General features: G+C 47.3%; 47 protein-coding genes and 5 pseudogenes (2 of these 52 running past the window's edge). 24 read left to right on the forward strand and 28 right to left on the reverse strand.

Going from position 1 to position 57671, the window contains the following annotated elements:
• On the forward strand, positions 1 to 764 hold the 3' portion of the coding sequence (locus ACDC99_RS00920) for a serpin family protein (RefSeq protein WP_370755408.1). 523 nt of this gene lie to the left of the window's left edge; 764 of the gene's 1287 nt are visible here — the last part of the coding sequence; its start codon lies off the left edge, out of view; its stop codon occupies positions 762 to 764.
• Positions 765 to 887: 123 nt separating this feature from the next.
• Here ACDC99_RS00920 and ACDC99_RS00925 read toward each other — a convergent pair whose 3' ends face one another.
• The 6 genes and pseudogenes from ACDC99_RS00925 to ACDC99_RS00950 all read right to left on the reverse strand — a co-directional run bounded on the left by ACDC99_RS00925 (position 888) and on the right by ACDC99_RS00950 (position 10719).
• Positions 888 to 2861, reverse strand: a complete 1974-nt coding sequence (locus ACDC99_RS00925; protein WP_370755409.1) for a KUP/HAK/KT family potassium transporter — start codon at positions 2859 to 2861, stop codon at positions 888 to 890.
• Between the two features lie 145 nt (positions 2862 to 3006).
• Positions 3007 to 3099, reverse strand: a pseudogene (locus ACDC99_RS00930) (transposase); the annotation flags it as partial.
• Positions 3100 to 3402: 303 nt separating this feature from the next.
• Positions 3403 to 6414: a type III restriction-modification system endonuclease gene (locus ACDC99_RS00935; RefSeq protein WP_370755411.1), complete on the reverse strand. Its 3012-nt coding sequence runs from the start codon at positions 6412 to 6414 to the stop codon at positions 3403 to 3405.
• Between the two features lie 3 nt (positions 6415 to 6417).
• Positions 6418 to 7293 (reverse strand): hypothetical protein, encoded by an 876-nt coding sequence (locus tag ACDC99_RS00940; protein WP_370755412.1) that lies wholly within the window; start codon positions 7291 to 7293, stop codon positions 6418 to 6420.
• Between the two features lie 2 nt (positions 7294 to 7295).
• Complete coding sequence (locus tag ACDC99_RS00945; protein ID WP_370755413.1) at positions 7296 to 8708, reverse strand: AAA family ATPase; 1413 nt, start codon at positions 8706 to 8708, stop codon at positions 7296 to 7298.
• A gap of 13 nt (positions 8709 to 8721) precedes the next feature.
• Positions 8722 to 10719, reverse strand: a complete 1998-nt coding sequence (locus ACDC99_RS00950) for a site-specific DNA-methyltransferase (RefSeq protein ID WP_370755415.1) — start codon at positions 10717 to 10719, stop codon at positions 8722 to 8724.
• A gap of 102 nt (positions 10720 to 10821) precedes the next feature.
• Between ACDC99_RS00950 and ACDC99_RS00955 the strand changes: the two are divergent.
• Positions 10822 to 11061: pseudogene (locus ACDC99_RS00955) on the forward strand (IS982 family transposase); the annotation flags it as partial.
• Positions 11062 to 11164: 103 nt separating this feature from the next.
• Here the strand turns inward: ACDC99_RS00955 and ACDC99_RS00960 are convergent.
• From ACDC99_RS00960 to ACDC99_RS01015, 12 genes and pseudogenes are all read right to left on the reverse strand, one after another.
• Positions 11165 to 11947, reverse strand: a complete 783-nt coding sequence (locus ACDC99_RS00960; RefSeq protein ID WP_044073712.1) for a ZIP family metal transporter — start codon at positions 11945 to 11947, stop codon at positions 11165 to 11167.
• Positions 11948 to 12032: 85 nt separating this feature from the next.
• Positions 12033 to 12419: an SMU1112c/YaeR family gloxylase I-like metalloprotein gene (gene gloA2, locus ACDC99_RS00965; RefSeq protein ID WP_042519728.1), complete on the reverse strand. Its 387-nt coding sequence runs from the start codon at positions 12417 to 12419 to the stop codon at positions 12033 to 12035.
• Between the two features lie 563 nt (positions 12420 to 12982).
• Positions 12983 to 13096: pseudogene (locus ACDC99_RS00970) on the reverse strand (nucleotidyl transferase AbiEii/AbiGii toxin family protein); the annotation flags it as partial.
• On the reverse strand, positions 13093 to 13656 hold the full coding sequence (locus ACDC99_RS00975) for a type IV toxin-antitoxin system AbiEi family antitoxin domain-containing protein (RefSeq protein WP_370755418.1): 564 nt from the start codon (positions 13654 to 13656) through the stop codon (positions 13093 to 13095). The pseudogene ACDC99_RS00970 and the gene ACDC99_RS00975, both read right to left, overlap by 4 nt.
• Positions 13657 to 14643: 987 nt before the next feature.
• Complete coding sequence (locus tag ACDC99_RS00980; protein WP_370755420.1) at positions 14644 to 15459, reverse strand: carboxymuconolactone decarboxylase family protein; 816 nt, start codon at positions 15457 to 15459, stop codon at positions 14644 to 14646.
• Positions 15460 to 15484: 25 nt separating this feature from the next.
• Positions 15485 to 16021, reverse strand: coding sequence for a flavodoxin family protein (locus tag ACDC99_RS00985; protein ID WP_042519724.1), 537 nt, complete (start codon positions 16019 to 16021; stop codon positions 15485 to 15487).
• 4 nt (positions 16022 to 16025) lie between these two features.
• Positions 16026 to 17057 carry an alpha/beta hydrolase gene (locus tag ACDC99_RS00990; protein WP_370755422.1) on the reverse strand — a complete coding sequence of 344 codons (1032 nt, stop codon included), beginning with the start codon at positions 17055 to 17057 and terminating at the stop codon, positions 16026 to 16028.
• A 97-nt stretch (positions 17058 to 17154) separates the two neighbouring features.
• A complete protein-coding gene (locus tag ACDC99_RS00995) occupies positions 17155 to 18045 on the reverse strand; it encodes a helix-turn-helix domain-containing protein (protein WP_370755424.1) in 891 nt (296 codons plus the stop codon).
• Positions 18046 to 18152: 107 nt separating this feature from the next.
• Complete coding sequence (locus ACDC99_RS01000) at positions 18153 to 18668, reverse strand: GNAT family N-acetyltransferase (protein ID WP_370755426.1); 516 nt, start codon at positions 18666 to 18668, stop codon at positions 18153 to 18155.
• A gap of 372 nt (positions 18669 to 19040) precedes the next feature.
• A complete protein-coding gene (locus ACDC99_RS01005) occupies positions 19041 to 19274 on the reverse strand; it encodes a hypothetical protein (RefSeq protein WP_044066305.1) in 234 nt (77 codons plus the stop codon).
• Positions 19275 to 19308: 34 nt separating this feature from the next.
• Positions 19309 to 19686, reverse strand: a complete 378-nt coding sequence (locus ACDC99_RS01010) for a YccF domain-containing protein (RefSeq protein ID WP_370755429.1) — start codon at positions 19684 to 19686, stop codon at positions 19309 to 19311.
• A gap of 12 nt (positions 19687 to 19698) precedes the next feature.
• A complete protein-coding gene (locus tag ACDC99_RS01015; RefSeq protein ID WP_370755431.1) occupies positions 19699 to 20322 on the reverse strand; it encodes a YqiA/YcfP family alpha/beta fold hydrolase in 624 nt (207 codons plus the stop codon).
• A 1048-nt stretch (positions 20323 to 21370) separates the two neighbouring features.
• Between ACDC99_RS01015 and ACDC99_RS01020 the strand changes: the two genes are divergently transcribed.
• The 11 genes and pseudogenes from ACDC99_RS01020 (at position 21371) to ACDC99_RS01070 (ending at position 29032) form a co-directional block, all read left to right on the forward strand.
• Entirely contained in the window at positions 21371 to 21844 is a 474-nt protein-coding gene (locus tag ACDC99_RS01020) for an IS66 family transposase (RefSeq protein ID WP_462686417.1), read from the forward strand.
• 145 nt (positions 21845 to 21989) lie between these two features.
• Positions 21990 to 22532 (forward strand): rubrerythrin, encoded by a 543-nt coding sequence (rbr, locus tag ACDC99_RS01025; RefSeq protein ID WP_287073727.1) that lies wholly within the window; start codon positions 21990 to 21992, stop codon positions 22530 to 22532.
• A 1199-nt stretch (positions 22533 to 23731) separates the two neighbouring features.
• On the forward strand, positions 23732 to 24052 hold the full coding sequence (locus ACDC99_RS01030; RefSeq protein ID WP_094383750.1) for a helix-turn-helix domain-containing protein: 321 nt from the start codon (positions 23732 to 23734) through the stop codon (positions 24050 to 24052).
• Positions 24053 to 24055: 3 nt separating this feature from the next.
• Positions 24056 to 25312 carry a type II toxin-antitoxin system HipA family toxin gene (locus tag ACDC99_RS01035; RefSeq protein ID WP_370755436.1) on the forward strand — a complete coding sequence of 419 codons (1257 nt, stop codon included), beginning with the start codon at positions 24056 to 24058 and terminating at the stop codon, positions 25310 to 25312.
• 149 nt (positions 25313 to 25461) lie between these two features.
• Positions 25462 to 26148 carry a nitroreductase family protein gene (locus ACDC99_RS01040; RefSeq protein ID WP_370755438.1) on the forward strand — a complete coding sequence of 229 codons (687 nt, stop codon included), beginning with the start codon at positions 25462 to 25464 and terminating at the stop codon, positions 26146 to 26148.
• A complete protein-coding gene (locus ACDC99_RS01045; RefSeq protein WP_308007385.1) occupies positions 26145 to 26525 on the forward strand; it encodes an MmcQ/YjbR family DNA-binding protein in 381 nt (126 codons plus the stop codon). Before ACDC99_RS01040 ends, ACDC99_RS01045 begins: the two co-directional genes overlap by 4 nt.
• Before the next feature lie 32 nt (positions 26526 to 26557).
• A complete protein-coding gene (locus ACDC99_RS01050) occupies positions 26558 to 26944 on the forward strand; it encodes an LbetaH domain-containing protein (RefSeq protein ID WP_370755440.1) in 387 nt (128 codons plus the stop codon).
• A 17-nt stretch (positions 26945 to 26961) separates the two neighbouring features.
• Positions 26962 to 27135 (forward strand): annotated as a pseudogene (locus tag ACDC99_RS01055) (DapH/DapD/GlmU-related protein); the annotation flags it as partial.
• A 16-nt stretch (positions 27136 to 27151) separates the two neighbouring features.
• Positions 27152 to 27982: a hypothetical protein gene (locus tag ACDC99_RS01060; RefSeq protein WP_370755442.1), complete on the forward strand. Its 831-nt coding sequence runs from the start codon at positions 27152 to 27154 to the stop codon at positions 27980 to 27982.
• Between the two features lie 16 nt (positions 27983 to 27998).
• Complete coding sequence (locus ACDC99_RS01065; RefSeq protein ID WP_370755444.1) at positions 27999 to 28616, forward strand: type 2 periplasmic-binding domain-containing protein; 618 nt, start codon at positions 27999 to 28001, stop codon at positions 28614 to 28616.
• A complete protein-coding gene (locus ACDC99_RS01070) occupies positions 28583 to 29032 on the forward strand; it encodes a hypothetical protein (protein WP_370756894.1) in 450 nt (149 codons plus the stop codon). Before ACDC99_RS01065 ends, ACDC99_RS01070 begins: the two co-directional genes overlap by 34 nt.
• Positions 29033 to 29741: 709 nt before the next feature.
• On the opposite strand, the gene mnmE is transcribed toward ACDC99_RS01070, so the two are convergent.
• Positions 29742 to 31184 (reverse strand): tRNA uridine-5-carboxymethylaminomethyl(34) synthesis GTPase MnmE, encoded by a 1443-nt coding sequence (mnmE, locus tag ACDC99_RS01075; RefSeq protein ID WP_287073610.1) that lies wholly within the window; start codon positions 31182 to 31184, stop codon positions 29742 to 29744.
• Positions 31185 to 31334: 150 nt separating this feature from the next.
• On the opposite strand from mnmE, the gene ACDC99_RS01080 reads away from it, so the two are divergent.
• The 4 genes from ACDC99_RS01080 to ACDC99_RS01095 all read left to right on the forward strand — a co-directional run bounded on the left by ACDC99_RS01080 (position 31335) and on the right by ACDC99_RS01095 (position 38626).
• Positions 31335 to 32414 carry an ATP-grasp domain-containing protein gene (locus ACDC99_RS01080; RefSeq protein WP_370755446.1) on the forward strand — a complete coding sequence of 360 codons (1080 nt, stop codon included), beginning with the start codon at positions 31335 to 31337 and terminating at the stop codon, positions 32412 to 32414.
• Between the two features lie 45 nt (positions 32415 to 32459).
• The gene (locus ACDC99_RS01085) at positions 32460 to 34109 is read left to right on the forward strand and encodes a glycoside hydrolase family 43 protein (RefSeq protein ID WP_044079529.1); all 1650 of its coding nucleotides are present in this window, start codon (positions 32460 to 32462) and stop codon (positions 34107 to 34109) included.
• 599 nt (positions 34110 to 34708) lie between these two features.
• Positions 34709 to 35734 (forward strand): IS110 family RNA-guided transposase, encoded by a 1026-nt coding sequence (locus ACDC99_RS01090; RefSeq protein WP_042517114.1) that lies wholly within the window; start codon positions 34709 to 34711, stop codon positions 35732 to 35734.
• Between the two features lie 570 nt (positions 35735 to 36304).
• Entirely contained in the window at positions 36305 to 38626 is a 2322-nt protein-coding gene (locus ACDC99_RS01095) for a PKD domain-containing protein (protein ID WP_288745905.1), read from the forward strand.
• 275 nt (positions 38627 to 38901) lie between these two features.
• Here the strand turns inward: ACDC99_RS01095 and ACDC99_RS01100 are convergent, their stop codons facing one another.
• From ACDC99_RS01100 to ACDC99_RS01110, 3 genes are all read right to left on the reverse strand, one after another.
• Positions 38902 to 39591, reverse strand: coding sequence for a SprT-like domain-containing protein (locus ACDC99_RS01100; RefSeq protein WP_022317405.1), 690 nt, complete (start codon positions 39589 to 39591; stop codon positions 38902 to 38904).
• Between the two features lie 26 nt (positions 39592 to 39617).
• The gene (locus tag ACDC99_RS01105; RefSeq protein ID WP_022317404.1) at positions 39618 to 40466 is read right to left on the reverse strand and encodes an Rpn family recombination-promoting nuclease/putative transposase; all 849 of its coding nucleotides are present in this window, start codon (positions 40464 to 40466) and stop codon (positions 39618 to 39620) included.
• A 151-nt stretch (positions 40467 to 40617) separates the two neighbouring features.
• On the reverse strand, positions 40618 to 41916 hold the full coding sequence (locus ACDC99_RS01110) for an NCS2 family permease (protein ID WP_082026260.1): 1299 nt from the start codon (positions 41914 to 41916) through the stop codon (positions 40618 to 40620).
• Between the two features lie 160 nt (positions 41917 to 42076).
• Here ACDC99_RS01110 and hrpB point away from each other — a divergent pair, with 160 nt between their 5' ends.
• Positions 42077 to 44575 (forward strand): ATP-dependent helicase HrpB, encoded by a 2499-nt coding sequence (gene hrpB, locus ACDC99_RS01115; protein ID WP_370755450.1) that lies wholly within the window; start codon positions 42077 to 42079, stop codon positions 44573 to 44575.
• A 60-nt stretch (positions 44576 to 44635) separates the two neighbouring features.
• Here the strand turns inward: hrpB and ACDC99_RS01120 are convergent, their stop codons facing one another.
• The 6 genes from ACDC99_RS01120 to ACDC99_RS01145 form a co-directional block, all read right to left on the reverse strand.
• Positions 44636 to 46519, reverse strand: a complete 1884-nt coding sequence (locus ACDC99_RS01120) for a heavy metal translocating P-type ATPase (protein ID WP_044065487.1) — start codon at positions 46517 to 46519, stop codon at positions 44636 to 44638.
• Between the two features lie 312 nt (positions 46520 to 46831).
• Complete coding sequence (locus tag ACDC99_RS01125) at positions 46832 to 47263, reverse strand: Fur family transcriptional regulator (protein WP_044065488.1); 432 nt, start codon at positions 47261 to 47263, stop codon at positions 46832 to 46834.
• Between the two features lie 16 nt (positions 47264 to 47279).
• A complete protein-coding gene (locus ACDC99_RS01130; RefSeq protein WP_022317399.1) occupies positions 47280 to 48026 on the reverse strand; it encodes a peptidylprolyl isomerase in 747 nt (248 codons plus the stop codon).
• Between the two features lie 29 nt (positions 48027 to 48055).
• A complete protein-coding gene (lpxB, locus tag ACDC99_RS01135) occupies positions 48056 to 49207 on the reverse strand; it encodes a lipid-A-disaccharide synthase (protein WP_022317398.1) in 1152 nt (383 codons plus the stop codon).
• Between the two features lie 16 nt (positions 49208 to 49223).
• Complete coding sequence (gene surE, locus ACDC99_RS01140; protein WP_022317397.1) at positions 49224 to 49991, reverse strand: 5'/3'-nucleotidase SurE; 768 nt, start codon at positions 49989 to 49991, stop codon at positions 49224 to 49226.
• A gap of 900 nt (positions 49992 to 50891) precedes the next feature.
• The gene (locus tag ACDC99_RS01145; protein ID WP_370755453.1) at positions 50892 to 51524 is read right to left on the reverse strand and encodes a hypothetical protein; all 633 of its coding nucleotides are present in this window, start codon (positions 51522 to 51524) and stop codon (positions 50892 to 50894) included.
• Positions 51525 to 51689: 165 nt separating this feature from the next.
• On the opposite strand from ACDC99_RS01145, the pseudogene ACDC99_RS01150 reads away from it, so the two are divergent.
• The 6 genes and pseudogenes from ACDC99_RS01150 to ACDC99_RS01175 form a co-directional block, all read left to right on the forward strand.
• A pseudogene (locus tag ACDC99_RS01150) lies at positions 51690 to 51952 on the forward strand (IS982 family transposase); the annotation flags it as partial.
• A 322-nt stretch (positions 51953 to 52274) separates the two neighbouring features.
• Positions 52275 to 53054 carry a ParA family protein gene (locus ACDC99_RS01155; protein WP_022317207.1) on the forward strand — a complete coding sequence of 260 codons (780 nt, stop codon included), beginning with the start codon at positions 52275 to 52277 and terminating at the stop codon, positions 53052 to 53054.
• Between the two features lie 21 nt (positions 53055 to 53075).
• On the forward strand, positions 53076 to 53966 hold the full coding sequence (locus tag ACDC99_RS01160) for a ParB/RepB/Spo0J family partition protein (protein ID WP_022317208.1): 891 nt from the start codon (positions 53076 to 53078) through the stop codon (positions 53964 to 53966).
• A 65-nt stretch (positions 53967 to 54031) separates the two neighbouring features.
• A complete protein-coding gene (locus ACDC99_RS01165; protein ID WP_370756895.1) occupies positions 54032 to 54745 on the forward strand; it encodes a DUF5683 domain-containing protein in 714 nt (237 codons plus the stop codon).
• Positions 54746 to 54803: 58 nt separating this feature from the next.
• A complete protein-coding gene (locus tag ACDC99_RS01170) occupies positions 54804 to 56159 on the forward strand; it encodes a lytic transglycosylase domain-containing protein (protein ID WP_022317210.1) in 1356 nt (451 codons plus the stop codon).
• 39 nt (positions 56160 to 56198) lie between these two features.
• Positions 56199 to 57671 carry the 5' portion of a RelA/SpoT family protein gene (locus ACDC99_RS01175; protein ID WP_370755455.1) on the forward strand. 831 nt of this gene lie beyond the right edge of the window, so only the first 1473 of its 2304 coding nucleotides appear in the window; its start codon is at positions 56199 to 56201; its stop codon lies beyond the right edge, outside the window.

The following is a 57671-nucleotide window of genomic DNA, read 5'->3' on the forward strand; positions in this document are numbered from 1 at the left end:
TGGATTTCACGTCGCCCAAGACCCTGAGCAAGATCAACGGATGGTGTGCCAAGCAAACCGACGGCATGATTCCCAAGATCGTTGACCAGCTCGACGCCAATGCCACCGCAGTACTGATGAACGCCATCTACTTCAACGGCACTTGGGCTTCCAAGTTCGACAAGAGCCAGACCAAGACGGAGGAGTTCCGCGGTTTCACCCGCGACATCAAGAAGGTCGACATGATGCAGCAGGAGCATAAGTTCATGTATGCCGACAATAAGGATTACGCCGCCGTGACCCTTCCTTACGGCAATGGCACCTACTCGATGACCATAATCCTGCCCGCTGAGGGCAAGTCGACCAATGATGTGGCGCAGCAGCTCAACGCCAAGAACTTTGCCGAGCTGCAGGCCAACATGACCGAGTGTTTGGTCGATCTGAAGCTGCCCCGCTTCTCCACCACCACCGAGACCCCGCTCAACCAGCCCATCTCAGCCCTTGGCGCCCCGTCGATATTCCAAGCTGGTCAGGCCAATTTCAGCAATATGACCGACGCCCCCATGTATGTGTCGACCATGCTGCAAAAAGCTAAGATAGAGGTGAGTGAGACGGGAACCAAGGCCGCCGCAGTCACCGCCGCCATCATGATGATGTCGATGTATCAGCCCGATGAGCCCCGCCACGTGGTGTTCCATGCCAACCGCCCGTTCATCTACATGATTACCGAGCGCGCTACCAACACCATCTTCTTCATCGGCCAATACACCGGCCCCACGGAGTAAGATCCCCATCTTGTCAGGCACCGCCTTCGGCAAGCCTTCGAGCCATCCTTGTGATGCGCCTTTGCCTACGTAACGTTTCAGTATCTATATATCACTTGAAAAAATATTATCTTGCGACAGGACTTACTCTTCTTCCACGATTTGCGTGATGCGTCTGATGCTTCCGTTGCGTTGGCTGATGATGAGCGGTACACGTTCCACCACCACCATAGAAGTGTCGAGTCCCAATGCCTTTGGTTCGTCGATGCCTATCTTGCTGATGAGTGCATACATACTCATTAGCAGGTTCTGCTGGCGGTTGACGGAACTCTCCGGATAATATACTCGGTGGATGATGATGAATCTGAAATCGCCAGGAATACCGTTTTTGCGGAGCGACGGATAGGAGCTGGTCAGATCAACTTTTCCGTCAGCCACAAGGTCTTCCACCACTTGCCTCAAGTAGAGACTCACCCGGGGCTCTATGCGGAAACCAATGCGCATCGTAATGCTGTAGAGGGTGTCGGGTACCAGGGTATCAAATCTGTACTCCAACGTGTCTGGCGTATCGGCAAACTCCATGTTGATAAGCCAGTAGTGGTCAGCACGTTTAGGCTGCTTGTTGATGATGGAGTAGAGCAGTTTGTTGTCTACGGTGCCTTCCTTGTTGGCATGGTTTATATAGACAAGGTTGGAGGCGTACTTCGGGATGCTCACGTCTGCCTTGATGTCGGATATAATCTGATAATAGTCATCCAGAGGTTTTGTTCTGATATAATGGTGGCGTATCTTCATGGCTCTAACCCATACATACATCATCAGAAACAGGATTCCGCCAATAAGCATCGTACACCATCCTCCTGCGAGAAACTTCGACAGGTTGGCTGCCAGGAAGATTGCCTCGATGGTGCAGTATGCGCCCATAAACAATATCGTGAGGACTCGCGACACACCCTTGCTGTGCAGGTAGAAACCGAGAAGCAGGGTGGTCATCAGCATGGTGATGGTGATGGCGAGTCCGTAGGCTGCCTCCATGTGTGAGGAGTCGCGAAACAGCAGGATGATGATGACCACACCTATATACATGGCAAGGTTGATCATCGGGATATAGAGCTGTCCCTTTACATGTGTAGGATGCTTGATTCGCATGCGGGGCCAGAAGTGCAGGTTCATGGCTTCGCTCAATATGGAGAATGTTCCGCTGATAAGTGCCTGACTTGCAACGATAGCCGCACCCGTGGCCATGATGATGGCGAAGAACAGCATACTCTGTGGCATAATGGAAAAGAACGGATTCACGGACAAGGCTGCCGGCACATTGTTCAGCACCCATGCTCCCTGTCCCAGATAGTTGAGAATGAGCATGGTCTTTACAAAGGCCCAGCTGATGGTGATGTTTTTCCTGCCGCAATGTCCCAGGTCGGAATATAGAGCCTCTGCACCCGTGGTACAGAGGAATACGGCGCCCAGGATTAGGAACCATTCAGGAGACTTTGTCAGCAGAACAATAGCGTAATAGGGATTGAAAGCCTTCATTATCATGGGGTAAGATGTGATGCTGACGACTCCCACCACGCCAAGCAGCAGAAACCATAGCAGCATGAACACTCCAAACGACTTGCCAATGTTCTCTGTGCCAAACCGCTGTACGAAGAAGATAATGGTGATGATGGCAAGCGTAATTGGAATGACCGGCAGATCAGGACTGATGCCTTCGAGTCCTTCGATGGCTGTAGTGACCGTGATGGCAGGGGTGATGATTCCGTCTGCCAGCAAGGTGCTTGCACCAATGATAGCCAATATGTAAATCCACTTGCTCTTGAGTCGGCGCAGAAGAGCGTAGAGAGCGAGTATGCCTCCTTCGCCATTGTTGTCGGCTCGCAGAGCCACGCATACGTATTTGATGGTGGTCTGTAGGGTGAGTGTCCAGATGATGCATGACAATGCGCCCAGGATGGTGCTCTCGTTGATGGCTTCGCCTGTATGGAGGATGGCCTTCATTACATATAGGGGAGATGTTCCGATGTCGCCAAACACTATACCTAATGTGACGAGCAGTCCCAGAAAGCCTACTTTATGATGATTGCAGGCTGCTGAACTTACAGAATTTTCACTCATGTTTTTTTCTGATTATTAAAAATGTTATCCTTTGAATTATTAAATTTGCGTACAAAAGTATAAATATGAGAGGTAAGACAGGATTTGTTTAACAAGATTTATCGGATTTAACATGTAGAAAATTCCAAGAGGAATATAAGAATGGTGTGTATTTTCCGTCAGTGGCAATTCCCTTGAATACCTTATTGGCATATCTCCTGAGATTATGGCATACTGGTATCATCGTGGAATCAACGAATCCGGCAAATTTCCTGCATCAAAATGTTTGCAAAACTCGTCTATAATTCAAAATAATTCTCCTCCAACTCGGAGATTCGATATGGTGTATATCTTCTATTGTACTTTTTCATCTTATCTAAGCTTAAAGTGACATGACATCAGAACCACTCAGCCAATATGCGGAAATCTGCAGAGATGCTATCAAAAGTTCATCTGCAAAGATAGGCAAAACTTTCGAGTATCTATTCTTGGAAATACTTTTATTGTGCATTATTGCATAACAAGCAGCCTTATCTTCTTTGGTAGGGCTGCTTGCTAATACTTATCCTGTCACCAACTCATCAATGATGTTCTTAACACCTGTGCTGTTGATCTGCTTTCGGAAGTGGACGGTATAACCATTTGCAGTCATGGCCTTGAAGAACTCCTCGGCACACGAAATCTTGGTGTCCTCATCAGGTGAGATATGTGACTCCTTATCATAAGCCTTCGTCTCTATCACGATGTTCAGTTCCTTGGTTCCATCAGCCTTCTTGACCACATACATAAAGTCAGGACTGTAGTTGCTTGATGCCACAGTAGGAATACAGATGCTGTGTGATGGAATCTTGCCATATACGATGACTTCATCTATCTCTGTCTTGATATTCTGTAATTCCAAACCTGAGTCATGAGCATAAGCATCATAGAGATACTTGACAGGTGGTTCGCCTGGCACACTCTTATTGCCAATGTATGCCTGAACAACTTCATCCTTCACTGTACCATCAGCATTGGTGAGCTTGGTTTCCTTCACTGTGTAGTTGGCTTGCTTATAGCGCACAAAACCAACGAGCTGGTCACATTTCCAATCATCTACAGCACCTATCAATCTGGTCAACGAACTATCGTTGAACATTTCGTTGGTGAGATGATAGCCACCATTTGCTGCTTCACATATAGCCTTATGCAGAATATGAACCGGAATGTTGGTGTATCTTGAAGCTCGCTTTAGAAACTCATTATAGCCATAATGGCGGTCATGCAATGTCAATTCTGCATGAGCTCCTTCATTGGCAACTGCTACGTTTCCCTCGAATTCCAAGACTTTGCGAGATGACTCTACGGTCTGAAGAGAGAATACGTGCTTATCCTTGATGATTGAAGGCAGTTCGGCTTCTATCTTCTTGTCTATCTCCTTATCAAAGTACAGAACGTACTTCCTATTCAGTTGTGCCCACAGCTCTCGCAGTTCCTCAAATCTTGCCTTACGGATATGAATCTTATCATTACGACTGCTGTTACGGTTGATGATACGATTGGTATTCACGCCACTTGTAACATCCTTAAACTCAGGATATTCAATCAACATCTCGTCGAACTTCTCAGGCACCACCTTCTTATCAAAGTCGACATAACCTTTAGTCATCAGTTCAATAAAGAACTTATTGACTTCGATATTGCGCTTCTCGGCAACCTTGATGATATCTTCTGCGGTAATTGAAAGCGGACTCTTCTGGTCAGCGTCAAGTTCACCATTGATTTCAGCAACCAGTTTGTTGGCAAAGTCCTTCTCCGTGAAATCTACGATGTAGTTGAGCATGAAGGAAGAATCGCTGATGCGGTTTCCTGCACTATCAACAGGTAGACGCAGACCACGGCCCACCTCCTGCAATTTGCTGATTTCAGATCCGCTTGAGCGCAACTTACAGATAGTAAACACATTCGGGTTATCCCATCCTTCCTTCAATGTCCACTTAGAAAACAGGAATCGCAATACATTCGGTTTTCCTTCCTTGTCAGTAAAGCTCAAGAGTTCTTTCTTGCCATGAAGAATCACCTTAACCTCATTGGCAACATTCTCATCAGAATCGTTATTGTCCTGCGAGAAGTAGCCAGCACATGAAGCATCTATATTTTCAAGAGTGGCTCTCAGATATGCCTCGTATTCAGGAGTGTTCTGGCGTGTCAGTTCCTTCTTTACTTTTGCCTCCATCAGATCGATGAACTTCTTTCTCAGCCAACCGTCATTATTGCCTTCAGGACCACGGAAACTCTCAATGCTGTCTATGAAAAACAATGCCAGAGTTTTGATAGGCAGTCCTTCACGACAGAAATTCTCGCGCTCTGTCTCAAAATGGCGCATCAAGGCCAGCTCTATCATACCCTCTTGATAGGACATACCGTATTGATCTGGAAAGAACTCTTCTCCTGTCTGTTTCTCCTGACCATTGCTCAGGCTGACACCATTTTTGCTGATAGCCTCTACGACAACGCCATCCAAATCATTATCAATGGAGCCAAGACTCTCACCCACATGAAGCGTGAAAGTCTTCCCCGCATTGTCAGCACTTGTCAATTTCATGTTGACACTATCACCCTTAACGGTAGAAAGCACCTTAACTTTTTTTTCAGCCTTCTTTCCTCCTGGCAATTCCAGATGCTCTTTGGCAACGCCCTTGATGAGTCCCAGATTGAAAGAATCTGCGGCATTAAGGTCATAAATCAGTTCCTGATAATCTTTTACAGAATGTTTGTTCTTGTCCTTACCAACTGTCAACTCAGGGAAGGTGGCACCATAGCGCAACACCAACTGAGGTCGGAAGTTCTCAATAAGAGCGGTATACGACTTGCTGCCACGCTCCACACGATGCGGCTCATCGATAATCAGCACTGGCTTAGTATCGGCAATAGCATCCACTGGACGGTGGAATTCGTCCAGCATCTGGTCATAGTCCTCACGGGTCAGCAACTTACCGTTAGTAATGAGCTGCGTATTAAGCAACAGCACATAAATCTTATGCTTTGCATGATGAGTGCCGTAAAAGAAATGTCCCACGGCAGAAGGCATATTCAGACGTCCCTTTTTCTGTTGCTTCTGAGGTTCAAGCAAGCACAACTCTATCTCTGCATTGTAGTTGCACACCATCTCAAAGTGGCGTTTCACTTCTTGCTCCTTTAGGAAAGATGCAGTGCCAGCCTTGATAGGCAAGGTGGGAACGGCTATGATGAACTTGTTGAATCCGCAACGCTTGTGCAGTTCAAACATGGTTCGGGTATAGACGTATGTCTTGCCCGTACCCGTCTCCATCTTGACATCGAGAATACGATGATAAGGCAAGTTCTTAATCTTATCCGACAGCATATAGGGCGTCACCCTTTGCTTGGTGGCTTTATCCAATATATTGCCATTCTTACGCACCAAGCGTAAAGCTTCACCATCGAGCTGTCGTTTCAATAGTGGGTTCTGGTTACTCTGCTTAGCTGGCTCTTGTATAGAAGTCTCTACCACAGTAGCAACACCGTCAACAGGCAACGTCTGATGTGCGAGGTTATTTTCGAGTTTTAATTCCATTTGTTATGCAGCATTCCAATGATAAGAGTGAAACCAATCATAAAGAAGAAAACACTCCCAATATTGTTTTTTGGTAAATTTGGCTATGAGTGCGTTAATTCTTTTTTCTGAATACTCTGTAAGATACAAATTGTCTTGAATTAAATCCATTCGACTCTGCTCATTCTTGCCTTCTGCTATGATTTGATTTATATCTATATCTCTTAAAACATACCATAATGCCCTGATATCACTTAGTGTCTCCCAAGTCAATTGAGCACTTTGGATTAATTCCTTGGCCTCTTCACACCATGGCGAATCGGGATTAGCCAGGATGGATCCATTAATCTCATACGTAATAATGGTATTAATCTCTTCCAAGAAATATAATGGCAAAGCACATTTTGCCCCTCTTGGATGATTACAACTATGCCCATCCGTCTCTATATCTCCTCCATGTTTAGTCGTTGGAAACATACCATGGCATGAGGCAACAAGATTATCATAGCACACAGAATGAGGCAATTGGGCTAAATCAGGATTATGCTCATGAGAAAATAGCACACTTAGTTTTATATTTTTCTTTAGCATAGGAAACTCATCTCTCTGATAATAGAGAGCATCCTTATCATCAGCTGTCTGAGGTATGATATGCTCAAGCGTGGTATCTCCTTCGCCAGTCAATCGCCGCATGCAATAGCAACAATAATGATTCTGGTTGTTGAGTAACACTTGGGTCATCTGCTTATAATAGCTATTAGCTTTATTAGGCAGTTTTTTAAAACTGTCATTATAATCCACAGGATACCTTTGCTCATCTTCAATCCATATCTCATGAAGATAAGCTTCAGTTATTTTATTTCCAGCCTCGCGATCTGATTCCTTATTTATATATTGCATGCTTACAGCTCCCTTTCTTTTGCTTCAACCATCTTTTCTACCTCATTACGACTTTTTGCAAACTTATCAAGAATTCTTTTCATGATGTTCTCAGCCTGCGCAATTTTATTGCGCTTTTTCATATAGGCACATAGATTCACCATGTAGTCAAGTTCTACATTCTTAGACTCAACTCCCATAACGTCTTCTATACCTGTATTATAGTCAATGCCATAAATATCATGAGTTACTTCAGGCTTAGTGTCGCCTGAAGCCATATGAAGTATTACATTCGGTTTACCTTCTGTCTCAACTCCTGTCAACACCAATGGCGAATGTGTAGATACAACGAACTGAATGTTTGGGAAGGTTTCTTGGAAACACTGGAGTATTACTTGCTCTAACGCAGGATGCAAGTGCAGATCGATTTCATCAATGACAACAATGCCTTCAGAATCTGTTGTTCCATTCAGAATATATGAACGGTACGCTATGTCAAGAGCCATATAGAAGATACGCTTGTAGCCGGCTGGCAACTTCTCGAATGTTGGGTTCTGCCCATCTTTCGTTTCCAGACAGAGTCCATCTTCTTCATAAACGCTGACAAAGAAATCCAACACATCGATTCCTGGAAGTTTCTTTGAAAAATTGACAAGACACTCCCGAATGGAAGATATTTCTGGGTTATACTTATTGAAATCTTTTTGAGCATTTTCCAATCTTGTCCGATGCAGATCTACATCTTCACAATATTCTTTTTCATTAATAATTCCTGATGCCTTGAAATTATCACAATTAGCCAAAGCCGCTTCTTCATGTCTCACATTCATCTTAGCTCTATCCCACATGGTCCAGATTTTTGTTAATCTTGTAATCCAGAGATCTGAATAGGCAGTTTCATCATCCCAACCAAGATAACCAAGATTACGCAAGGACAACTGAGTCTTAGTTAAGGTTGACGCTTTCGTTGAAATATGTGGAAAACTGTCAGAGAAATAAGCGAATACAGGGAAAGTACCGGTTTCCTTAATCCTTGACATCAACAGCTTATAAGCAGTTTTATATTTCGAAGGCTGCAATGCAAATGTTGATGTTAATGCATACATGTCCCAATCTAAGGTAGTTTCCAAGAAGTCTGCTTCTGCATGGATACAGATGTCAGGAAGAGGGAAACCAGACTTTTCGTCTCTAACGATGTCTTCCTTCTTTCTATATTGATTAGGTCTAAGAGATGAGAATCCCGAAGACAAAGTAAGTTCGTCTTCCTCCACTTTGTCATTTTTAAAAGCGAAGCTCAACGCCTTATGTATGGCATGTATCAATGTTGACTTGCCCGAACCGTTCTTACCGAACAGTACGGTTACACCGGGTGCGAACTCAATGGTATAGTCGCGGAAGCAACGGAAGTTGCTGATATGTAATTTCTTTAGATACATTGTATATCGTCTTTTAATATCTTACATCAATGTTCACTGTTAATGTCTTGTTACCCTCCTTCAGCGTGCGGAGGTTTTTCTGCAGTTCCTCACGATGGGTGAAACCGAAACTATAGCCGAAGATCACAATGTTGTGAGGAGAGAATGGCTCACCATTATACTTATCCATCAAAGCTGCGATGCTACTTTCATTAAAGTCATGGTCTGGATTTATCATATAGAGGTGATCACCCTTCCAGTAGACTTTGTAATTGCCGAGCATCACTTCCTCGGCATCATCGGTCAAGCCATAACCGTCAGCCACGAGCCATGTGCGAAGAACGGTCTCAATACCAAAGTCATCCACATTCAAGGTCGTGATATTATTGGATATAGGATCAAACTTCTCCATTAACAGCAATGCGTCCTCTTTTGGTTCCTCCAAGGTGTAATGTTTGAAGCCAAGGTCACCTGCAAAGAGCGGATTGTCTTCCTTAATTTTCTTGGCGGCTCGCTTGATGCGCTCAAACCCCACATAATCATATGTTGTTGGATACCCCAAAGACTCTAACCAATTTATAGTATTTTCTATTGTTTTTTTCTTAGATGCATCACAATTTTCAAGTCTATCTTTGAGATTAAATGGTAACTGAACCAATACAAAACTACAATTTCTTTCAGAGGAACAGTGTTGCATAACAGAATCTGCCGTAGTAGCACTTCCCCCAAAGAAATCTAATACAATACAATCCTGTGCATCAGCAAAGCTAAGTATCATGTTAATATATTTGGAAGGTTTGGGGTAATCCGCATATTCGCCCCCTAAAAGTGCTTTTAATTCTGTTGTTCCATTCTGATTATTTATCTCTTTATCCATCCATATGGTTTTACGTTTAGTATTACGTTCACCATTATCTCTTTCTAAATAATCTTTTATATCAATATCATATTCCTGACGTTTTTTTACAAATCTTGGAACAAGTCGATATATCTCTTTATTACATTTTTCTTTACCCCACATCCAACGCCCATCACGTCCATCAGATTTTTGGGGGACTACCACTTCCCAACCTTCTTTTTCAGACAATGAGATTTCTTTTGTATTAGAATTTACATATATAGGGAAATACATATCTGGTCTATCAGTACGTAATGATGCAGATCCTCTCTGGCGTAGACCTAACAGCCTATATTTTTTGCCATCTCCATCATCATAACAATATTCTGCTTTCTGTTTTTCTGTTAGTTCTTTACCTTTCACTGAAGCCTGATCTTTATTTTTTGCATAGCATAAAAGATAATCATTAACCGTAGCTACAAAAGTATCAGATTGTCTTCCTCTTGGATTTGATTGAACAATTATCTGTGCTATCAGATTTTCCTCACCAAACACTTCATCACACAGCCTCTTCAGATTCGCCTGTTCATTATCATCAATTGATATAAATATTACGCCATCATCAGTAAGCAAGTCGCGCGCGAACGACAAACGAGGCAACATGAAGGTGAGCCAAGCCGCATGGCTGGCACTTCCACGACGAGTCATAGATAGAATACGCTCAGCACGCTCAGGACTGACATCCAAGCGTTTGGCAAGATCCTCGGCAGTAAAATTGAACTTGTCATTATACACAAAGCCGTCAGAGCCTGTATTGTAAGGAGGGTCGATATAAATCACCTTCACCTTGCCGCTATACGACTTCACCAAATGCTGCAGCGCATCCAGATTGTCGCCACTGATATAGACATTCTGACTGTCCTTGTTCTCCGGTTTGGCATTATGCTCCTCGTCAGGACGAATAAGTGTGGTAGTGTCCATATTGGTAAGCATACGGGCGTAGTTCTTGCCCAACCAGTTGAAACCGCTTGTCTCATCTGTAATGGTAATTCCTCCAGGCAATGCTGCCTTGAAAGCCTCTATGTCAAATTCGCCACCAGCATGGAAGCACTGAGGGAAGTACTTCTTCAGCAACTCCAGCTCTTTCTGTCCCGCTGCTGCATCAGCGTTGCGATTCATTATATCTTTTATCATATTCAAGTCTTCTTATCATTAACGTTCACAGCAGTCCATCGTGACACGTCTTTAATAAATAATATTAATACCCGTTGGCGGAATTAATTTAAGTTGATAAATATGAGTAAAAAGTTGTACATATCGCTGATTTTTAGTAACTTAGTGGTGATCAAAACATTAAGTTCAAACCATCGTATGTACAACCTTTATACAAAATTCGTCAAAATACTTGAGATATGCAAGCAATTCTCTGAAAATCTCGTCAATGAATCTGGTAATGTTCCACGTCGTGGTCCTGTTCCCAAGTTTTCGGATTTGGAAGTGGTGGTGTTATCCCTGACAGCAGAGACCGAGAGCATTGTTTGTCTACCGCCTTGCCGTGGCAGCCATGGGGATGACGGGAGCTGTTGTATCACTCGATTTTGCGTGGAGCTTTGCCGGTTTCATAATCTATATATTTTTGTTAACCCATAACAACATCAAGCACCATCATCAGCACGAAACCTATGGCGAAGCCGATGGTACTGAGATTGCTGTGCTGGCCGCTTGAGGCTTCAGGGATTAGCTCTTCCACCACTACGTAGAACATGGCTCCTGCTGCAAAGGCGAGCATGTAGGGTAGGACTGGCATAATGAGAGAGGCAAGCAACAGTACGGCAATGGCTCCTATAGGCTCTACCACTCCGCTCAGCGAGCCTAACATAAAGGATTTCCATCGGCTGTTGCCTGCTGCCCGCATGGGCATAGAGATAATAGCGCCTTCGGGGATGTTCTGAATGGCTATGCCCAACGAAACGGAAATGGCTCCGGCTAACGAGATATGCGAAGCACTGTTTTCGGCTCCTGCAAACACCACGCCTACTGCCATTCCTTCGGGCAGGTTGTGGATGGTTACGGCAAGGGCAAGCATAGCTGTCTTTGACATGTGCGACTTGATGCCCTCGGGCTTGTCTGTGCCAATATGAAGGTGGGGCGTAAGCTCGTCGATCAACAGTAGGAAACCGATGCCTAACAGAAAGCCTATGGCTGCCGGTACTACCGACCATACGCCGCTCTCTGCCTTCATCTCCATAGCAGGAATTAGCAACGACCATACGGACGCTGCTACCATCACTCCAGAGGCAAAGCCCAACAATGTCTTTTGCAATCGCGCAGACATCTCGTTTTTCATCATTAATACGAAAGCTGAACCAAGCATCGTTCCCAATAGCGGAATCAGAAGTCCAATGATTATTGTTGCTGTCATTTCTGTCATAGTCTTTTATCTGTTAGTTACGATGCAAAGATACAATTTTGTTGTGAGTCGGGCAATACCTATAAGTGATACTTTTTTACTTTTCGTACAGTTCTATTGGTAGACCGTCGGGGTCGCTGAAGAATACAAACTGCCTGCCGGTATATTCGTCCGTGCGTATAGGCTCGTGCTTTACGCCCTTGCTGTCAAGCTCGCTGACGGCTGCCGCAAGATTGTCCACCTCGAAAGCGAGGTGACGCAGACCGGCTGCTTCGGGATAGGAAGGACGTGCAGGAGGATTGGGGAAGGAGAATAGTTCCACGACGTATGTGTTGCCAAGCCAGCAGTCTGCCTTCCATGAGTGGCGTTCCTCACGATAATTTTCACTCACGATCTTCAAGCCCAACACTTCTGTATAGAAATACTTAGATTGCTCATAGTCAGAGCAAATCACGGCTACATGATGTATTTTGTTTAGTTTCATATAATTAAAAATTTATAATGCCTAAAAAGCTATGGGTGCTTAAACGCCATCTTCTAAGAATAAGACGCAAATCGTGTCTGAATGTTTTAAGAGAAATTCTATTGCAGCTTCTGATGTCCGCAGATATTCTTTCTGCTCGGGCGTGATTCTGTAGCTCTCTTTTGAGTCCAAAATTATTTCAACTCATAAAACTCCATAATATCCAGCATCTTAAACGATGTACCATCAATAGAAGAATGCCAGCTTTGATGAAAATGTCCGTAACACCAATGAGTGACATGCTGCTGATGTTCTTTCAGAGTTTCATACAGACTATTCATAACTTCACGTTCCTGCTGTATGTCTGATATCAGAGTTTTGTCGTTGCAAGTCCATTTGGTTATCCCTTCCTTGCTTAATAATTCGCAGAAGGATGGAGACGTATGTGTTATTTCTGCTATTCATCTTTCATGTTCTCCCAAAACGGAAGAAGTCTTTGCTGTAAGAACGCTATCACTTCGGTAAAGGACAATATGTCTGTGGACGTTATTTTACGCATGAAAGCTGTCCACCTGACTTGCATTTTCTTGAAAATACCGAGTTAGGATAGTCTGATTAAAGACGTTTTCCTTTCTTGCAACGTTCAGCAATTTTGTACGTATAGACTTCCCATAGTTTTTATTTTGTTCTTTACTCATAGCTTCACTTGTAGATAATTTTCCAGGATATTGCCAACACGCAATTGTCTGGCATAATCCATTAGTTTACTGATATTTCTTTCTGGTCTGGAAAGATAGTTATCGATGATTTCAGAACAGACATCAATACCCACCTTGTTGCGAAACTTTACAGCATCGCATACGCATCGTTCTACATCATATACCTTTACCTTAAATCCATCTATGACTTTCTCCATCACGCCGATTTCAAGAATGTTGGAAGTAAAGTGATGGAGCTCTATCTTTGGGAATGAAGGAACTTTTAGTTTTCTATCCCTTTTGATGGCGACATGATAAGCCTGCGGCATGGATGTCGTAAGCTGATGGATATTCCAGGCAGACCAAAGGCAGAGGATTCCGTTGGGAATAATTGACTCAATATCAACCATGCCTGCTGACAATTGGTCTATGTTAGCATATACGCCACGGCAAACCTGAATCAGTTCACCTTGGCGAACGGCTTCCAGCATTTTGTAGTAAGCTGTTCGTCCTTGCACTTTGACGCTTGCTGATGATATGAATGAATTCTTTGTTTCCATAATTGTTCTCCTGATTTTGGTACGAAATTATCACAAATGTTTCTAATTGTGGTACTTTTGTACGGAAATCTTTTAAAATCCACCCCTTTTTTAATACCTTTCAACAGTTTTGTAGCTATTTTAGTACAAAAATACCACAAACGTAGCTAATTGTGGTACTTTTGTACGGGATAATGAAAAGGCTCTTTCTCCGATGTGTGGTTATTCGCCTTTTTCAGGTAATAACTCAAACCGTCAATAGTTTGTATAAATCTCACCCCAATTCACCTCAAATGTCATATTACCCCAAAAATGTAAAAAAACATCAGATTGTCTGGTTTTTGGCTGTAATATTCTGATAACCAAGTGGTTGACTGTCCGGCGATTGTCAGCCAATTGTCTGGATGGTTTGCTGATGAAAGTAATTGTCAGATGGAAGGATTTGTCAGAAGTGAGGAATTCAGCCGACAGGAATTGTAGGAGTCGGCTGAATCCAGAAAACAGGAATATGGGTATTACAACATTAACTTTTGGGCATTTGTCTGACAGCAAATCTGCCCAACAGGGGCAAGCACGTTGCCCATGATGGGCAAGCACGTTACCCATGTTGGGCAAGCAGCGTGCCCAATTTTAGCCCAAATCCGTCATTAGACCGTTTTATGTATTTTTATATACTGCTTGCAGTCTTTTGTTTTTTATAAAGCGTCTTTTGTCTGTTTTTAATTCGCATTAGCCCGCTATTACTCATTAAAATCCAAACAAAATCCACTCTTCAAAAAAGCAAAATCCAAGCAAACCCTAATGACGTTTGGGGGTTAATCAGCAAACCATCCAGACAATTGCCTGACAATTGCTTGATAGTCAACTATCTGTCTGTCAGAACGTTACAACGAAAAACCAGATAATCTGACAGTTTTTCTGAAATTCTCATTTTTACTAAAAATCAGCGATATGGGCAACTTTTGCTCATATCGACCAACTTAAATCAATTCCGCCAACGGGTAGTTTTTATTTTATCTTGTTATATTCCTCATCGCTCACAGCCTCCTGCCACTCGTTGGATGTGTTCTCGCCAGGTATTTCAAAGGCGAGGTGAGCAAACCAGCTGTCTTTTGCGGCACCATGCCAATGCTTCACGTTGGCAGGAATATGGATGACTGTGCCCGGGAGAATCTCCTGTGCAGGCTTTCCTTCCTCCTGATACCAGCCACGTCCGGCTACACCTACCAGCATTTGCCCGCCACCCCTTGTAGCGTGGTGCGTGTGCCAGTTGTTACGGCAACCAGGCTCAAAGGTAACATTGAAGAAAGGTATCTGACTGTCGGATATTTTCGCCAGATAACTGTTGCCCTTGAAGTACTTGGCATAAGCGGTGTTGGGTTCGCCAACAGGGAATATCATCTCGCGCTGGAAAGCAGCCTTGGCGTCTTCGCCTTTCACATCTTCGTTCCATACCTCCTTTGCCAGATTGAAGGCAGCCCATGCCTTTGGCCAACCGGCATAGAAGGCGATGTGGGTGATGATCTCTGCCGCTTCCGTGCGGGTAATTCCGTTATTCTTTGCCGACTGCAAGTGATATTTCAGCGAGCTGTCGGTGATTCCTTGGCTGATGAGCGAAGTGATTGTTACCAAACTGCGGTCGCGCAATGAAAGCAGGTCATTGCGGCTCCATACTTCTCCAAAGAGGATATCGTCGTTGAGGTGGGCGAACTCCGGGGCAAACTCCCCCAGTTGGGTGCGCCCAGCTGTCTGTACTATTTTTTGTTGTGCCATAATATTGAGCGATAGCGTTGTTAATATAATGAATGTTGCAAAAGCTTTCATAAAAGCCCTCCTTAATAGTTATTCCTCAAACAGATTTTCCTAACTCGTATGCTTCCTGCAATTTCTGGTTGCCTTCAATAGTGCGTGGCGCGTCAACACCTCCGCAGAACAGCGTGCCAGCAAGATGACTCTTAGGGTAACAGTCAATCCATCCAGTCAATCCTGCTTCAGCACGTTTCGGTACTTCTGGTTCATCCTCGGCAGCAGTAGTGAGCATGTAAACATCTCGGAATTTGTAGTCGAGCGAGTACAAAGCATTCATGCGGTCGATGAGGGTCTTCATCTGTCCGCTCATCTCATAATAATATATAGGTGTTGCCCAGCAAACCACATCGGCATTCAGCACTTTCTGCATAATGTCGTTTGCATCATCCTTGATGACACACTTGCCCAATTTCTGACAAGCCAAACAGCCTTTACAAAACTTGATGTCCTTTTCTGCAAGCGAAATCTTTTCCACTTCATGACCTGCAGCCTTGGCACCTTCAATAAACTGATTAGCGAGCATGTCGCTGTTTGAACCAGTACGCAAACTGGTAGAGATGATTATTACTTTCTTCATTGTATTATCTTTTTAAATTCTTCTTCAGGAACTCCTCGATGTTGTCCCAAGGAATCAATCCTTTCCCACCACCATCGTATAGGTCGCAATGAGAGGCTCCTGGGATAATGAGCAGTTGTTTGTTGGCTGGAACCGGGTTGGGCTTTCGTACGAAGTCGTAGCCTTCCGCTTTTCCATCCATCATATATCTGAAGGCACTTTCTCCGAAGTAACGGGAATGTGCTTTCTCTCCATGCACGATGAGGACTGCCGAACGGATTTCGTTGATGTAATAGAGAAAACGGGTGTTGGCGTAAGCCTGGCAACCGGTGGTGCGCCAACCTTCGTTTGAGTTGCCCGAACGCTTATGATAGCCACGTGGCGTTTTGTAATAGGCGTAATAGTCTTTTACAAACTGCGGAGCATCCTCCGGCAATGGGTCAACCACGCCGCCAGCCATAGTAAATGTACTGTTCTTGAGGTCGGCCGTGCGAGCTTCTGCCCATGCCTTTCGTGTCGAATATCGCTTTTCTTCGCTGTCATCTGCGTCAAAGTAACCATTCCCGTTTACTCGACTCATGTCATACATTGTTATAGCCGCAGTAGCCTTGATGCGAGGGTCTTGAGCTGCTGCATTCAGAGCGATTCCGCCCCAGCCGCAAATGCCAATGATGGCGATTCGCCCTGCATCTACATCATTTCGCATGCTGAGATAATCTACAGCAGCCAGAAAGTCTTCCGTATTGATGTCGGGAGAAGCCGTACGACGAGGTTCGCCAGAAGATTCGCCTGTAAACGAAGGGTCGAAAGCGATGGTGACGAATCCACGCTCTGCCATGGTCTGTGCATAGAGACCTGAACATTGCTCCTTGACGGCTCCAAAAGGACCGCTCACGGCAATGGCAGGCAACTTTCCTTCAGCGTTCTTCGGAATATAGAGGTCGGCTGCAAGAGTAAGACCATATTGGGTCTTGAATGTCACTTTCTCATGATTTACCTTCTCGCTTTTAGGAAAAGTCTTGTCCCAATCCTGTACTAATTTTGTCTCTTTGCCCATAATTTCTGCTTTTACTTTTATTTGATTTCCTGCACAAAAAATGAGGGCTATTGCTATAAATGTGAATAATCTGTCCATGATTATATTTCTTTACTATCTATGCAGTTTTGCGATACTCGCTTGGAGTCTTGCCCGTCTGCGCCTTGAAAAAGCGGACAAAGTGCTGAGGATACTCAAAGCCGAGGTGCTGGCTGATTTGCGTAATGCTGAGGGTTTCATCAACAAGTAGTTGGCGGGCTGTAGAAAGCAGCCGGTCGCTAATCAGACTCTTAGCGGTTCTGCCCGTCTCGGTCTTGACCAATTCGCCGAAGTATTTGGGCGAATAGCAGCATTTGTCGGCAAAGTAGGCTACGGTAGGCAGCCCTTCACGCTCCGCTTGCTGGGCGATGTATTCGTCGAGCAGAGAGACGAACCTCCTTACCACCGAATGATTTATCTCCTCGCGTGTGATAAACTGTCGGTCGTAGAAGCGCAGGCAGTAGTTCAGCAGCAACTCGATGTTTGAAACGATGAGTTCACGCGAATGTCTATCTATAGGATGCTGAAGTTCCTGCTTGATCATTGAGAGCACATCACGGAAGATGTTTACCTCGGCAGCGGATAGGTGTAGGGCTTCGTTGCTTGTATAGTCGAAAAACTCGTATCGGGAGATGTTCTTGCCAAGCTGAGTGCGGTTGAGCAACTCGGGATGGAATGCCAATACCGTATATTTGGCAAGCGGTACTTCTGGATTAGGTTTCACTTTAACCGACTGTCCTGGAGCAAACGAAGTGACGGTCATTTCGTCAAAGTCATATTCTGTTCTGCCGTATGACAATTTGCAGCCCTTGTTTTCCTTCAGAAAGAGGGCATAAAGTCCGTAGTGATGCACAGCCTCCTGTATCGGAGCGGTGTTCTCTACACGTGCAATGCTTACTAAGGGATGAAGCGTTTTCACCCCAATGAAGTCGTTGAACTCCTGTATTGTATTAAAGAATATTTCCTTCATAATCCTAAGCCTTTTAAAAGGCTAAATTTCTTGGGTGCAAAGATACGTACATTCTCCAAAAGAGTGTATACCTGGCTTTCGGAAGATATTACCTTTATTGCAGTTTATTATCCTTTGTACTTAAACACCTTGACCATATCCTTGTCGCCACCCACGAGCTGACTACATTTATTCAACATACCAGTATCGACGAAGCCGCATTTCTCCATGACCTTTCCTGATGCAGGATTGCCTGTGAAGTGGTCTGCCCAGATGTTTTCGAAATGCTTCTCGTGGATGCAGAAGTCGAGCATCAGTTTCAAGGCTTCGGTGCAGATTCCCTTGTTCCAATAAGGCTTTCCTATCCAGTAGCCCACCTCGCAGTCGTTTTCTCCGATAGGGATGTTGCTGGTGGTGTGGGTGTAGTAGCCGATGCAACCTATAGCCTCGCCAGTCTCTTTCAACACAATCGCCCATGTCGTGTCATCATTGAAATAAGTCCGGATTATCTCCCGACTTTCCTCTTCAGACTGATGCGCCGGCCATCCTGCACGAGGTCCTACGTCAGGGTCGGAGGCGTACTTGAAGAGCGCCTCTGCATCCGATTCCTGCCAATGGCGAAGTAAAATTCTTTCTGTTTCCATCCGATTGTTTCAATGTTTTGCAGTCTATTTACGCAGTCTATCTACTATGTGCGCTTACCCCAGCCAGTCGGTAAAGATAAGTATAAGTATACATTCGTGCACCTTCTCAAAGAATCTCCCTATCCGGCGCTTGATGCCCTTCCAATAAATCCCATTCTTTTTAACCCAAATCGGTCATTAGGACGTTTAAAGTGTAATTTTAATAACTGCTTGCAGTCTTTTGTTTTTTATAAGGTGTCTTTTGCTTGTTTTTAATTCGCAATAGCTCGCTATTACTCATTAAAAGCCAAACAAAATCCACTCTTCTAAAATAACAAAATCCAAGCAAGCCCTAATAACCGATTTGGGTTTAATGCTCATATACTTCGTTCTTTATTTTGTTATCAATTCATTCAATTTATCCTCTCTGATAATCTTCGGCTGAGCCTTGCCAGCGAGAATGAGAATCTTCTTGCCATTACGATAAATATGAAGCTGTCGTGAGCGAACTACGGCTGTCAACTCCTCATCATTCTGCATGGCTTGCCAGATAGGATAATATATTCCCTCTGGTTCAAACAACTTTTTTTGAAGATGCGAACAGAGGTTTGTTGTATCAATAGTCATAGCCATATTTCTTTAAACTTCTTTTCTTACCACTTTAAAATCCCAACTCCACATCCTTGCCGAATGGTGCGAGCGAAAGCCCTGCCATCTTGAAATGTTGTTTTCCCCATGGAATGCCGATGATGGTGATACATAAGATAAAACCGAAGAACAGATGCACGAGGCAAGCCCACAAACCTCCGAAAATCAGCCAGAATAAATTCAGCGGAATGCGAATGCAACCTGTTGGACTATCCGTTTTCTTTACCGTAGAGCCAAAAGGCCATAGGCAGAGCAGACCAATCTTGAATGTCTGTATAGCAAAGGGGATGCCGATGATGGTACATGCAAGAACCAGACTGCCAGTGAAATAAACGATGGCAGCTTTGAGACCTCCGAAGAGCAACCAAAGTAAGTTTCCTATTATGCGCATTAGATTATTCTTTTATATTGTTTTGATAAATCTTTCTTCCTTTGCCGAAAATTCCATCATCATTTTCTGGGCAAGGGGAGCGTACCATGTCTTTACCTCCTGCTCGGTAGGCGTATGCCCGCCAGGGAAATGGAAGGCGTGGTTGTAGTGCTCCAGAAAGAGCGGACAGAAGTGGGCGATGGCGTCATTATCACCAAAAAGTCCCCACACACGATCCTTATAATATGGGTCGCAATGGTCAAACTGCACGGCTTCCAGTTCTGCAAACTCCCCGATCAGCGCCTCGTCAATCACCAGCCGCTGGTTGCCGTCCTTTCTCGGAGCCTTGTATTCATGCTCGCCGATTCGCTCCTTCAGAAACTCCGTCATCATGAAATACGGATTGCCGAGCAGGGCAGGAATGCCCACCACGGGAGCCAGCATCTGGGCTAGGAAAGAGCCGCAGCTGTTGCCCAGAAGCAGGTCTGGCTGCTCGCAGTCGATGATGGAGCGGATCTCCTTCAGTGCCTCCTTTGGATGCAACGGGAGGTCGGGAGTCAGCACCACCGCCGTCCCATTGAAAGCCTCTTTCAATGCCATCGCCATCGGACAACTGCCTGTGGCGAAAAAACCGTGTAGGAAAAGTATCTTCTTCATGCTATAATCATTGGATTATTATGCGTCAATACTGTTTGGGATAAGATATGCTCACCCACACAATATTTGTGTAATATATCTGCAAAGATATAAAAATATATCGGTAAGTCGTGGAAATGTCTCAAAAACAGATGATTTCCACGACTTACCGATATATATTCAATATGGAAAGTGATTTCAGATATTCTTCCACGTATAAAATACTACATTAATCGGTCTGATAAAATCCATCTAACAATCAAAATTCAGGCAAGCTTTAAAACCCACAAACGGTCATCATACTGTCAGAGACCTAATGGCCGATTGAGGTTAAACCCAAAACGGTCATTAGGGCTTGCTTGTATTTTGGATTTTTAGAAGTGTGGATTTTGTTTGTCTTTTAATGAGTAATAGCGAGCTATTGCGAATTAAAAACAGGCAAAAGGCACCTTATAAAAAGCAAAAGACTGCAAGCAGTTGTAAAAAACTACCATTGAACGGCCTAATGGCCGATTTGGGTTAAAAGGTAATCGGCAAACATGGACGGATTACAAATCAGTTGCTTTAGAAGCGAGAAGTATGTTTACCTTGACCTTGTTTATAAAATAGAGGTAATTGAGATACTGGTTGGAAAGTTTAGCCTGCCGAAGCAGGAAATATACATAAAGGAGTAAGTATCTCTTAGACCTCTCATTGAGCGGCGGACAGGATTCGAACCTGCATTTTTACCATTAAAGGAGTAAGTGACTCTTGAGCCTCGCAAGGCAATAGAGAGACTATACCGCCGCAGTTGGGAAAGACGGAATACAGATTATCTGTGTATCTTTGTGGCGTTAATAGTCAATAACTAGTAATTTCCTTGGATTATGCCAGCCAGTAACTATTCAGCGGTAGGGCTGCACCCTTAATCCACGATTGAAATATACTGCAAGAAGACCTATAAAAAGGAAAAACAAAGTGTCTCTATTTCTTGCGTATGTGGGATATTTTTCGTATCTTTACACCTGTGAAAGAGAAAGTTACGGACATATCAAAAGTGCTGCAAGACATGACGGCAGAGATGCGGTTGATGCGTGAAACCATCAATCAGCAATATGCTGAGATTGCCAAACTGAACCGTAACATAGAAGCTCTGAATCGTCAACTGCGCAAGAAGGACGAAGAAAATTCAATACTTAAAGAGCGTCTGTCCAAATACGAGAAGCCCAAGAAGAATTCCGGCAACAGCAGCACTCCGCCAAGCTTAGACAACCTGCTCAAACTGAATATAAGCAATTTTGGCAAGAAGTTTGAGACACTCAAAAAGGGTCTGATAAAATGTCGTGACTACATCTTCAATTTCCTTGAAGACCCAATGATACCATCTGACAATAATGGAAGTGAGCGTGGAATACGCAAGTTGAAAATCAAGTTGAAGAACTCCTGCACATTCCGTTCTGATTTTGGGGCAGATGCATTTTTTGAATTACATTCAATCGTTGAAACAGCTAAGAAACGCAACAAGACTCCGTTCAATGCAATTCAAGCCTTATTTGAGGCTTGATACCCCGCCATGCCCTTTCGCTGAATAGTTACTGGTAAAAATTATTTTATTAAAAAGTCTAAAATCACTTGCAAGAAAGAGCAAAACGCATTATTTTTGTATCAGAAAAATTTTTGGAATAATTACAATTAAAATACAAAACATTATGAAGGACTTAAAAGGAACCAAGACTGAGAAGAACTTGCAAGAGGCTTTCGCAGGTGAGAGCCAGGCACGCAACAAGTACACCTATTTCGCCTCCAAGGCTCGCAAGGATGGCTACGAGCAGATTGCGGCCATCTTCGAGGAGACGGCCAACAACGAGAAGGAGCACGCCAAGATGTGGTTTAAGCTACTTGAAGGTGGCGCTGTTCGCTCAACACGAGAGAACCTGAAGGCTGCCGCAGAAGGCGAGAACTACGAGTGGACCGACATGTACGACCGCATGGCCCGGGAAGCCGAGGAAGAGGGATTCCACGAGATCGCCGAGAAGTTCCGTGGCGTATGCGCCATCGAGAAGCACCACGAGGAGCGCTACCGCAAGTTGCTGCAGAACATCGAGGACGCCCTTGTCTTCAGTCGTGAGGGAGACGCCATCTGGGTGTGCCGCAACTGCGGTCATGTGGTGGTAGGCAAACAGGCACCTAAGGTATGCCCCGTGTGCGCTCATCCCCAGAGCTACTTCGAGTTGCAAGCCAACAATTTCTAACTTGCAACCACGACCAGCCGCCCCACAAAGGCCCTAAATACGCAAAGAGGGTGTGTCAAAACTCATTTTTTGAAAATATGAACTTATAATTTGAAATTTGAGCATCCTAAAAGACTAAAGAAAGGGTCGTATCATTACTCAATACAGAGTTTGATACGACCCTTTTTTTTCTGGCAGTGCAGATAGATTGCATCATATTCCGGAAGGGGTTGCTCCTATGTTCAAGGGTGCGGCTGATTTGGAGGATGTGAATTTACCCCCAATTCGCCATAAATGTGATATTTCCAAAAAAACAGTCAAAACTGTCAGATTATCAGGTTTTCGCCGTAACGCATTGACGTACAGACTGTTCGCGACCAGATGGTTGTTTTGAATTGTCTGGATGGTTTGCTGATGAGAGGAAATGAAGTTTTGGGGCATCTGTCTGACATCAATTCTGCCCAACTGGGGCACGCTGCTTGCCCAACTGGGGCAAGGTGCTTGCCCATCATGGGCACGCTGCTTACCCCGGATGGGCATAATTGTAGTCAGGCAGATGCCCAATAAGTTAATGTCGTAATACCCATATTCCTGTTCCCGGAATTCTGCCAACGCATACAATTCCTTACATCTGACAATTGTAAGCGTATCCGCGATGCCAGTATATACGGTCCGTAAACGTATCCGCGATGCTATTGTATAGAGTCTCAAAAAATATCGCCCCTTCCATCAGCAAACCATCCAGACAATTGGCTGACAATCGTCAGGTGGTCAACTGTCTGTCTGTCAGAATGTTACAACCAAAAACCAGATGGTCTGACAGTTTTTTCGGAAATTCTTGTTTTTACTGAGAATCATCGATATTGGCAACTTTTACTTATATCTATCAACATAACTTAATTCCGCCAACAAGTTATAACTATTCTTGCATGTCAGTAAGGAAAAATAGAGGCTCCCAAATTATAATATTTATGTGACATTTAATTGACATCCAAGCTTTTTTATACCATTCACTTGCCGATGCAGTAATGCGAAAAGATATTGCCGTGGATTTCTAGGGATGTGATGCGATGTTCTGTCTCGGGAGTATACTTTTTGTTCCAAAGACGACCCCAAATTGTTAAAAAAGCCCTATTGTAATTATTTTTTATATCATAACATATCATAAAATAAAGAAATTGTTGTATCTTTGCACTCGTAAATATAAGTTGAGTATCAATATGAGCAAGACAACAATGGGCAATAAGTTGCCCCGAAAACTGGAACAGAAGATGCAGACCGTAGGTGAGCAAATCAAACTGGCTCGTTTGCGTCGTAATCTTAGTGTAGTACAGGTTGCAGAACGGGCTACCTGTTCTCCTCTGACCGTTTCGAGGATAGAAAAAGGAACTCCGACAGTAGCGATAGGCATCTATCTCCGTGTGCTCTATGCCCTACAGCTGGATGATGACATCCTGTTGTTGGCACAGAAGGATGAGATGGGGCGGGCCTTACAGGATCTTGCGCTGAAACATCGTGAACGTGCCTCTAAGAAACAATAAGGTATGAAGACACTCTATGTATATGCGGACTTCGACTGGCTTGACGAACCAATGCTGGTTGGTGAACTTGGCTATGAATCCCTTCGTGGCTCAGACTCCTATTCGTTCAAGTATGATAACGACTGGCTCCGTCAGTATGGCAGCCTCTATCTGAGTGCCGACATCAACAACTATCCAGGCCAGCAATACACTCAGCCGGACAGGGACATCTTCGGCTGCTTCAACGATGCCTTGCCTGACCGTTGGGGAAGATTGCTGCTTAACCGTCGCGAACAAATCCTTGCCACGGAAGAGAAACGCCCCGTACGTAAGCTTTCGTCATTTGATTACCTCATTGGTATCGATGACTATTCTCGTATGGGTGGTTTCCGCTTTAAGGAAAAACAAGATGGAGAGTACATCAATTGTGAGAAATCGCTTCGTATTCCCCCTTTGACCGACATTAGGGCTTTGGTGGCAGCCAGCATGGAAATTGAGAAGAGCGAGGAACTGAATCAGTTGCCAGAGAAGAAATGGCTCTTGCAATTAGTCCATCCTGGCACTTCGCTTGGCGGTGCCCGCTCCAAGGCTGGAGTGATGAATGATGAAGGCCGGATTTGCGTAGCCAAGTTCCCGTCAAGGAACGATGACTATGATGTAGGCCTTTGGGAACACCTCAGTCATCTGTTGGCAAAAGAGGCTGGAGTCGAAGCAGCAGAGACTAGCGTCATTGAGACAGGCAAGAAATATCATGCCTTGCTCTCCAAGCGTTTCGATAGGACAGTTGAAGGACGAAGAAAGCATTTCGCATCAGCCATGACCTTGTTGGGCTTGACTGATGGCTGTGATGCCAAGTCGGGCAACGGCTATCTGGACATCGTGGACTTCATCCTCCAGAACTGCTGTGACGTAGAGCAGAACCTTCGTCAACTCTATCGTCGAGTGGCATTCAATATAGCCATCGGCAATAGCGATGACCATTTCCGCAACCACGGATTCCTGCTGACTCCACGTGGCTGGACGCTATCACCGGCATATGATATGAATCCGACTCTGAATGAATACCAGGCTTTGCTTATCAACTCCACAACGAATTATGCAGACCTTCAGGTGTTGCTTGATTCCTCGGAGGAGTATATGATAGGCAAAGACGAAGCCGTGTATATCATCGAAGAAGTGAAGGCTGGTGTAAAGCATTGGAAGTCCATAGCCACTCGCCTGGGTATAGCCAAGCGAGAAATGGATGTGTTTGAACAGGTATTCCAACGCTCACTTAAATGAAAAAAATACGTAGCATGATGTAGCGAGACTGATACACAACGACTTACATTCTATAACGACAATAAATCAATGTAGCGAAAATGTAGCGGTATGTATCTTAATGTAGCAAAAAGACATATAATAATGAATAGTAATATATCATCAAAAATATGACAATGCAGGAAGCTATAGAAGCCCGACATAGTGTAAGGGCTTACAAAGACCTGCCATTGAGCGAGGAAATCGTCAAGTTGCTTGAAGATGAACTTGTGAAGTTGAACAATGAGGGTCAACTCCATATTCAGTTGATATGCAATGAGCCGAAGGCATTCCAAGGGACTATGGCCAAATACGGAAAGTTCCGTAATGTCAACAACTATCTGGTCATGGCAGGAAAGAAAGCCGAAGACCTTGACGAGCGTATAGGCTATTATGGTGAGCATCTAGTCTTACTTGCCCAAACACTGGGCTTGAACACCTGTTGGGTTGGACTCAGCTATTCAAAGGTGCCAGGAACCTATGTGCTTGAAGAAGGCGAGAAGATTGCCTGTTATATTGCCATAGGCTATGGTGAGACACAAGGTGTAGGCCATAAGATCAAAACCGTTGAGCAAGTGAGCAATGCCAGTGACATCACTCCGTCATGGTTTAAGAAAGGTGTTGAAGCAGCTTTGCTTGCTCCTACAGCCGTGAATCAACAGAAGTTTTCGTTTGAACACGTTGGAGTGAAGAACAACTGTCATCTGATAAGAGCCAAGAAGGGATTTTCCATGATTGGCTATACAAAGATGGACTTGGGCATTGCCAAATACCACTTTGAAATTGGTGCAGGAGAAGTAAATTTTGAGTGGGTATGAATATCGAGCAAGTCAGAGAATACACGCTGTCTCTCGCAGGAGTGACCGAAGACCAAGCGTTTGGTGAAGACATCCTTAACTTCCGCTTGGAGGGAAAGATATTCGTCTGCCTATGGTTAGGCGGTGGCCGATATGATATGAAGGACGGAGTTTCAAGAATTGCCTTGAAACTGTCACCAGACAGGAATATCGAACTTAGAGAACAATTCACTGCCGTGACACCTGCATATCATTGGAACAAGACCCACTGGAGCGATGTCTATTATGAAGAAATGGACGAAACAATAGTAAAGGGGTTGATAAAAGAGTCATACCAACTCATTGCATCGAAACTTCCAAAGGCTATTCGCTCAAAGTATTTGTCAGAATGTGATTGAATTATAAATCCACAAAAGAAAAATAAAGAACAATGACAATACAAGAATTTCGAGATTACATGGCATCGGGCAAACCCGTTGTTGGCGGTGGTGATGTCCACATGATGTTTCATCTGTTGTCGCAGGAGGCTCTGAAGTTAACGGCTGAGATTAACGGAAAGTACCATACTCCAGAGCAGCTGCACGATTTGCTGGAACAGCTTTGGGGGCGTGAGGTACCCAAGACGGTAGGCATGTTTCCTCCGTTTCATACCGATTGCGGCAAGAACACCATCGTTGGTGAACGGGTCTTCATCAACATGGGCTGTAAGTTCCAGGATCAGGGCGGTATCACCATTGACGAGGGCGCTCCATCGGTCACAACGTCGTGCTGGCAACCATCAATCACGACCTTGACCCGGCCAACCGTCAGAGCATGAGCTATGCACCAATTCACATCGGCAAAAACGTATGGATTGGAGCCAATGCCACCGTTCTTGCTGGAGTAACTATCGGCGATGGAGCCGTAGTAGCTGCTGGTGCAGTAGTGACAAAGGACGTTGAACCGAATACCATTGTTGGTGGCGTTCCAGCCAAGGTGATAAAAAAGATAGAGATAAAAGACAGATAAATCGGATTTTAGCGTTATGAAAAAGATCTTAATATGTATTCAATTTCTGTTATTAACGACCGTTGCTTATGCGACTGGTAAAGACAGTGATGCTATTTATATTAATGGTACTCGTTGGGCGTTGTTGGACAGGCCTGTATGCAGAGATTCTTTGTTGTACCATCACTTGAAGGCTGTGCTACCTGCAGAACACCATATTACTACAGCCAACATGGATGGCTTCACCTCATATTGGAGCATTGAGGAGGACGTATTCTACCTCGACAGTATACGATGTGAACACTATGATATAAATAGTCGCAAAATTACAGGTGAGCGCATTCCAAACGACACATTACTTCGTGTATTCAAGAATTTTGTCGAAGGAGAGCGTATTGTGGCCAGTTGGCTGACTGACGACATTCGTGTGGCTACGGGGAAAATTATTTACTATCAGCACATGGGCTTTGAACGAAACTACGAACGTGAACAAATCTTTACAATTCGTGAGGGAAAGGTCATTGGAAAAAAAGATTATCACAACTATGTTGTTGACGGTTTCGCATTTGATAAAGTCACGAGGAATACAGACATACGGAAGTTATTTCCTTTGAAAACAGAAAAGTATCCCGAACTCGCCAATGTCAAACGCATCATATTCAGTATCCGACAAGCACGAGTTGATATGCACGGTAATCTTGTAGAATGTGAAGTTAAGGTCCTCAAGCCCGGCGACAATCAGCAACTTGCCGAAGAAATGACTCGGCTGTTGAAGGCTTACCATCCTTGGAAAGTATCTTTTATCAATGGTGAATTTCGCGCTTTTGGTATTGAACATTATTCTTTCCCCTATCCGCTTGACCAATAAATTCCTATTTATAAAAATGGATTTGAATAAAACTATATTTCTGATGATGCTTTGCGTCCCGATGTTCGTGGGAGCGCAGACGCTGACTTTCACAGACCACGAGCCGATGGGCAACATGCGGACGCAGGTAACTCGGCAGTTCTTCCGCTTTGTAGAGCAGGAAAGTAAGGGGCGCATCCGCATTGACCACCATTGGAACGGCGAACTTTCATCGAGCTATGATGCCTACGAGACGGTGCGCGAAGGCACGAAAGCCGACATGGCTACGGTAGTACCCGAATACGATAACCAGCGGATGCCACTCTACCAGTTGTTCAAGAGTTTCCTGGCAGGACCCTCGGGCGAGGCACAGGTCGCACTTATCCGCAAAGCCTACAAGACGATTCCAGAACTGACAGAGGAGCTGCACCACGCAGGCATCCACCCCGTGCTGGTAGCTACGGGCTATCCCGTGGGCTTCTATAGCCGAGAGCTGATGGCAGACCTCAATGCGCTGAAAGAGCAGACGTGGCGAACTGCCAGTTTCTGGCACATCAGTTATCTGGAGAATGCAGGAGCAACGAACAAACGCATCCCCTGGGAGAGCGAGTTTCCGATTCGCTGCGCTCCGGAGCCATCGACGGCATCATGGTGAACATCGACAGCGGATGGGACATCGGTGCCCACCGTGCTGCCCCTCACCTGTTGGTGTCGCAGGAACTTTGGTTAGGGCACATCTATTTAGTGGCGATGAATCTCGACCGATGGAATGCCCTGCCCCCGAAGGACAAGCGAGCCATCGAGCATGCGGCAAGCAAGACCTACAAGGCGATGGGCAAGATGATGGATGAGAGTTACGAGCAGATGCTTCAGCAACTGAGCAATGAAGGCTGCACCACCGTACGCCGCCTCACGCACGAGGAAGTGTCCGATTTCGTCACCAACGTCCGTCAGAGCGAAGTGCAGGAACGATGGGTGAAGGAAAAAGAATCCGAAGGCACGGCAGACGTCCGCCGCGTATTCGAGAAGCTCCGTTCCTTGGTACAACATAGTGCAAAGAGGAAACAATAGAAAACTACAGTTATGAATACGGAACTCCAAAAGTGTATGGTTGGCGGAACATGTCGGCGTGGGTGCTGTTCCTGGCAGCTGCTTCTTGACATTGAAAAGAACGCTCATGTCCTCGGGGGATAAAAATGCCTTATCCCGCAGAGAGTTATTTCTCTCAGCGTTTCGAAGAGATTCGGCATTTTCCTTCTCCCTTTTTTTCTTTTCTGCCTCGCGTCTCCGAAATGCGACACGTTCACACCCTCGACAGCAGTACTTGACCGACATTTTGGAAGCAACGAACTCTTTTCCGCATACTCCACATTCTTTAATTATCTCCATTTTTCGTTTGCAATTCTGATGTTTTTTGATGGAAAAGACCCCCGATTTTGTCTCAGTCTTTATCACATATTTTCAGTATTTCTCACGAGTGCCCTGCATAGCGGTTGTGACGGATAATGGAGGATTCTCAGTATTTCTCACGAGTGCCCTGCATAGCGGTTGTGACGGATAATGGAGGATTCTCAGTATTTCTCACGAGGTGTCCAAAATAGCGTTTTGCCATTCCATTTGTTCGCACGATTGAAACGCAGGAACGAAATTTGGGCCAAAGCTACCTCGAAAAACTGGTATCAACAAATTACAAATGGAAAGTGTTAAAACGAAAAAAAAGCCACCAAAATGGTGGCTTATAAGCAGTTACAAAAACGTTTTGCAAGTATTGTCAGACGGTCTATTTTCCGATGCAGAACTCCCGGAATATTTTCTGGAGCGTTTCTTCTGTTGTTATCCGCTCTTCGCCGGTGATGTCGGCGAGGTGGTCGATGACCATGCGGAGGTCTTCTGCAAGGAGGTCGCCGCTGAGACCTATGTTCATGGAGTCGATGACACGCTGCAGACATTCGTCGGCACGGAGAAGGGCAGAGTAGTGGCGGGCAGAAGTTATCACGATGTCGCTCTCTGAAATCTGGGGTATGTCGGCAGCCTCTACGATGAGCTGCTCAAGCTGTGGAATGTTGGTGCCGTATTTTGCGCTGATGTCCACTGTCTTGTAGCCGGTACCGGCCAAGGAGTCAGACAACCAGTCTGATGCCAGACCGGTAGCGGCAGAAGGGGTCTTGACAGACTCGTCAGCCGAAGTCGTTTCGCCAGACTTGTCAATCTTGTTTCTCACCACGATGAGTCTCTTTCCGTCCACATGCTCCTTTATGTCGTCGATTTCAGCCGTTGTCGGCTGCCGGTCGATAAGCCAGAGCACTATCTTCGCCTCCTGCAACTTCTGGTAAGTGCGCTCTATGCCGATGCTTTCCACTACGTCGTCGGTGTCACGGATGCCGGCGGTGTCGACGAAGCGGAACTGTATGCCGTTGATGATGGTGGAGTCTTCAATGAAATCGCGTGTCGTGCCGTGTACGTCGCTCACGATAGCCTTCTCCTCATGCAGCAGGAGGTTGAGCAGCGTGCTCTTTCCCACGTTGGTGTTGCCGACGATAGCCACCGGTATGCCGTTTTTCAGTGCGTTTCCGATTTCAAACGAATGGATGAGAGATACGAGTCGCTGATGGATGTCGTTGGCAAGGGCGTATAGCTCCGTGCGGTCGGCAAACTCCAGTTCCTCGTGGTCAGAGAAGTCAAGTTCCAGTTCCAGTAGCGAAGTGAGCTTCAGCAGATGCTCGCGCAGGTCAGACAGCTCGTTGCTGAAGTGTCCCTTCAGTTGGCTGAGTGCCATGTCGTGAGTGGCCTTGTTGGTAGAGCTGATGAGGTCAGCCACGGCTTCAGCCTGCGAGAGGTCCATCTTGCCGTTGAGGAAGGCACGCTGAGTGAACTCACCCGGTCCGGCAGCCGCGCAGCCGTTCTCTATCAGCAGCGTCATCACCCTCTGCAGTATATACGCCGAGCCATGACAGGAAATCTCCGTGGAGTCTTCGCCCGTGTAAGAATGAGGAGCACGGAACACGCTCACCAGCACTTCGTCCACGGTCTCTCCCTTCCCGTCGGTTATCCTGCCGAAGGCGATGGAGTATGGCGCTCTGTCGTGCAGCTGCCTGTCGGCTTTTCCCGCCGGCGAGAAAATCTTTTCTGTTATCTCAATCGCCTCATTGCCAGAGACTCTTATTATTCCTATCGCACCGCCCTGTGCGGTGGCTATTGCGCATATCGTTGGGTCGTTATTCATTTTTTGTCTTTTAATAAGTGCAAATGTACGCTTTTTTATTTAATTTTGCACTCGATAAAGAATATGACTTCCATAATAAGAGAAGAAATGTTTTTTGGGATGGTCATTTCAATAGGATAAAGAAAACAAACAACGGTAACGATACAGCACGTGGATTTACATATATTCAACCCCGAACACGATATAGCACTCGCTTATGACGTGCCACACCTCACGATACCCCATGTGGCTCAGGAGATGCGTATGAATCTTGGTTTTCTGCCCGCTTTCTGGGCGAAAGATGGAGATGCCGTCCTCGTTGACGACATCAAATATGCCCTGAAAGCATCCAAACAGTATAAGGGGATGATTGCCGACGTGCTGTTCGTGGAGAAGACCGACCTCGCCTCGCTGCCCCTTGATGGCGTGAAGCCCTGGGGATGGGACTGCAGGGTATGTGCGGAACTCGCCGAAAACGGAGTCGCCGCCGACATCCTGCCCACCGAGGGACAGCTTGCCGACGTGCGCCGCTTCTCAGACCGCGAGCAGACGAAGGAAATGCTGCACGCGGTGAGAAAAGGAATTGAAGGCGACACCTGTGGCGAGAGCTTCGTGGCTACTGCCATGGATGAGGCCTGCAGCATCATCCGCCAGCTGGGCAATGCCGTGGTGAAAGCCCCGTGGAGCTCGTCGGGCAGGGGAGTGCGCTATGTCAGCGACGCTGCCGACCAACCCAAACTGTCATGGATAAGACACACGCTGCAACACCAGGGCAAGGTGATGATAGAACCACGCTATAACAAGATGTGCGACTTCGCCATGGAGTTCGTCTCCACTCCCGATGGAGGCGTGAGATATTGCGGACTGTCGGTGTTCAAGACCCTCAACGCCCAGTATACGGGCAATGTGGTGGGCAGCGAGCGGTTCAAGCGCGACCTTCTCAGCCGCTATGTCAGCGAGACGCTTCTCGACGACATAGCCAGTCGTCTGGAGCAGAATCTCACCGCCATGCTCTCCGGACGCTATGCGGGAGAACTCGGCGTCGACATGATGGTTGTGGCTGGAGCCGAAGGCGACAGGTTCCTGCTCCATCCGTGTGTGGAGATAAACCTGCGCCGCACGATGGGCCATCTCGCCCTCTCGCTCTATGGCGGTGATGACGAGCACGCACGGTTGATGAGCATCGTACACGACGTGAACTACCAGCTGAAGCTGCAACGCATCGAAGGCGAATACGTCAACGTGTTGTAAGGCGAAACAGACAATCACTAACAAATCAAAATAGCATAACCGATTATGAAAAGAAAGCACCTTCTGCTGATGATGCTCGCATTGCCTATGGCAGCGCTGGCACAGTACAAGTCGCAGGTGTGGAGCCCAGACAATGGCAACGGCACCTACACCAACCCCGTTATCAATGCCGACTATAGCGACCCCGACGTGTGTGTCGCCGGCGAAGACTATTACCTCACGGCAAGTTCGTTCAACTGCATCCCCGGTCTGCCCATCCTCCATTCCAAGGATCTGGTAAACTGGGAGATAGTAGGCCATGCCGTTAAGGAACTGGAGCCGAAGCAGGAATTCGACCGGCCATCCCATGGCAACGGCATCTGGGCACCGTCAATACGCTATCACAACGGCGAGTTCTATATCTATTGGGGCGATCCCGACTATGGCGTGTTTATGGTGAAGGCAAAAGACCCCGCCGGCGAATGGTCGAAGCCGCTGTGTGTGATTCCGGGCAAGGGACTGATAGACACCACACCACTCTGGGACGACGACGGCCGCTGCTATCTCGTCAACGCATACGCCAACAGCCGTTCGCGTTTCGCCTCCGTAATCGCTATCCGTGAGTTGTCTGCCGACGGTACTAAACCCATCGGCAACCCCGTGATTATCTACGACGGCAACGGCACCGAGAGCCGCACCTGCGAAGGACCGAAGATATACAAGCGCGACGGATGGTATTGGGTGATGTTCCCTGCCGGCGGTGTGCCGACCGGTTTCCAGGTGGCGATGCGCTCCAAGAATCCGTTCGGTCCATACGAGAGCAAGGTGGTTCTCGCCCAGGGCAAGACAAAGATAAACGGTCCTCATCAGGGCGCATGGGTACACACCAAATTCGGCGAAGACTGGTTCCTGCATTTCCAGGACAAGGAAGCCTATGGCCGCGTGGTGCATCTGCAGCCTGTGACATGGAAGGACAACTGGCCTGTGATGGGCATCGATAAAGACGGCGACTACTGTGGCGAACCCGTCACGACATACCGCAAGCCGAAGACCTCAGGCAAGGTGCAGGTGGTGAATCCGGCAGAGAGCGATGAGTTCAGCGACACCAGACTCGGACTGCAATGGCAATGGCATGCCAACTACAATGAGACCTTCGGTATGCCGACAGCCTTCGGTTCGTATAGAGTATACACCCACAAGGTGTCGGAGAAATTCCAGAACCTCTGGGAAGTGCCTAACCTGCTGCTGCAGAAGACACCAGCCGACAAGTTCACAGCCACCACCAAAATCCGTTTCACATCAAAAGACCAGAACCAGACCGGCGGACTGCTGATGATGGGTCTTGACTATTCTGGCCTTGTGGTGAAGCGAGTGGGCAATGATTTCCAGCTCCTTCAGATTTCATGCAAGAGCGCCGACAAGGGCAAACCGCAGACGGAGCAGCTTATCGCCACACTCAAGCCAACGGCAGTAGACCAGATAGACTATCAGCCAGGCACTCACATCGACATATATATGCGTATGAGCGTGAACGATGGCAAGATGCATTTCTCTTACAGTCTCGACGGCAAGAAGTACACCAAGTGTGGCACCGAGTTCACCATGCGCGAAGGCAAGTGGATAGGAGCCAAGATAGGCTTCGTGGCATACGAGCCAGGACAGAAGACCAACCGCGGCTGGATTGATGCAGACTGGTTCAGAGTGACCAGAAAGTGAAAATGAGATCTGTAGGAAAGGCATTCCTGTAATGCCGCAATGTATGAAAATGCAGTTTGCAAAAAGGAACCGTGTCGGATTAGTTTCTGACACGGTTTTCTTTTTCTCATAGTTCTATTATTTTAGTTTATATTCTTTTTAACCCAAAGCGGTCATTAGGGCTTGCTTGTATTTTGCTTTTTAGAAGAGTGGATTTTGTTTGGCTTTTAATGAGTAATAGCGAGCTATTGCGAATTAAAAACAGGCAAAAGACACCTTATAAAAAGCAAAAGACTGCAAGCAGTTGTAAAATATGACATTAAACGGCCTAATGACCTCTAAGTTTGCAGAAGATTGCGACGAAGTCGCATAAACTCCAAAATAATCAAGGTAAAACTATGATTGCTAAAGACAGTTTCGTACCTTTGTTGTAAAAAGGTAGAATCGGTCTGTCGAAGAGGTAAACCAGCTAATGACCCAGCCGTAAAGCTATAAATCGTTTAGGTCCTCATCGACATAGTTGCAAAGACCAGATAGAAAGTTATCGGCTCTGAGCCTTGTTAGAGTGTTAGTCCATACAACTATTGACCAATTCTACACAATATAACTCGTACAAAGTTATGAAGAATTTATTTATCGGAGTTGATTTTTCGAAAGAAAAAGTTGATGTGGCTATCCTTTTTGCAGACGGACTGGCAGAAACCGCTGCTAGAGTGTTCAACGAGTTCAAGACAACCGTGTCTGGCTATAGGCAGTTGGTCAAGTGGGTTGAGCAGAATTCCTGCGGTATCGACTCGTCCTTGTGGCTCTTCTGTGGCGAGAACACGGGCGACTACAGCAAGGGACTGTGCAACTTCCTCTACGGTAAAGGCTACGACATGTGGCTTGAGAACGCAAAGAGCATCAAAGACGCATCTGGTCTTAGACGATTGAAGTCTGACCGTGCTGACGCCTCGATGATTGCAGAATACGCCATGAGGAATTACGATAAAGCCGTTATGTACGAGCCTCTTAGCGAGTCGCTTACACAACTGCGTGAGCTGTTCCTATACCGTCAGATGATCGTAAGACACAGATGCAGTTTCCAGGTGCGTAGAGGCGAAAAGCGACTCACTATGGAGAAGTCGCCAGTCAAGACAATGATTTCGCAGAGCGGACGGCACATCGTCTCTGAACTCAATAAGGAGATAGAGAAGATAGATAAGCGCATTGCCGATCTCATCAAGTCGGACGAGGAACTCACCGAGGTGTTCACCATCGTGACCTCGGTGCCTGGCATAGGAACGCAGAACGCTGTGTGCCTGATGGTGTACACCGACAACTTCCGGCGTTTCAACTACGACTCACGCAAGATTGCCTGCTATTACGGCCTAGCTCCATTTGGCAAAGATTCGGGAACCAGTGTGCATTCCGATCCGCATGTACATTATATGGCTAACCGCCAGATAAAGGCCATGCTGACGCAAGCGGCACTAGCTGCCGTCAACTTCAATCCCATTATGGCGAGGTACTACATGCGCCTCGTAGAACGAGGAAAGAAGAAGCAGGTTGCACTGAACAATGTCAAGAACAAACTTGTACATTTGGTCACAGCCATGGTCAGAAATCGCCAAACATTCACCCCTGAATATAAAATCTCAGCATAAATTGAAAATAATGGTCAAAACATTTGGATATTAACATAGAAAGCGATTTGGGTTTAAACATGTGTACAGACATAGTCTGCTATTTAAAATATTATAAATGTAACACCTTTTTCAGAATCCTTTTTGATACAAAGACAAAAAGATAAATGTGAAGGCACACAAGGAAGGAGCGAAAAAATGAAAAGTTTAGAGAAGAAAGAGCGAAAAAACACCTGTTAACTGTTAACTCTGTTAACCCAAATCGGGCATTAGGGCTTGCTTGGATTTTGTTTTTTTAGAAGGGTGGATTTCGTTTGGATTTTAATGAGTAATAGTGGGCTATTGCGAATTTAAAACAGGCAAAAGACGCCTTATAAAAAACAAAAGACTGCAAGCAGTTATAAAACACAGCATTAAAACGGTCTAATGACCGATTGGGGTTCGATTGTCTTATTTATAGTCAAAAATGGCTGTTTATACGTTATATCCTTGCGCTTCTTAATTAAAATACATAAATTTGCAGACAATTCGTCAATATGGCAGCATGTGGGATACATGCGAAACAAAAGTATAAACAAAAGGGAAAACGTTATGAACAGATTACTTACCACATCGTTCGTTTTAGCCGTCGCGGCAGGCATGGCATATACAGCATTTGCCACCGATGACAACAAGGTCTTAGTAGGCAAAATACAAACCGCCAATCCGGCCAAAGACAGTAAGGCATTACGCCTGGAATACCGTCCTGCGCCATTTCCGTCGAGCATGCCCCGCACCATCCGTCGTGCCGATGCCAAGGGAGTGAAGGCAGACTTCAGTGTGAAGAACGCCGCGACAGGGCAGGAAACGGTATGGGCAGAGAACTTCGACAACGGTACGCTTGCCGACTGGACCCAGGACAATGGCGAAGGCAACAACGTGACCTTTACCCTGAAGCAGCCCTCCGGCGACAAGGCATTCACGGGCATCGACCCCGACGATAAAGCATCGCTGCATATCGACGGACCATATAATATCGTGCGCCGCACCATCGGCACGATAACGAGCAAAGACATCGACGTGCCCGCCAATGCACAATTTCATGGATACGTATACTTCGACACTATGTGGAACGAATACGCCACTCTGACAATCAGTGCTTCAGCCGACGGCTTCGCCACTCAGACAGACCTCTGGAAGAGCACGAGCGTTGCCGACAAGGGAAGCGCATGGCGAAAGGTGGATGCCGACCTCACCGAATTTGCCGGCAAGACGGTGAAGCTGCGCCTCACCTACGGTCCGGGAACCGACGATGGCTTCAACGTTGGCGGATACCTCGGCGACTTCTATGTGGACGGACTCACGGTGAGCAGTATGACCACCATCGACCAGATTGCCGTGAAGACAGGCGAGGAGATACAGTTTGCCGACCTCACCGCCGGCACCCCGGAGTCGTGGGAATGGACATTCCCCGGCGGTACGCCGGAGACCTCGACCGACCAGAACCCTACCGTATATTACACCAAGCCCGGCAACTACGACGTAACGCTGAAAGTGAAAGCCGGCGATGAAGAAGACGAGGTGACCAAGACAGCCTTCGTAAGCGTTGAAGGACAGGAGCCGACGGCACAGGTGGGATGGCCGGCAGAATTCCGCGATCTCACCACGAGGATGCGTATGATGGCACCGCTCGCCACCGTGCATTACACCGACCGCTCTACAGGATTTCCCGACCAGTATTCATGGGCGATATATTCAGAGTATGAACTGAAAAACAACACCGACCCTATATTTACGCCAAAGGGTATATTCACTACAAAGGACGTGGATTTCAGTCATGAGAAGATGAACAAATGGTATGTAACACACATCGCCCAGAACGAGACCGGCTACACGTTCCAGGACGACAGCGTACAGGTGCAGTTCGACGGCTACATCACGAATTTCGAACCCAAGGACGGATATCAGACCAATTTCACCGATGGCAACCTTACCCTGCCGGGAGCCAACAAACTCGGCATCACGGCATGGGCAGAGAAATTCTCGAAGCCGTCCACGCCGATGCTCCTCACCGGTATGTATGTCAACTTCACCAAAGCCTCGGCAGAGGAACTGACAGACCAGATTGCAAATGTGTCGTTCTCGCTCTATACATCAAAAGACGGACTCCCCGACCAGAAGATAGACCTGCTCGACACGTGGACGATGACAGAACTGAACTATGCGCTGACTACCAAAGACGGAGTGGTGGAAGTGCAGCTCAGCAAGGATTATGTCATCAACGATGAGTTCTTCGTTGTCATCGACGGCATTCCGGAGAAAAACGACGCTATGGAATGCGCCTTCGCAATGGCTCCGATGCGCGACCACGGCAACACCGCCTATATGCTGAAGAATGGAGAGTGGCGCCCGCTGACGGGCTATTTCCAGGCTGCCCCTGGCGGACAGACATCACTCGCCGTATTCCCGGTGGTGAAACACTCCGTGATGGTGTCGGCGAAAGTCAGCGACAAGGGAGAAGTGACGGTAGACAACGACACAGTGTTTGTGGACAAAGAAGCCGGAGTAGCCACAAAGACCATCTTCTCGAAGCTCGGATGGAAGACGGCAACGTCGGACGAACAGTGGTGTAAGGTGGTCAGCGAGCCAGGAGAATATACCGCCGACGACCTGCAGATAGAGTATTCCGCATTGCCTGTAGGCATTGACAAACGGGATGCCACCATCACCATCACCGATGGAGTGGGAGAGATGAAGATTGTCTTGGTTCAGGAGAACAAGGTGGTGTCTGCCATCAACGACGTCTCTGCCGGCGCTGCTCTACAGGGCAAGGAGGTTTACGACCTCAATGGCATGCGCATAGACTCTTCCGTCCTGCCGAAGGGTATATATATTGTGAGAGACGGCAAGACCATGAGGAAGGTCGTGAGATGATGCAGGCCTGGCATCTCCTATGCGAGATTTTCATTCCATGAATGCTATGGTAGAATTTTATTATCTGCAAAACAAAGATAATCCAAAGGTTTATCGATAATAATCAGGGCTGAACTTCTAGTATGAATAATTAGGGCTGAACTTCACTGGTATGGAGTTCAGCCCTGATTATGATGGAAGTTTTTTGTGGTTGTTGCCTTGTCATGTCGTCATTGCCGCCTTGTCAAGTCATTATCGTTGTCTAAGTTGTCATTATTGCCGTTTCGTTGAGGCTCTTATCTGTTGCGGATTATTCTTTTGCCGTCGCATTCCATGCGTTCCGCATCGGCGAGATGACTCTTAAGAGTTTCTTCTTCGCATATCGAGACCTTAAGTGCAGAGGAGTTGGGAAACTGGTTGAAGAATGTGTCATTGCTCATATAGAGCTGTATTGCTGATACATCCTTTGCCGAGAGCACATTGTTGTAGTAGTAGGTTATCCGTTCCACGATTCTTGGCAACACCTTCACTCCTGTGCGTCCGTCGGTGAAGGTCACCACAGCCACCACATGCCATGACCGTCTGCCTTCCCTTGCCTGCTGTTTCTGCGTTTCCGTTGGTTTGTGTGATATGGCTATATGTCTGCCGAATCTGGCGTTTATGCCGTTCATCATCGTGCGGAACAGTCGTCCGTGGGCACTCGTGTCCTTCAGTTGGTTGCTGGCGATGTAGTAGTGTATCATCTCGTGTATGATAGTATCCTCCACTATTTCCTGCGGCAGGTCAAACCGTGTGTTGATGCGCAGCACGAAATCGTAGTTCACCACCTTGCCCATCAATCCGTTGCGTTTCTTCTTGAAGCAGCACATGCCGAGAAACCCTTTGGCGTTGCTAAGCCTTATGGGTATGTCGGGCAGTTTGCCGTCGAACATCATCCTGTTGTATTCGTCGAATTTCTCCTTGATGAATGGAATGGTTGGTGTCATGCGGTTGTGGTTGTTTGAAGGAGGATTTATAAGTCCTTAAGTTCGCCAATTGAAATTCCTGTCAATTCAGAAATCACTTCCATATCCATTCCTTTTGCAAGCATGGCACGGGCAATTTCTGCTTTTCCTTCTGCTTTTCCTTCTGCAAACTTTTTCTTTTCTGCAGTTTTGATTGCGTTTACGATGTCGCGATAAGCATTTACACTATCTTCGTATGATTTCAGTTCCTGTGGGTTGAACTTGGAAATTTCAGCTTGTTCAAACAGACGTGTGAACACACGCTCTTGTAACGAGGCGGGACGTTTCATTAGAGATGAGAGGTTTTTCAGTACAAACATCCATTTGTCATACATCGTTTCAAGTTCATTTTCTGTTTTGTCGAATTTGGGAATCTCTACATATACATACGTTAGTTTGTCATAGAAGACCTCTTTGGTGTCTGTTTCCATTAATTTCACTTCATGATGCCACCTCTTTGCGTTCTGCAAACCCTCTGCAAAGTTGAAGTTCAGCAATCCTATCGTATATACGGAATTGAGATGAAAGTCCCAATCTCCGCCACGTTGCGCTTGCTCTCGTATTGGAAATGTTGAATAATATATTGTTCGGTCTTTGAAGAACTCCTGATATACATTTTGCATCTCTACGATGAATTTTTCGCCTTTGTCATTCTCACAAAACACATCGAATACTGCACGCCTGGCGTCTATGCGGTCGCCGAGCTGTTCTGAGTTCAAGTAGGTAACATCCTTCACGTTCTGTTCTCCACGGAACAAAGCGTTGAGAAAACTTATCAGCAACTCTTTGTTGAATTCTGATCCAAACAATCTCTTGAATCCAAAGTCTGTATGTGGATTGATGTATCTTTCTACCATAATGCGGATTATTTTATCAGTGACAATACAAAGTTAAGCAAAATACTCCGAATGTGCAAATTACTTTTGTCATTCCTTGGTTCTTTATTTATAGAGACAATCACAATTCTTTATAATATAAAGCCTAATTGCCCGTCTGACCCGTTTGGGGTTAAATGAAAATGTATTTCATCACGAACAAGGCAGCGAGGATATAGAGCGTAGGGTTGAGCTTCTTCCAGTTGCAGCACAGGATGTTTATGGCAACGTATGCTATGATGCCGCAGAGAATGCCGTCGGAGATGCTGTATGACAGCGGCATCATCACGATGGTGATGAATGCGGGGATGGCTTCGGTGTAGTTGTTCAGGTCGATGTCTTTTATCGGCGACAGCATGAAGAGTCCCACGATGACGAGAACCGGAGTGGTGGCGGCAGCAGGAATGGCGAGGAAGATGGGAGCGAAGAAGAGAGCCACGACGAAGCAGAGAGCCGTGGCAAAAGCCGTTAGTCCGGTCCTTCCGCCCTGTGCCACACCAGCGGCACTCTCAACATAAGTCGTTGTGGTGCTTGCTCCCAGACACGCTCCAGCCATCGTCGCCACGGCATCAGCCATGAACGCTTTGTTCAGACCAGGAATGCGACCGTCTTTTCTCATCATGCCTGCCTTGGTGCATACGCCGACAAGCGTGCCCATGGTGTCGAACATGTCGATGAACAGGAACGTGAACACCACGATGGCCATGTCGATGGTGAAAATGTTGTGGAAATCAAACTGGCAGAAAATAGGTGCTATAGACGGCGGAGTGTCCATTATTCCCTGGAATTTCGTTATTCCCATCGGGATTCCTATCAGCGATGTGGCGAGTATTCCGATGAGCAATGCTCCCGGCACGCGTCTGGCAATGAGCACCGACGTGAGCACTATGCCTATCGACCCGAGCAATGCCGAACCGTGAGGCAGGTCGCCGATGGTGACGAAAGTGGCGGAGCTCTCCACTATGATGCCCGCATTCTTCAGTCCGATAAATGCTATATAGATGCCGATTCCGGCTCCTATCGCCCGCTTTATGGAAGCCGGTATGGAGTCAACGATAAGGGTTCGTATGCGTGTCATTGTGAGAATCACGAATATCAGTCCCTCGATGAGTATCGCCGTGAGCGCAAACTGCCATGAGTATCCCATGGTGAGACACACGGTGAACACGAAGAAAGCGTTGAGCCCCATGCCGGGAGCGAGTCCGAACGGCTTCTTGGCGTATATCGCCATCATCAGTGTTCCGATTATGGCAGCAAGAGCCGTTGAGGTGAACACGGCATTGGTGACCATGCCCTTGGAGGCGAGGACCGAAAAAATGCTTGGATTAACGGCAAGGATGTATGCCATCGTGAGGAAGGTGGTGATACCAGCCATTACTTCCGTCTTGATGTTGTGCTTCGCTGGATCGAAGCCGAAGAGTTTTTCTAACATTGTCGTTGTTCTTGATTCTTGTTTATTTAGCATGAATTGACTATTGTCTTTTGGGGATGAAAGATTATAAATATCAGGTTGCAAAATTATCAATAAAAGTTTGAAAACAATAATCATTACTATTACTTTTGCATGCAGAAGAAAATAAAAGATGATCTTGATGACTATAGACGACATAATATCCAGGTGTGCCACGTTGCCGGCTGCCGACATTGCCAAAGGAGTGAACAGAACGCTCGACGAGAACAATTCTCTCGTCGTCACGGCACCGCCGGGAGCAGGAAAGTCCACACTCCTGCCACTTACCATCATGGATGGGACTGCCGCCGGAAAGATAATGATGCTTGAGCCAAGACGCCTGGCAGCGCGACAGATTGCCGAACGCATGGCGGAGATATTGGGAGAACCCGTGGGGAAGACCGTAGGCTATAGAGTGCGTTTCGAGAGCCGCGTCTCTGAGGCAACGCGCATAGAAGTGGTAACTGAGGGGGTGTTCCTCCGTATGCTCGTGGATGACCCTACGCTCGACGGGGTGTCTGTAGTAATCTTCGACGAGTTTCATGAGCGTAGCATCAATTCCGACCTCGCACTTGCCCTCGTCAGACAGTCGCAGACTCTCCTTCGTGATGACCTGCGCCTCGTCTTGATGTCGGCAACGATTGATGCCACGTCGCTCTGCAATACATTGCATGCCCCGTTGGTGGAGAGCCAGGGAAGGATGTTCCCGGTTGAGGTGGTCCATGCTGACGACGACACCATCGCTATGGCATCCTCCCGTCGCAACGCCGACATTCCGCTTGCCGTGGCACGCATGGTGAGCAGGGCGCATAGGGAGAGCGATGGCGACATACTGGTGTTTCTGCCAGGACAGGCAGAGATACAGAAAGTGACAGACCTGTTGGGCGACTCTTTGCTGCCCACTGTCGTGATGCCCCTCTACGGCAACCTCTCGCCAGAGGCGCAACACAGGGCGATAGCCCCCTCTGTCGGGGGAAAGCGAAAGGTGGTCCTTGCCACGCCGGTGGCAGAGACCTCAATCACTATAGAAGGAGTGAGAGTGGTGGTGGATGCCGGACTGTGTCGCCGTCCGGTGTTCAATGCCCGCAGCGGACTCAGTCATCTTGATACCGTTGCAATAAGCAAGGATATGATGACGCAGCGAACGGGACGTGCCGGACGAGTGGCGGCGGGAACCTGCTACCGTCTCTGGACCGTAGCCACGGAGAACCAGCTTGCCGACCAGCGCCGGCCGGAGATAGAAGAAGCCGACCTCGCCCCGATGCTGCTGCAGGTGGCGGCATTCGGCGAGAGAGACATCCTTTCGCTGCCATGGATCACTCCACCGTCAGCAGGCAGCGTAGGCAAGGCGCAGCATCTTCTGAAACTCCTCGGAGCCGTGGATGCCGACGGAAAGTTAACCGCCATTGGAAAACAGATGGCTGCAATGCCCTGTCATCCACGTGTGGCAAGGATGATATTGGGATGCCGCACAAAGGAGATGAGAAGTCTGGCATGCGACATCGCCGCTATCCTCGAAGAGAAAGACCCGCTGACTGCCGAAGAGTCTGCCGACATTACGATACGTATAGGAGTGCTGCGCTCGTGCAGAAGCAAGAGGAACGTAGGCCGCTGGCAGCGCATAGCGATGATATCACGGGAATACCAGCGCATGACAGGAGCTACCGAAGACAATGCAGCCATCGATGCCGACGATGCCGGGCTGCTGATTGCCTATGCCTATCCGGAACGTGTGGCGATGGCAACCGACGATGTGGGAGGCTACAAGCTTGCCAGTGGCGACAATGCTTCGCTGTCTGTCACCGATGCCCTCTCGGCAAGCAAATGGATTGCCGTGGTGTCTCTCTATTCACAGAGCAACGGCGGACGTATATATCTTGCCGCACCGGTTGATGTGGAACAGATGGAGACAACTTCATTGGACAATGTTTCATGGAACTCAAAAGAGGGCATGGTGGTGATGCGAAGGGAGCAGAGAATCGGTAAACTCATCGTCGGCAGCAAACCGATACACGATGCCGACAAGGACAGGGTGGTGGAGATTGTGTGTGATGCCGTGAGGAAAGACGGACTGAGCATGCTGGACTGGAGCGATGATGTGGCGAGACTCCAGAACCGTGTGGCTGCCGTTGCCGCCTGGCATCCAGACATGGAACTGCCTGATATCTCAACTCCACACCTGATGCAGACGGCGGGCAGTTGGCTGCCTATGTATCTCGTTGAAGGCAGCAGAGTCATGACATCTGTGACAGAGATGAAAAAGCTGGACTTGAGAGACATCATCTGGGCAACGATACCATACGACAAGCAGCAGGAGATAGACCGGCTCGCTCCAGAATACGTCGTCGTGCCTACGGGCAGCAGGATACGCATCGACTATCGTCAGGGATCGGCAGCACCGGTGGTGAGCGTAAGACTGCAGGAATGTTTCGGTATGACGGAGACACCAACAGTGGACGACGGCAGACAACCGCTGCTCATGGAACTGCTTTCGCCGGGATTCAAACCGGTGCAGCTCACTCAAGACATTGCCAACTTCTGGCGTGAGACATACTTTGACGTGAGAAAAGAACTGAAGCGCCGCTATCCCAAACACTGTTGGCCCGACAATCCTTTGGATGCCAAGGCGGTGAAGAAATAAGAATCGGCATACAACAAAAACTCCCCCAACTGTCATTAGAACGTTTGGGGGAGTTGTATCTTACATCTGCTTCACCTTCAATGCCCTCATGGCATTTATCACGGCAATTACCGTCACGCCGACATCAGCAAACACCGCCATCCACATAGTAGCCAGTCCGAAAGCGGCAAGCACGAGTACGAGCAGTTTGATGAATATCGCAAACACCACGTTCTGCATGGCGATGGCTATCGTACGGCGTGCTATTCTTATCGCCGTAGCTATCTTCGACGGCTTGTCGTCCATAATCACTATGTCGGCAGCCTCTATCGCCGCATCGCTGCCGAGGGCTCCCATCGCCACACCCACATCGGCGCGTGCCAATACGGGAGCATCGTTGATACCGTCGCCAACGAAGACTATCTTCTTGTCAGCCGACTTACCTTTCATCACGCTCTCCATCATCTCCACCTTGTCGGCAGGCATCAGTTCGGTGTGGCATTCGTCGATGCCAAGTTCCTTGCCAACATATTCGCCCACCTCGTGCCTGTCGCCGGTGAGCATCACGGTCTTTTCCACACCAGTTTCCTTCAAGCGGCTTATCGCCTCCTTGGCATCATCCTTTATCACGTCGGTCACCACGATATGTCCGGCATACGTGCCGTCTACGGCAACATGGACGATGGTGCCCACCTTATGACACTGGTGCCACCTGGCACCGATGCTTTCCATCAGCTTGGAGTTGCCCACATACACGGTCCTGCCGTTCACTGTGGCCTTCACTCCCTTGCCGGCAATCTCCTCCACATTCTCCACGCGGCAACCGTCATCCTCATTGCCGAACGCTGTCTTCAGAGAAACGGCTATCGGATGTGTGGAATAGCGTTCCACATGGGCAGCGAGATGCAGTAGCTCCCGTTCGTCGAAATCACTTGGATGTATGGCCTCCACCTCGAACTTGCCTTTCGTCAGCGTGCCGGTCTTGTCGAACACCACCACACCGGTCTTTGCCAGCGTGTCCATATAGTTGGAGCCCTTGATGAGAATACCCCGTCGGGATGCTCCGCCGATGCCGGCGAAGAACGTGAGCGGAACGCTGATTACCAATGCACAAGGACACGAAACCACGAGGAAAGTCAGCGCACGGTTTACCCATACGGGCAGGGCGCAGAGATAGTCGTCGGATAAGAACGGTGGCAGGAAAGCCAGTGCCAATGCCACGTATACCACTATCGGAGTGTATATGTGGGCGAATTTGGTGATGAAGGTCTCGCTCTTCGACTTGTTCTCTCCGGCATTCTCCACGAGATCGAGAATCTTGCTCACCGTGGATTCACCGAAAGATTTCTCAACTATCATCTTTATCACGCCCGACAGGTTGACGCAGCCTGAGCATATCCTTTCGCCCACTCCAGCGCTCCTCGGCATGCTCTCGCCGGTGAGAGCCATGGTGTTGAGGCTTGTCTCGCCCTCGGTTATCTTGCCGTCGAGAGGGATCTTCTCGCCAGGGCGCACTATGATTGTCTCGCCCACTGCCACTTTTCCGGGATCTACAACCTGCGTTTTGCCGTTTCTCACTACGTTTGCCGTGTCGGGGCGTATCTCCATAAGGTGTGAGATGGACTTGCGGCTGTTGTCCTCGGCGTAGTGCTCGAATAGTTCGCCCAACTGGAAGAAGAGCATCACAAACACCGCTTCGGGGAATTCAGTCTCTGCTCCCGGCAGAAAGCCTATGAGCATAGCTCCGATGGTGGCTATACACATCAGAAAATCCTCGTCGAACACCTCGCCCTCTCTGATTCCCTCTATAGCCTCACCGATTACGTCGTAGCCGATGAGAAGGAATGGCACGAGATAAACCAGCAGCAGTTGCCACACCTCGAGCCCCATTGTCTTTTCTATTGCCACGGCAATGACGAGCAACACCGCGGTAAGTATGATTCTTGTGAGTTTTTTCTTGTCCATATCTATATGTTTTAATATTTTCTTAGTCTGTAGCTTTCCATTAAGCGAGAATCGTCGTTTGGAATCAAAGGTAAGCAATGCGGATAAAGAATGTATTTGACTGATAGCCGTATCGCTTTTGTTCGTTTGCAAAGGTATGGCAATTGTGTTGCAATCGGGTTGCAAAGACGACATGGAGTATAAAAAAGACATGCGCCGAGACTTTGTGAATCCCGGCGCATGCTGAAAATGCTGTATGATATTCCTTTATGATATTCCTGCAGTCTGTGGGCAATTCTTCATGCCCTTCTGCTGTCAGTGTGTGGCAGTAGGCTATTGGTTATGATTCTTGCGTCTGCATTCGGCACATTCTCCCTTGACCACGAATGACAGGGAGTGGGCGTAGAATCCGTCGGGCAGCGGGATGTCGTGGATGTGTATGTCGTCGAGACAGAACGAGCGCTGGCACGATTCGCAGTAGAAATGCACGTGGTTGTCGCTTTGGCTGCATTTGCCGTCACTTCTGCATAACTCGTAGTTGAGGATGCCGCGTCCGTCTTCGAACGAGTGTACGACGTCGTGCTCCAGAAACAGTGTGAGCACACGGAAGATGCTCGACTTGTCCATCGACAGGTTGAGCCGCTCCATGTCGGCAAGGCTGACGGGGTGGTCAGACTCTTCCAGCATGCGATATACCAGTATTCTGTTTGCAGTAGCCTTTACGCCCTTATGTCCAAGTTTCGTTATTATCTCTTCTGCCGTCATCTCACGATATCTCCTTTTATTCCTCCACGATTTCCACCGTCATGCTGATGTCCTCCACGGGGCGGTCGGCACGCGATGTCTCACAAGCCTGTATCTTCTCCACTACGTCGAGTCCCTCGGTCACTTCGCCGAAAACGGTGTATTGGTTGTCGAGGAACGGTGTGCCGCCGATGGTGGTGTATGCCTCACGCTGCTCGTCGGTGAATGTGGGCTTTCCCTTCTCCATGCTTATGGCCTTGGTCTCTGCCACGAGCTCGTCTTGCAGTTCCTGCAGTCCGGCGCGGTCGCGGTTGCGTCGCAGTTCCATTATCTTGTCGCGGTTCTCGCGTGCGAGCTGGTTGAATATCGTCTGTTCCTGCTGCATCTCCATCTGTCTTTCCATCTGCTGCAGTTCCGATTTCTTGTAGGTCTTTCCCCAGACGATATAAAACTGGCTTCCGCTGCTCTCGCGCTCCGGGTTCACCTCGTCGCCGAGACGGGCGGCGCTCAGCGCACCACGCTTATGGAAGAGCTGCGGATACACGAACTCTGCCGGTATGGTATAGTCCGGTCCGCCGGTTCCCAGATTCTTTCCTGCCGGTGCACCTTTGCTGTCGGGGTCGCCGCCTTGGATCATGAAATCCTTTATCACTCGATGAAACAGAGTTCCGTCGAAATATCCTTCCTTGGCGAGCTTTATGAAGTTGTCGCGATGTTTTGGGGTCTCGTCGTAGAGGCGCACGAAGATGTCGCCTAAAGTTGTTGAAATTTTAATGTCAGCCATTATATATGCTTTATGTTTCTTTTGATTGCCTAGTCCCTCATGCCGAGGTCCCATATTATGTTTGCTGCGTTCTCGGCCGCCTTTTTCTCTCCGAGCGATTCTCTGATGCCGGCATATCCCTTGAGCATTGCCTGTCTTGGCTCGCCGTCGGCGATGAGCTGCTGCAGTTCGCTGGCGATGTTTTCTTCGCTGAAGGAGTCTGCCACGAGTTCTTTCACCACCGGTTTGTTGGCGATGAGGTTTACCAGTGAAATATATTTCACTTTGAGCAGATGCTTCTTGAGGAAGGCGATGACTTTCGGGATGGGAGTCTTGTAGCATACCACCTGCGGCACGTCGAAAAGTGCCGTTTCGAGAGTTGCCGTACCGCTTGTCACCGCTGCCACACGGGAGTGTGACAGCAGTTGGTAAGTCTGTCCGAACACTATTTTCACGCTGTCGTCGCCTTTCGTGAAGGTGTCGTAGTATTCCGGCGAGATGCTTGGTGCTCCGGCTATCACTATCTGGTATATGTCTCCAGCCACCCTCTTCGCCGCCCTTATCATGTATGGCAGATTGTCTTTGATTTCCTGTTTTCTGCTTCCGGCGAGCAGGGCTATCACCGGTTTGTTGCCGTCCAGCTCGTTTCTGATAGCGAAATCAGCAAACGGCTCCTTGTATTCCTCCTTGAATTCCGCCACCTCGTCGGCAGTAGGGTTGCCCACGTAGTGGATAGGGTAGTTGTGTTTCCTTTCATAGAAATCCACTTCGAATGGCAGGATAGAGAACATCTCGTCCACATCGCGCCGTATGTTCTTTATTCTGTATTCTTTCCATGCCCATATCTTGGGTGAGATATAGTAGTATACCGGTATGCTCGTCTTGGCATGAATATATTTGGCGATGCTCAGGTTGAAGCCGGGATAGTCGATGAGGATAAGCACGTCGGGGTCGAACTCCACGATGTCTCTCTTGCAGAGCGCCATGTTCCTGAATATCGTCTTCAGGTGTAGCAATACGGGTATGAATCCCATGTATGCCAGTTCCTTGTAGTGTTTCACCCTTGCTCCGCCTACATCCGCCATGAGGTCGCCTCCGAAGAATCTGAACACCGCCAGCGGGTCTTTCTCCTTTATCGCCCTCATCAGTCTTGAGGCATGCAGGTCGCCGCTCGCCTCTCCAGCTATAAGATAGTATTTCATTCGTTTCTCCTTGTCGTTACAGGTCCCAATCGCTGATTTTCTGCATCGCAGAATAAGCCGTAGTGTCTATCGTTGTTGGCGTTATGGCAGCGTATCCGTGGGCGAGAGCCCATTCGTCGGTGTCTGTCGCTTCCGGTTCCGTGTCGCGGAACTGTCCCACCATCCAGTAGTAGTCGTATCCTCTGGGATGTCTTTCCTTCACCAGTTCCTTCTCCCAGATGCCGTTGCACATGCGGCACACCTTCGTTCCCTTTATCTCGGGGGTGTCGGGGAAGTTCACGTTCAGACACACGTTCTTTGGCAGCCCGTCCTCCAGCACTCGTCCTGTGATGATCTTTATCAGTCGTGCGGTATTGCTGAAGTCAGCGTCGGGTGAATAGTTGCACAGAGAGAATGCCACGGATGGTATTCCCTTCATGCATCCTTCCCTTGCCACACCCATCGTACCGCTGTAATGGCTGTTCACCGAGGCGTTGTCGCCGTGGTTTATGCCGCTTATCACGATGTCCGGCATGCGGTCGCATATCTGGTCGATGGCGATTTTCAGGCAGTCCACCGGTGTTCCGTTGCATGCCCACACCTGCAGTCCCGGTTCTTCCCTTACGAGTCTGAGTCGGAGAGGTTTTTCGGATGAGAAGGCGCATGAGAATCCCGATCGTGCCGATTCCGGAGCGCACGCTATGATGTCGCCGAATCCCCTGACGTATTCCAGCAGGCTGTTTATGCCTTTGGCGGCAAATCCGTCGTCGTTGGAGATTAGGATTAATGGTCTTTTTTTCTTCATAAAAACACTAAGTTGCAACTTATTTGCTGCAAAGATAATGCAAACCGAGCGCAATACAAAATGAAAGGCTAAAGACTTTCATTTTTATTGTCGAGATGCCGCTTATCTTATCCAAAGATAATGCAAAAATCCGATTGAGCGAGAGAAATGGGAATATATTCACATTTCCGAGCGTGAGGATTTTATCAAAACCGAGTGGAGAATACGATTTCATTGATAATGAAATCTTCAGAATCCATTTATTTTTTATCCTGAGGTGCCGCTTATCTTATTCACAGATAATGCAAAAATCCGATTGAGCGAGAGAAATGGGAATTTATTCACATTTCCGAGCGTGAGGATTTTATCCAAAAATCCGATTAAGCGAGAGAAATGATAATTTATTCACATTTCCGAGCGTGAGGATTTTATCAAAACCGAGTGGAGAATACGATTTCGTTGATAATGAAATCTTCAGGATACCCGTTGGCGGAATTGATCTATGTTGATAGATATGAGTAAAAGTTGTAAATGTCGCTTGATTCTCAGTAAAACCAAGAATTGCAAAAAAACTGTCAGACCATCTGGTTTTTTGTCGTAATATTCTGACAAACAGACAGTTGGCTATCTCGCGATTGTCAGCCAATTGTCTGGATGGTTTGCAGATGAGAGGAATTGTCAGATGGCAGGAATTGCATGCGTTGGCTGAACTCTGAAAATATGAATGTATCGGGCAGGTATCAGAAACCAATTCTGCCCATCCGGGGCAAGCAGCTTGCCCATGATGAGAAAGCAGCGTTCCCCAGTTGGGCAAGCAGCGTGCCCATTTAAGGACATAAAGCCATTGTGCCTCAAGTTTGAAAATAATACTCAGCACCCCTATTGAAGTAACTACTCAGCATCCCCTATGGGCATGAGTAGTTACTCTCCAAGTTCCAAGTGAAAATATTTCTTAAATTCATTTTCCATAAATGAATCAATGGGAATAGCCTGTTCCAATATACTGTCAAACTCTTTTAAAAGCATTTTGTAATCACTGTCATTATATATCTTTATTAAACGCCTTAACGTGTTTTTTGCTTCTGTCAAGTCTCTTTTACCAACTAAACATTCAACTTTTTTTAGCTTGTATTTTTTTCCAGTCATTTTGCCACACATATCAATGGCTTTATCATAATATGAATCTGACAATTTCTTATTTCCTAAATATTTGTTTTTTACGGCAAAATACTCCAGATATCTGATATCAGTTGTGTCTAATCTAAGAATGCCTTTTTCTTGAGTAAGAAAGCCTTCCACATATTTACCCAACATTGCCAGCAATTGGCTTTTCTTTTGCAACACAGTATACTCATCGTCTGGAGATAAATTCAGACTGTCCAACTCGTCACATCGATGAATTGCCGATTCTATTATAGTTGTGTCTTTACAAGGCGGTAAACTTGCCAAAATATTATCAATGGAATCTAATTCAACAGAAAAAGACTTCGTATATTCCTGACTATGTGAAAACGTAAAAAACAGCAAAAAACACAATGTTATTAAATATCTCATTTTATCCTGTATGATTTTGAATTAAACATGTTCACATAAAGGTTCTTCGTCAATTTAGGTGGTAAAAAGAGCCGCTTATTTGTGATTTATAATATCAAAAGTGCAACATCCGGTTATTATTTTCTGTTTATTACCCGTTGGCGGAATTAATTTAAATTGATAAATATGAGTAAAAGGCTGTATATGTCGCTGATTTTTAGTAACTTAGTGGCGATCAAAACATTAAGTTCAAATCATCGTATGTACAACCTTTATACAAAATTCGTCAAAATACTTGAGATATGCAAGCAATTATCTGAAAAACTCACCAATGAATCGGGGAATGTTCCACACCGCGGCTCTGTTCATAGGTTTTAGTACTTGGAAGTATAGGCCTTATCCCTTCGGCAGAGACCGAGGGCATTGATAGCGAAAAGTGGCTATTAGACTAAAAATGCAAGAGAACAATGCTAAAGATCTTTTGGGTATCCTCAGAATGATACTATGATATTTTTTGTCGGGAAAACTCTGTTTGCATGAAATAATATAGGCATGCTGTGCAAATGCAGACTCAACCAAAATCAGGAAACTACATCCAAGGCCACTTTCCCATATCGGCAATACCACTTTCCCATATTAAAAAGTACGAAAAAAGGTTTAAAACCTCTGATTGTGGCGCAAATTATGTATCTTTGCAAAATAATTGGGCTATACCAAATCAGTAGGTTTGGCTGAATTGCTATGGCCCCGAACAAATTAGAAAAGGATAAAATGGGAAAGATTATTGCTTTGGCTAACCAGAAAGGCGGTGTGGGAAAGACTACAACTACCATCAACCTCGCCGCCTCGCTCGCCACGCTTGAAAAGAAAGTGCTCGTCATCGACGCCGACCCGCAGGCTAATGCCTCCAGCGGACTCGGGGTCAACTCCAAGGACGTGGACTGCACACTCTATGAGTGCATCATCGACCATGCCGACGTGAAGGAAGCTGTCTATACCACTGACATCGACGGACTTGACATCATTCCGAGCCATATCGACCTTGTGGGAGCAGAGATAGAGATGCTGAATCTCGAACACCGCGAACAGGTGATCAAGAGAATGCTGCAGCCTATACGTGATGATTACGACTATATCCTTATCGACTGCTCACCTTCGCTCGGACTGATTACCGTCAATGCCCTCACGGCAGCCGACTCCGTCATAATCCCCGTGCAGTGTGAGTATTTCGCCCTTGAGGGAATCAGCAAACTGCTCAATACCATCAAGATTATCAAGAGCAAACTCAACACACGTCTTGAGATAGAAGGATTCCTGCTCACGATGTATGACGGCAGACTGCGCCTCGCCAACCAGATATACTACGAGGTGAAGCGCCATTTCCAGGAACTGGTGTTCAAGACCGTAATCCAGAGAAACGTGAAGCTCAGCGAGTCGCCAAGCCACGGACTGCCCGTCATCCTGTATGATGCCGACTCCACAGGAAGCAAGAACCACCTGGCGCTGGCAAAGGAAATCATCAACAAGAACGAGAAAACAAGCAAACAATAAGCAAACATAAGCAACGAGATAATGGGAGTACACAAGAGATACAGCGCACTCGGACGCGGACTCGACGCACTGATTTCAACCGACGACGTGCGTCCGCAGGGCAGTTCTACGATAAACGAAATTGAAATAGACCAGATTGAGGCAAACCCTAACCAGCCACGTCGGGAATTCGACGAGGAAGCGCTTCAGGAACTTGCCAACAGCATCCGTGAAATCGGTATCATACAGCCAATCACACTCAGACAGGTGGCTGAGGACAGATACCAGATCATTGCCGGAGAGCGCCGCTGGAGAGCCTCTCAGATAGCTGGGCTGACAGCCATACCGGCATATATACGCACGATAAAAGACGAGAACGTCATGGAGATGGCGCTCGTGGAGAACATACAGCGAGAGGACCTCAACGCCATTGAGATTGCTCTGGCATACGAACACCTGCTCTCAAACTCAGGAATGACACAGGAGAAGGTGTCGGAGCGAGTGGGCAAGAGCCGCACGGCGATAACCAACTACCTCAGACTGCTGAAGTTGCCCGCACAGGTGCAGATGGCATTGCAGAAAAAGGAAATCGACATGGGACATGCGCGTGCGCTGTTGTCTATCGACTCGCCGTCGCTTCAGATCAAGGTGTTCAAGGAAATACAGAAAAACGGATACTCCGTAAGAAAGGTGGAGGAGATAGCCAAGCAGCTCAACAGCGGCGAAGACGTGACGGTGGGCAAAAAGGTGATAGCCTCGAAGACACAGCTCCCGGAGGAGTTCAACGCCCTGAAGGAACGGCTCTCTTCGTTCTTCTCCACAAAGGTGCAGATGACCTGTTCGCCAAAGGGAAAAGGAAAGATAAGCATCCCGTTTGCCAATGCCGATGAACTGGAGCGCATCATGGCGGCGCTCGACAAAATGAACGACTAAAAGCGGAACGTGAAGTGTTGAGCAACATTCATAGAATGATGATGTGCCTCGTGGCAGCATGGACGATGCTTGCCGTGAATGCCGCAGAGACGGAGAAACAGCAAACACCATCGGCAACGCAGCCGACGGTTGTGCCAGACTCGTTGCTGAGTGCGGCGGGGGGTGCCGTGGCTGTGGATACAGTATCTATGTTGAATGCAGATTCCATATATATATTAAATAAGGTGGACTCTGTAGGCGTGAAGCAGAAAAAGGCAAAGCGTGACTGGGCGACATGGAGCCCTGATCCCAAGCGTGCCATGTGGCTTGCCATAGTGCTGCCGGGAGCCGGACAGGTGTATAACCGTAAATACTGGAAACTGCCTATCGTATACGGCGGATTCCTCGGCTGTATCTATGCATGGAGGTGGAACAACCAGATGTTCCGCGATTATTCGCAGGCATATATGGACATCATGGACGACGACCCCAATACGCAGAGCTACAACCAATTCCTGCATCTCGGAATGCAGATAACGGATGAAAACAAAGAGCGATATCAGAATCTCTTCAAGCGCAGGAAGGACTACTACCGCAAATACCGCGACCTGAGCATTTTCTGCATGATAGGTGTCTACGCTCTCTCTGTAATCGACGCATACGTGGATGCGTCGCTGTCGCAGTTTGACATATCCAAGGACCTGAGCCTGAAGATAGAACCTTCGGTGATGAACGACCGCCGTTCGGCAAATCCACTGAAGTCGTCGGCGCTCGGACTGCAGTGCTCGCTCAATTTCTAATGAGCCGGTTTGCGCTGCACGATGTATGAATTAAAAAAAGAAACAATTTGATTAAGTAATGATATTTAAAAACAAAGTTATAGTATTGGCGGCATCTCTGCTGTTGGGCAGCGGGTTACAGATGTTCGCACAAGATGTAAATGACAATGAGATAACAGTGAAAGACAAGGATGGCCGTGAAGAAGTGATCGACGTGCCTGAGTCTATGGGCACTGAGTTTGACGACCTCCTGCAGGAGTATTACTCACAGAAATACCTGAAGGTGGACGACGACTGCAACTACCGAGACGAAAACCGTACCTATGAGCCGGAGGTCTACGTAGACCGTCTGAAGCGTCTGCCGAATATCATGGAGATGCCATACAACGACATCGTGCAGAAATTCATCGACCGCTACACCGGTCGTCTGCGCCGTTCGGTGAGCTATATGCTCGGAGCATCGAATTTCTATATGCCGATATTCGAGGATGCCCTCTCGGCATACGACATTCCACTGGAATTGAAATACCTGCCGGTTATAGAATCGGCACTCAACCCTAAGGCTACATCCAGAGTGGGAGCTGCCGGACTGTGGCAGTTCATGCCATCCACCGGCAAGCAGTATGGACTGGAGATAAACTCTCTCGTTGACGAGCGTCGCGACCCTGTGAAGGCATCCTATGCTGCAGCACGCTATCTGCGCGACCTATATAAAATCTATGGCGACTGGAGTCTCGTAATCGCTGCATACAACTGCGGACCGCAGAATGTGCGCAAGGCGATGCAAAGAGCAGGCGGAGAGGCCGACTATTGGAAGATTTATCCATATCTGCCGCGTGAGACAAAGGGATACGTGCCTGCATTCATCGCAGCAAACTATGTGATGAACTATTATTGTGAACACAACATTTGTCCGATGCGCACCACATTGCCGGCAAAGACCGATACAGTGGTGGTGACTCGCGACATACACCTGAAGCAGATTGCCGACATGTGTGGAGTGAACCTCGAAGAACTTCGTGCGCTCAATCCGCAGTATCGCCGCGACATCGTGAACGGCAACTCCAAGCCATCAGTGCTGCGCCTGCCTATTTCGGTGGTCAATTCGTTCATCAGCAATGAAGACTCCATCAGCAACTACCAGGCTGACCAGCTCTTCACACGCCGTTCTCTCGTTGAGGTGGACGAGCAGACACAGCCCCGCTACACATCTTCGAAGCGTACCTCTTCGAAGAAAGGATACGGTCGCTCATCTAAGAAGTCTAAAGGCAAGAAAGGCAAGAAGGGCCGTGGAGGCAAGAGCGTGACAGTGAGAAACGGTGACACTCTCTCCGAGATAGCCGAGAGAAACCACACCACCGTGGGCAAGCTGCGCAAGCTCAACGGTATAAAGGGCAGCAACATACGTGCCGGCAAGAAGATAAAGGTGAAGTGATAACAGCATACAACCGTTAACTCTTAAAATCGTATTATCATGGGTGAACAGAAACTTACAGACCAGGAGCGAGAGGCTGCTGATGCTAAAATGGTAGATGATGCCTTCAAGCATCTGCTCGACAGTTATCTCGCATCGCGCCACAGAAAGAAAGTGGATATCATAACGAAGGCTTTCAACTTCGCACGTCAGGCCCACAAGGGAGTGCGCCGACTCTCCGGCGAGCCATACATCATGCACCCCATAGCGGTGGCACAGATAGCATGCTCGGAGATGGGACTCGGGTCAACGAGTATCAGTGCGGCACTGCTCCACGACGTGGTGGAAGACACCGACTATACGGTGGAGGACATCCAGAACATGTTCGGTCCGAAAATCGCCCAGATAGTAGACGGACTGACCAAGATTTCAGGAGGAATCTTCGGTTCTCAGGCATCGGCACAGGCAGAGAACTTCAAGAAACTGCTTCTGATGATGAGCGATGACATCCGTGTCATCCTCATCAAGATTTGCGACCGTCTGCACAACATGCGTACGCTCGACGGACAACCGCCAAACAAACGCTACAAGATTGCCGGCGAGACCTTATATATATATGCGCCGCTCGCCAACCGTCTCGGACTGAACAATATCAAGACAGAGCTGGAGAACCTCAGTTTCAAGTTCGAACACCCGGAGAAATATGCGCAGATAGAAGAGAAGCTCGCCAGCACTCAGGCATCACGCGACACCCTCTTCGACAATTTCACGAAACCTATCCGTGAGACACTCGACAAGATGGGCATCGAATACACCATCAAGGCTCGAGTGAAGAGTCCGTTCTCCATCTGGAACAAGATGATGCAGAAAAACGTGTCGTTCGACCAGATTTACGACATCCTTGCCGTAAGAATTATTTTCAAGCCGAAAGACAAAGACGAGGAGGTGGACGAATGCTTCCGCATCTATGTTGCACTCAACAAGATATACAAATCACATCCCGACCGTCTGCGCGACTGGGTTAACCACCCCAAGGCAAACGGCTATCAGGCAATCCATGTCACTCTGATGAGCAACATGGGAAAATGGATAGAAGTGCAGATCCGTTCGGAGCGCATGGACGAGATGGCGGAGCAGGGCTTCGCCGCACACTGGAAATACAAAGACGGAGTTGACGGCAATGGAGCCAAGGAAATCTCTGAAGATGAGGGCGAGCTGAACAACTGGCTGCGCACCATCAAGGAAATCCTCGACGACCCGCAGCCAGACGCCATGGACTTCCTCGACACCATAAAACTGAACCTCTTCGCATCAGAAATCTTCGTGTTCACTCCGAAGGGAGAAATCAAGACTATGCCGGCTGGATGCACGGCCCTCGATTTCGCCTTCCAGATCCATACCTTCCTCGGAAGCCATTGTATCGGAGCCAAGGTGAACCACAAGCTCGTGCCTCTCAGCCATAAGCTCAAAAGTGGCGACCAGGTGGAGATTCTCACCTCAAACTCTCAGCATGTGCAGCCGTCGTGGATAAAC

The organism is Prevotella pectinovora (genome assembly GCF_041323955.1).
Lineage (GTDB): Bacteria > Bacteroidota > Bacteroidia > Bacteroidales > Bacteroidaceae > Prevotella > Prevotella pectinovora.

Coding starts and splice junctions, on each gene's coding strand:
- ACDC99_RS00925 (WP_370755409.1), bottom strand. CDS start 2,861: ATGAGTGAAAATTCTGTAAGTTCAGCAGCCTGCAATCATCATAAAGTA.
- ACDC99_RS00935 (WP_370755411.1), bottom strand. CDS start 6,414: ATGGAATTAAAACTCGAAAATAACCTCGCACATCAGACGTTGCCTGTT.
- ACDC99_RS00940 (WP_370755412.1), bottom strand. CDS start 7,293: ATGCAATATATAAATAAGGAATCAGATCGCGAGGCTGGAAATAAAATA.
- ACDC99_RS00945 (WP_370755413.1), bottom strand. CDS start 8,708: ATGTATCTAAAGAAATTACATATCAGCAACTTCCGTTGCTTCCGCGAC.
- ACDC99_RS00950 (WP_370755415.1), bottom strand. CDS start 10,719: ATGATAAAAGATATAATGAATCGCAACGCTGATGCAGCAGCGGGACAG.
- ACDC99_RS00960 (WP_044073712.1), bottom strand. CDS start 11,947: ATGACAGCAACAATAATCATTGGACTTCTGATTCCGCTATTGGGAACG.
- gloA2 (WP_042519728.1), bottom strand. CDS start 12,419: ATGAAACTAAACAAAATACATCATGTAGCCGTGATTTGCTCTGACTAT.
- ACDC99_RS00975 (WP_370755418.1), bottom strand. CDS start 13,656: ATGGAAACAAAGAATTCATTCATATCATCAGCAAGCGTCAAAGTGCAA.
- ACDC99_RS00980 (WP_370755420.1), bottom strand. CDS start 15,459: ATGAAAGCTTTTGCAACATTCATTATATTAACAACGCTATCGCTCAAT.
- ACDC99_RS00985 (WP_042519724.1), bottom strand. CDS start 16,021: ATGAAGAAAGTAATAATCATCTCTACCAGTTTGCGTACTGGTTCAAAC.
- ACDC99_RS00990 (WP_370755422.1), bottom strand. CDS start 17,057: ATGGGCAAAGAGACAAAATTAGTACAGGATTGGGACAAGACTTTTCCT.
- ACDC99_RS00995 (WP_370755424.1), bottom strand. CDS start 18,045: ATGAAGGAAATATTCTTTAATACAATACAGGAGTTCAACGACTTCATT.
- ACDC99_RS01000 (WP_370755426.1), bottom strand. CDS start 18,668: ATGGAAACAGAAAGAATTTTACTTCGCCATTGGCAGGAATCGGATGCA.
- ACDC99_RS01005 (WP_044066305.1), bottom strand. CDS start 19,274: ATGACTATTGATACAACAAACCTCTGTTCGCATCTTCAAAAAAAGTTG.
- ACDC99_RS01010 (WP_370755429.1), bottom strand. CDS start 19,686: ATGCGCATAATAGGAAACTTACTTTGGTTGCTCTTCGGAGGTCTCAAA.
- ACDC99_RS01015 (WP_370755431.1), bottom strand. CDS start 20,322: ATGAAGAAGATACTTTTCCTACACGGTTTTTTCGCCACAGGCAGTTGT.
- ACDC99_RS01020 (WP_462686417.1), top strand. CDS start 21,371: ATGCGTGAAACCATCAATCAGCAATATGCTGAGATTGCCAAACTGAAC.
- rbr (WP_287073727.1), top strand. CDS start 21,990: ATGAAGGACTTAAAAGGAACCAAGACTGAGAAGAACTTGCAAGAGGCT.
- ACDC99_RS01030 (WP_094383750.1), top strand. CDS start 23,732: ATGAGCAAGACAACAATGGGCAATAAGTTGCCCCGAAAACTGGAACAG.
- ACDC99_RS01035 (WP_370755436.1), top strand. CDS start 24,056: ATGAAGACACTCTATGTATATGCGGACTTCGACTGGCTTGACGAACCA.
- ACDC99_RS01040 (WP_370755438.1), top strand. CDS start 25,462: ATGACAATGCAGGAAGCTATAGAAGCCCGACATAGTGTAAGGGCTTAC.
- ACDC99_RS01045 (WP_308007385.1), top strand. CDS start 26,145: ATGAATATCGAGCAAGTCAGAGAATACACGCTGTCTCTCGCAGGAGTG.
- ACDC99_RS01050 (WP_370755440.1), top strand. CDS start 26,558: ATGACAATACAAGAATTTCGAGATTACATGGCATCGGGCAAACCCGTT.
- ACDC99_RS01060 (WP_370755442.1), top strand. CDS start 27,152: ATGAAAAAGATCTTAATATGTATTCAATTTCTGTTATTAACGACCGTT.
- ACDC99_RS01065 (WP_370755444.1), top strand. CDS start 27,999: ATGGATTTGAATAAAACTATATTTCTGATGATGCTTTGCGTCCCGATG.
- mnmE (WP_287073610.1), bottom strand. CDS start 31,184: ATGAATAACGACCCAACGATATGCGCAATAGCCACCGCACAGGGCGGT.
- ACDC99_RS01085 (WP_044079529.1), top strand. CDS start 32,460: ATGAAAAGAAAGCACCTTCTGCTGATGATGCTCGCATTGCCTATGGCA.
- ACDC99_RS01090 (WP_042517114.1), top strand. CDS start 34,709: ATGAAGAATTTATTTATCGGAGTTGATTTTTCGAAAGAAAAAGTTGAT.
- ACDC99_RS01095 (WP_288745905.1), top strand. CDS start 36,305: ATGAACAGATTACTTACCACATCGTTCGTTTTAGCCGTCGCGGCAGGC.
- ACDC99_RS01100 (WP_022317405.1), bottom strand. CDS start 39,591: ATGACACCAACCATTCCATTCATCAAGGAGAAATTCGACGAATACAAC.
- ACDC99_RS01105 (WP_022317404.1), bottom strand. CDS start 40,466: ATGGTAGAAAGATACATCAATCCACATACAGACTTTGGATTCAAGAGA.
- ACDC99_RS01110 (WP_082026260.1), bottom strand. CDS start 41,916: ATGTTAGAAAAACTCTTCGGCTTCGATCCAGCGAAGCACAACATCAAG.
- hrpB (WP_370755450.1), top strand. CDS start 42,077: ATGACTATAGACGACATAATATCCAGGTGTGCCACGTTGCCGGCTGCC.
- ACDC99_RS01120 (WP_044065487.1), bottom strand. CDS start 46,519: ATGGACAAGAAAAAACTCACAAGAATCATACTTACCGCGGTGTTGCTC.
- ACDC99_RS01125 (WP_044065488.1), bottom strand. CDS start 47,263: ATGACGGCAGAAGAGATAATAACGAAACTTGGACATAAGGGCGTAAAG.
- ACDC99_RS01130 (WP_022317399.1), bottom strand. CDS start 48,026: ATGGCTGACATTAAAATTTCAACAACTTTAGGCGACATCTTCGTGCGC.
- lpxB (WP_022317398.1), bottom strand. CDS start 49,207: ATGAAATACTATCTTATAGCTGGAGAGGCGAGCGGCGACCTGCATGCC.
- surE (WP_022317397.1), bottom strand. CDS start 49,991: ATGAAGAAAAAAAGACCATTAATCCTAATCTCCAACGACGACGGATTT.
- ACDC99_RS01145 (WP_370755453.1), bottom strand. CDS start 51,524: ATGAGATATTTAATAACATTGTGTTTTTTGCTGTTTTTTACGTTTTCA.
- ACDC99_RS01155 (WP_022317207.1), top strand. CDS start 52,275: ATGGGAAAGATTATTGCTTTGGCTAACCAGAAAGGCGGTGTGGGAAAG.
- ACDC99_RS01160 (WP_022317208.1), top strand. CDS start 53,076: ATGGGAGTACACAAGAGATACAGCGCACTCGGACGCGGACTCGACGCA.
- ACDC99_RS01165 (WP_370756895.1), top strand. CDS start 54,032: ATGCTTGCCGTGAATGCCGCAGAGACGGAGAAACAGCAAACACCATCG.
- ACDC99_RS01170 (WP_022317210.1), top strand. CDS start 54,804: ATGATATTTAAAAACAAAGTTATAGTATTGGCGGCATCTCTGCTGTTG.